The sequence below is a fragment of the Thalassobaculum salexigens DSM 19539 genome (assembly GCF_000423805.1).
GTDB classification, from domain to species: domain Bacteria; phylum Pseudomonadota; class Alphaproteobacteria; order Thalassobaculales; family Thalassobaculaceae; genus Thalassobaculum; species Thalassobaculum litoreum.
The window spans coordinates 168,393-225,242 of sequence record NZ_AUIR01000012.1 but is presented as its reverse complement, the minus strand read 5'-3'; the positions used below and the strand labels follow the sequence as shown (position 1 = coordinate 225,242).

General features: G+C 67.3%; 49 protein-coding genes (2 of these 49 running past the window's edge). 33 read left to right on the top strand and 16 right to left on the bottom strand.

All coding sequences use genetic code 11. The features are described 5' to 3' along the window. The 7 genes from G578_RS0101070 to G578_RS0101040 all read left to right on the top strand — a co-directional run. A protein-coding gene (locus G578_RS0101070) for an ABC transporter ATP-binding protein (protein ID WP_038012989.1) crosses the window boundary here: on the top strand, nucleotides 1-843 show its 3' portion. The gene continues 264 nt to the left of window position 1, outside the view; only the last 843 of its 1,107 coding nucleotides appear in the window; the start codon falls outside the window, past its left edge; it ends in the stop codon at nucleotides 841-843. Between the two features lie 56 nt (nucleotides 844-899). Beyond that, complete coding sequence (locus G578_RS0101065) at nucleotides 900-2,090, top strand: ABC transporter substrate-binding protein (protein WP_028792685.1); 1,191 nt, start codon at nucleotides 900-902, stop codon at nucleotides 2,088-2,090. A gap of 153 nt (nucleotides 2,091-2,243) precedes the next feature. Beyond that, nucleotides 2,244-3,080, top strand: a complete 837-nt coding sequence (locus G578_RS0101060; protein ID WP_028792684.1) for an ABC transporter permease — start codon at nucleotides 2,244-2,246, stop codon at nucleotides 3,078-3,080. After that, complete coding sequence (locus tag G578_RS0101055) at nucleotides 3,077-3,907, top strand: ABC transporter permease (RefSeq protein ID WP_028792683.1); 831 nt, start codon at nucleotides 3,077-3,079, stop codon at nucleotides 3,905-3,907. Before G578_RS0101060 ends, G578_RS0101055 begins: the two co-directional genes overlap by 4 nt. Nucleotides 3,908-3,958: 51 nt before the next feature. Continuing rightward, entirely contained in the window at nucleotides 3,959-5,563 is a 1,605-nt protein-coding gene (locus G578_RS0101050) for a zinc-binding metallopeptidase family protein (RefSeq protein WP_028792682.1), read from the top strand. 33 nt (nucleotides 5,564-5,596) lie between these two features. Continuing rightward, entirely contained in the window at nucleotides 5,597-6,610 is a 1,014-nt protein-coding gene (locus tag G578_RS0101045) for a dimethylarginine dimethylaminohydrolase family protein (protein WP_028792681.1), read from the top strand. A 534-nt stretch (nucleotides 6,611-7,144) separates the two neighbouring features. Continuing rightward, on the top strand, nucleotides 7,145-8,068 hold the full coding sequence (locus tag G578_RS0101040) for a helix-turn-helix transcriptional regulator (RefSeq protein WP_211228829.1): 924 nt from the start codon (nucleotides 7,145-7,147) through the stop codon (nucleotides 8,066-8,068). Nucleotides 8,069-8,282: 214 nt separating this feature from the next. On the opposite strand, the gene G578_RS0101035 is transcribed toward G578_RS0101040, so the two are convergent. The 4 genes from G578_RS0101035 to G578_RS0101020 are packed head-to-tail and all read right to left on the bottom strand — an operon-like array spanning nucleotide 8,283 to nucleotide 11,793. Beyond that, complete coding sequence (locus G578_RS0101035) at nucleotides 8,283-9,182, bottom strand: NAD-dependent epimerase/dehydratase family protein (protein WP_028792679.1); 900 nt, start codon at nucleotides 9,180-9,182, stop codon at nucleotides 8,283-8,285. Continuing rightward, nucleotides 9,179-9,886 (bottom strand): hypothetical protein, encoded by a 708-nt coding sequence (locus G578_RS28020; RefSeq protein WP_051243481.1) that lies wholly within the window; start codon nucleotides 9,884-9,886, stop codon nucleotides 9,179-9,181. The genes G578_RS0101035 and G578_RS28020 overlap by 4 nt, the downstream gene beginning before the upstream one ends. Before the next feature lie 36 nt (nucleotides 9,887-9,922). Then, nucleotides 9,923-10,738: a sugar phosphate isomerase/epimerase family protein gene (locus G578_RS0101025; RefSeq protein ID WP_028792678.1), complete on the bottom strand. Its 816-nt coding sequence runs from the start codon at nucleotides 10,736-10,738 to the stop codon at nucleotides 9,923-9,925. Next, on the bottom strand, nucleotides 10,735-11,793 hold the full coding sequence (locus G578_RS0101020; protein ID WP_028792677.1) for a Gfo/Idh/MocA family protein: 1,059 nt from the start codon (nucleotides 11,791-11,793) through the stop codon (nucleotides 10,735-10,737). The genes G578_RS0101025 and G578_RS0101020 overlap by 4 nt, the downstream gene beginning before the upstream one ends. Nucleotides 11,794-11,962: 169 nt before the next feature. Here G578_RS0101020 and G578_RS0101015 point away from each other — a divergent pair, with 169 nt between their 5' ends. Together G578_RS0101015 and G578_RS0101010 are read left to right on the top strand one after the other, a co-directional pair. Beyond that, on the top strand, nucleotides 11,963-13,660 hold the full coding sequence (locus G578_RS0101015) for an FAD-dependent oxidoreductase (protein WP_028792676.1): 1,698 nt from the start codon (nucleotides 11,963-11,965) through the stop codon (nucleotides 13,658-13,660). A gap of 26 nt (nucleotides 13,661-13,686) precedes the next feature. Beyond that, nucleotides 13,687-14,127 (top strand): type II 3-dehydroquinate dehydratase, encoded by a 441-nt coding sequence (locus tag G578_RS0101010; RefSeq protein ID WP_028792675.1) that lies wholly within the window; start codon nucleotides 13,687-13,689, stop codon nucleotides 14,125-14,127. Nucleotides 14,128-14,252: 125 nt separating this feature from the next. Here G578_RS0101010 and G578_RS0101005 read toward each other — a convergent pair whose 3' ends face one another. Together G578_RS0101005 and G578_RS24045 are read right to left on the bottom strand one after the other, a co-directional pair. Then, the gene (locus tag G578_RS0101005) at nucleotides 14,253-15,806 is read right to left on the bottom strand and encodes a bifunctional aminoglycoside phosphotransferase/ATP-binding protein (protein ID WP_028792674.1); all 1,554 of its coding nucleotides are present in this window, start codon (nucleotides 15,804-15,806) and stop codon (nucleotides 14,253-14,255) included. 94 nt (nucleotides 15,807-15,900) lie between these two features. Next, on the bottom strand, nucleotides 15,901-17,028 hold the full coding sequence (locus G578_RS24045) for a TauD/TfdA family dioxygenase (protein ID WP_051243477.1): 1,128 nt from the start codon (nucleotides 17,026-17,028) through the stop codon (nucleotides 15,901-15,903). Between the two features lie 108 nt (nucleotides 17,029-17,136). Between G578_RS24045 and G578_RS28015 the strand changes: the two genes are divergently transcribed. Beyond that, nucleotides 17,137-18,048, top strand: coding sequence for a LysR substrate-binding domain-containing protein (locus G578_RS28015; protein ID WP_169400802.1), 912 nt, complete (start codon nucleotides 17,137-17,139; stop codon nucleotides 18,046-18,048). Here the strand turns inward: G578_RS28015 and G578_RS0100990 are convergent. Next, nucleotides 18,037-18,921, bottom strand: coding sequence for a LysR family transcriptional regulator (locus tag G578_RS0100990; protein WP_028792672.1), 885 nt, complete (start codon nucleotides 18,919-18,921; stop codon nucleotides 18,037-18,039). The genes G578_RS28015 and G578_RS0100990 overlap by 12 nt on opposite strands. A 192-nt stretch (nucleotides 18,922-19,113) precedes the next feature. Here G578_RS0100990 and G578_RS0100985 point away from each other — a divergent pair, with 192 nt between their 5' ends. The 7 genes from G578_RS0100985 (at nucleotide 19,114) to G578_RS0100955 (ending at nucleotide 27,518) form a co-directional block, all read left to right on the top strand. Next, nucleotides 19,114-20,370: a 3-methyl-2-oxobutanoate dehydrogenase (2-methylpropanoyl-transferring) subunit alpha gene (locus G578_RS0100985; protein WP_051243474.1), complete on the top strand. Its 1,257-nt coding sequence runs from the start codon at nucleotides 19,114-19,116 to the stop codon at nucleotides 20,368-20,370. Between the two features lie 3 nt (nucleotides 20,371-20,373). Beyond that, nucleotides 20,374-21,387: an alpha-ketoacid dehydrogenase subunit beta gene (locus tag G578_RS0100980; RefSeq protein WP_028792670.1), complete on the top strand. Its 1,014-nt coding sequence runs from the start codon at nucleotides 20,374-20,376 to the stop codon at nucleotides 21,385-21,387. A 1-nt stretch (nucleotide 21,388) separates the two neighbouring features. Beyond that, on the top strand, nucleotides 21,389-22,705 hold the full coding sequence (locus G578_RS0100975; RefSeq protein WP_028792669.1) for a dihydrolipoamide acetyltransferase family protein: 1,317 nt from the start codon (nucleotides 21,389-21,391) through the stop codon (nucleotides 22,703-22,705). A gap of 3 nt (nucleotides 22,706-22,708) precedes the next feature. After that, complete coding sequence (lpdA, locus tag G578_RS0100970; RefSeq protein ID WP_028792668.1) at nucleotides 22,709-24,097, top strand: dihydrolipoyl dehydrogenase; 1,389 nt, start codon at nucleotides 22,709-22,711, stop codon at nucleotides 24,095-24,097. Between the two features lie 72 nt (nucleotides 24,098-24,169). Next, a complete protein-coding gene (locus G578_RS0100965) occupies nucleotides 24,170-25,180 on the top strand; it encodes a membrane dipeptidase (protein WP_028792667.1) in 1,011 nt (336 codons plus the stop codon). Then, complete coding sequence (locus G578_RS0100960) at nucleotides 25,177-26,886, top strand: hypothetical protein (protein WP_051243471.1); 1,710 nt, start codon at nucleotides 25,177-25,179, stop codon at nucleotides 26,884-26,886. The genes G578_RS0100965 and G578_RS0100960 overlap by 4 nt, the downstream gene beginning before the upstream one ends. Beyond that, a complete protein-coding gene (locus G578_RS0100955; protein ID WP_156907157.1) occupies nucleotides 26,883-27,518 on the top strand; it encodes a DUF3726 domain-containing protein in 636 nt (211 codons plus the stop codon). The genes G578_RS0100960 and G578_RS0100955 overlap by 4 nt, the downstream gene beginning before the upstream one ends. A gap of 125 nt (nucleotides 27,519-27,643) precedes the next feature. Here G578_RS0100955 and G578_RS0100950 read toward each other — a convergent pair whose 3' ends face one another. Beyond that, nucleotides 27,644-28,864, bottom strand: a complete 1,221-nt coding sequence (locus tag G578_RS0100950; RefSeq protein ID WP_051243468.1) for a TauD/TfdA family dioxygenase — start codon at nucleotides 28,862-28,864, stop codon at nucleotides 27,644-27,646. Nucleotides 28,865-29,230: 366 nt separating this feature from the next. On the opposite strand from G578_RS0100950, the gene G578_RS0100945 reads away from it, so the two are divergent. The 6 genes from G578_RS0100945 (at nucleotide 29,231) to G578_RS0100920 (ending at nucleotide 40,037) form a co-directional block, all read left to right on the top strand. After that, a complete protein-coding gene (locus G578_RS0100945) occupies nucleotides 29,231-30,784 on the top strand; it encodes an ABC transporter substrate-binding protein (protein WP_028792663.1) in 1,554 nt (517 codons plus the stop codon). 474 nt (nucleotides 30,785-31,258) lie between these two features. Beyond that, nucleotides 31,259-32,980 carry a methyl-accepting chemotaxis protein gene (locus G578_RS28010; protein WP_051243461.1) on the top strand — a complete coding sequence of 574 codons (1,722 nt, stop codon included), beginning with the start codon at nucleotides 31,259-31,261 and terminating at the stop codon, nucleotides 32,978-32,980. Nucleotides 32,981-33,088: 108 nt separating this feature from the next. Beyond that, nucleotides 33,089-34,147, top strand: a complete 1,059-nt coding sequence (gene ltaE / locus G578_RS0100935; RefSeq protein ID WP_051243458.1) for a low-specificity L-threonine aldolase — start codon at nucleotides 33,089-33,091, stop codon at nucleotides 34,145-34,147. Nucleotides 34,148-34,290: 143 nt separating this feature from the next. Continuing rightward, the gene (locus G578_RS0100930) at nucleotides 34,291-36,129 is read left to right on the top strand and encodes an ABCB family ABC transporter ATP-binding protein/permease (protein WP_028792661.1); all 1,839 of its coding nucleotides are present in this window, start codon (nucleotides 34,291-34,293) and stop codon (nucleotides 36,127-36,129) included. A 111-nt stretch (nucleotides 36,130-36,240) separates the two neighbouring features. Next, nucleotides 36,241-37,572: an OmpP1/FadL family transporter gene (locus G578_RS0100925; RefSeq protein ID WP_028792660.1), complete on the top strand. Its 1,332-nt coding sequence runs from the start codon at nucleotides 36,241-36,243 to the stop codon at nucleotides 37,570-37,572. A gap of 74 nt (nucleotides 37,573-37,646) precedes the next feature. Further along, nucleotides 37,647-40,037: a transketolase gene (locus G578_RS0100920; protein ID WP_038012987.1), complete on the top strand. Its 2,391-nt coding sequence runs from the start codon at nucleotides 37,647-37,649 to the stop codon at nucleotides 40,035-40,037. 237 nt (nucleotides 40,038-40,274) lie between these two features. Here the strand turns inward: G578_RS0100920 and G578_RS29310 are convergent, their stop codons facing one another. After that, a complete protein-coding gene (locus G578_RS29310) occupies nucleotides 40,275-40,649 on the bottom strand; it encodes a hypothetical protein (protein ID WP_156907156.1) in 375 nt (124 codons plus the stop codon). A 258-nt stretch (nucleotides 40,650-40,907) separates the two neighbouring features. Here G578_RS29310 and hmgA point away from each other — a divergent pair, with 258 nt between their 5' ends. From hmgA to G578_RS0100890, 5 genes are all read left to right on the top strand, one after another. Then, nucleotides 40,908-42,278 carry a homogentisate 1,2-dioxygenase gene (gene hmgA, locus G578_RS0100910; protein WP_028792658.1) on the top strand — a complete coding sequence of 457 codons (1,371 nt, stop codon included), beginning with the start codon at nucleotides 40,908-40,910 and terminating at the stop codon, nucleotides 42,276-42,278. A 5-nt stretch (nucleotides 42,279-42,283) separates the two neighbouring features. Beyond that, the gene (locus G578_RS0100905; protein ID WP_028792657.1) at nucleotides 42,284-42,955 is read left to right on the top strand and encodes a PAS domain-containing protein; all 672 of its coding nucleotides are present in this window, start codon (nucleotides 42,284-42,286) and stop codon (nucleotides 42,953-42,955) included. Between the two features lie 309 nt (nucleotides 42,956-43,264). Then, a complete protein-coding gene (locus G578_RS0100900; protein WP_028792656.1) occupies nucleotides 43,265-44,245 on the top strand; it encodes a TRAP transporter substrate-binding protein in 981 nt (326 codons plus the stop codon). A 78-nt stretch (nucleotides 44,246-44,323) separates the two neighbouring features. Beyond that, nucleotides 44,324-44,878, top strand: a complete 555-nt coding sequence (locus tag G578_RS24030; RefSeq protein ID WP_084618591.1) for a TRAP transporter small permease — start codon at nucleotides 44,324-44,326, stop codon at nucleotides 44,876-44,878. Then, a complete protein-coding gene (locus G578_RS0100890; protein ID WP_028792655.1) occupies nucleotides 44,878-46,182 on the top strand; it encodes a TRAP transporter large permease in 1,305 nt (434 codons plus the stop codon). The genes G578_RS24030 and G578_RS0100890 overlap by 1 nt, the downstream gene beginning before the upstream one ends. A gap of 77 nt (nucleotides 46,183-46,259) precedes the next feature. Here G578_RS0100890 and G578_RS0100885 read toward each other — a convergent pair whose 3' ends face one another. The 4 genes from G578_RS0100885 to G578_RS0100870 all read right to left on the bottom strand — a co-directional run bounded on the left by G578_RS0100885 (nucleotide 46,260) and on the right by G578_RS0100870 (nucleotide 49,296). Then, on the bottom strand, nucleotides 46,260-47,165 hold the full coding sequence (locus G578_RS0100885) for a PRC-barrel domain-containing protein (RefSeq protein WP_028792654.1): 906 nt from the start codon (nucleotides 47,163-47,165) through the stop codon (nucleotides 46,260-46,262). A gap of 126 nt (nucleotides 47,166-47,291) precedes the next feature. After that, nucleotides 47,292-48,200, bottom strand: coding sequence for a polysaccharide deacetylase family protein (locus G578_RS0100880; protein WP_028792653.1), 909 nt, complete (start codon nucleotides 48,198-48,200; stop codon nucleotides 47,292-47,294). After that, complete coding sequence (locus G578_RS0100875) at nucleotides 48,197-48,925, bottom strand: aspartate/glutamate racemase family protein (RefSeq protein WP_156907155.1); 729 nt, start codon at nucleotides 48,923-48,925, stop codon at nucleotides 48,197-48,199. The genes G578_RS0100880 and G578_RS0100875 overlap by 4 nt, the downstream gene beginning before the upstream one ends. Next, nucleotides 48,880-49,296: a DUF3830 family protein gene (locus G578_RS0100870; RefSeq protein ID WP_028792651.1), complete on the bottom strand. Its 417-nt coding sequence runs from the start codon at nucleotides 49,294-49,296 to the stop codon at nucleotides 48,880-48,882. The genes G578_RS0100875 and G578_RS0100870 overlap by 46 nt, the downstream gene beginning before the upstream one ends. Before the next feature lie 236 nt (nucleotides 49,297-49,532). On the opposite strand from G578_RS0100870, the gene G578_RS24025 reads away from it, so the two are divergent. After that, nucleotides 49,533-50,108 carry a GNAT family N-acetyltransferase gene (locus G578_RS24025; RefSeq protein WP_051243452.1) on the top strand — a complete coding sequence of 192 codons (576 nt, stop codon included), beginning with the start codon at nucleotides 49,533-49,535 and terminating at the stop codon, nucleotides 50,106-50,108. A gap of 116 nt (nucleotides 50,109-50,224) precedes the next feature. After that, nucleotides 50,225-51,772, top strand: a complete 1,548-nt coding sequence (gene guaA, locus G578_RS0100860) for a glutamine-hydrolyzing GMP synthase (RefSeq protein ID WP_028792650.1) — start codon at nucleotides 50,225-50,227, stop codon at nucleotides 51,770-51,772. 12 nt (nucleotides 51,773-51,784) lie between these two features. Here guaA and G578_RS0100855 read toward each other — a convergent pair whose 3' ends face one another. Beyond that, nucleotides 51,785-52,489, bottom strand: a complete 705-nt coding sequence (locus G578_RS0100855; RefSeq protein WP_211228828.1) for a 2OG-Fe(II) oxygenase — start codon at nucleotides 52,487-52,489, stop codon at nucleotides 51,785-51,787. A gap of 320 nt (nucleotides 52,490-52,809) precedes the next feature. Between G578_RS0100855 and G578_RS28005 the strand changes: the two genes are divergently transcribed. Further along, nucleotides 52,810-53,514: a sulfotransferase gene (locus G578_RS28005; protein WP_156907154.1), complete on the top strand. Its 705-nt coding sequence runs from the start codon at nucleotides 52,810-52,812 to the stop codon at nucleotides 53,512-53,514. 224 nt (nucleotides 53,515-53,738) lie between these two features. On the opposite strand, the gene G578_RS0100845 is transcribed toward G578_RS28005, so the two are convergent. Next, nucleotides 53,739-53,954, bottom strand: coding sequence for a DUF3126 family protein (locus G578_RS0100845; protein ID WP_028792648.1), 216 nt, complete (start codon nucleotides 53,952-53,954; stop codon nucleotides 53,739-53,741). A gap of 160 nt (nucleotides 53,955-54,114) precedes the next feature. Between G578_RS0100845 and G578_RS0100840 the strand changes: the two genes are divergently transcribed. Both G578_RS0100840 and G578_RS0100835 read left to right on the top strand, forming a co-directional pair. Next, nucleotides 54,115-55,143, top strand: a complete 1,029-nt coding sequence (locus G578_RS0100840; RefSeq protein WP_084618590.1) for a nucleoside hydrolase — start codon at nucleotides 54,115-54,117, stop codon at nucleotides 55,141-55,143. A gap of 95 nt (nucleotides 55,144-55,238) precedes the next feature. Continuing rightward, nucleotides 55,239-56,120, top strand: coding sequence for a hypothetical protein (locus tag G578_RS0100835; RefSeq protein WP_028792646.1), 882 nt, complete (start codon nucleotides 55,239-55,241; stop codon nucleotides 56,118-56,120). A gap of 227 nt (nucleotides 56,121-56,347) precedes the next feature. On the opposite strand, the gene G578_RS0100830 is transcribed toward G578_RS0100835, so the two are convergent. Further along, nucleotides 56,348-56,850: the 3' portion of an SDR family oxidoreductase gene (locus G578_RS0100830; protein WP_028792645.1), read on the bottom strand. Its footprint extends 274 nt past the window's final position; the window shows 503 of its 777 coding nt (coding positions 275-777); the start codon falls outside the window, past its right edge; it ends in the stop codon at nucleotides 56,348-56,350.

Here is a 56,850-nt window from a genome sequence, read left to right as displayed (position 1 = left end):
ATGGTGTTCCAGGGCTATGCCCTGTTCCCGCATATGACCGTGGCGGACAACATCTGGTTCCCGCTCAAGGTGCGCGGCGTCTCCAAGGCGGATGCCACGGCGAAGATCAAGAGCGCGCTGGAGCTGGTGCAGATGGGCCATCTGGCCGAGCGCTATCCCTCGCAGCTCTCCGGCGGCCAGCAGCAGCGCGTCGCGCTCGCCCGCGCCATCGTCTTCGAGCCTGACCTGCTGCTGCTCGACGAGCCGCTGTCGGCGCTGGACAAGAAGCTGCGCGCCGACCTGCAATGGGAGCTGAAATCGCTGCACCAGCGCCTGGGCACCACATTCATCTACGTCACCCACGACCAGGAAGAGGCGCTGTCCATGTCGGACACGATCATCATCCTGCGTGACGGCAAGATCGAGCAGCAGGGCCGGCCGGGCGCCCTCTACGAGAAGCCGGCCACCCGTTTCGTCGCCGACTTCCTGGGAAAATCCAACTTCCTGCAGGGCACGGTGGGCGAGAAGAAGGACGGCGCCTTCACCTATGTCTGCGGCGGCCAGCCGCTGGTGCAGGTCGGGGCGGCCGAACATACCAAGGTGAACGGCGACGTCGTCGTGGCCCTGCGCCCGGAGAAGATCGCGCTCTCGGCCGAGCGGCCGGCGGCGACCAATGCGGTCTCCGGCAAGATCACCGCCTTCAACTACTACGGCTCGGCCTATCATTTTCAGGTGCAGACCGAGGCGCTGGGCGAACTGATCGCCACCACGCCGGCCTGGACCTGTCAGATCGAGCCGTCGATCGGCAACACGATCTGGCTCGGTTGGGAGCCGGACGCGTCCGTGGTCGTCCGCGACCGCTGAAACCTTTAGAAATCCGCGGTTGGCAGGGGGCCGGCCGCCAATGTGAGGAGCCTGGCATGACCTTGACCAAGACCCTGTACGAAAAGGATCTCTATCCCGAGATCGAGGACGCCGGAGACAGCGACTTCGCCCGTGACTGCGTGGAGATCGCGGCGGAGCGGCTGGAGAAGGGGCAGATCGACCGACGCACCTTCCTCCAGGCCATGGCGATCCTGGGTGCCGGCACGTCCGTCATGACCCTGGGCGGCGGGTCCGCCAAGGCGGCGACCGAGGTCGTGGTCGTGAACTGGGGCGGCCCGGCGGTCGAAGCCTATCAGAAGGCGTTCGGCGATCCGTTCGAGAAGGCTACCGGCAACAAGGTCGTGATCGACGGCACCGGCCCGCTCGGCTCCAAGATCAAGGCGATGGTCGACGCGGGTGCGGTGACCTGGGACGTCTGCGACACCGGCACCGGCACCACGCTGGTCCTGCAGAAGCAGGGCGTGCTCGAGCCGATCGACTACTCGATCGTCGACAAGTCGAAGATGCAGGAGAAGTTCGCCTACGAGTACGGCTGCGCGAACTACATGTTCAGCTTCGCGCTGACCTACAACAAGAAATCCGTGTCGTCCGAGCCGACCGGCTGGAAGGACTTCTGGGACCTGGAGAAGTTCCCGGGCAACCGCACCCTGCGCAAGCAGCCGAACGGCATGCTCGAGGCCTGCATGATGGCCGCCGGCCGCTCGCCGAACGAGGTCTATCCGATCGACATCGACCTGGCGGTCTCCAAGCTCAAGGAGATCAAGGACTACGTGATCGCCTGGGGCTCGGGCTCGCAGAGCCAGGAACTGTTCCGCACCGGCGAAGTGGTGATGGGCAACATCTGGCACACCCGCGCCAACCTCCTGAACCAGGAGACCAATGGCGACGTGACCTGGACCTGGAAGGACGGCATCGTGACCGCCGGCATGTGGAACGTGCCGAAGGGCAACCCGGCCGGTGTGGAGACCGCGATGAAGTTCATCGCCTCGGCCCAGGATCCGGAGCAGCAGCTGGTTCTGTTCAACGCCATGGGCAACGGCCCGGCCAACCCGGCCGCCGCCGACATGGTGCCGGCCGACAAGAAGTACATCGATCCGGGCCAGCCCGAGAATCTCGCCGTCCAGGTCCTGCAGAACGGCCCCTGGTACGAAGAGGACAGCGGCGTTCGGAACCTGACAAACGACGAGCTGTCGCGCGAGAAGTGGCTCGACGCCCTGTCGTCGTAATCCGATCGGTCATTAGAGCAAATCACGATCAGATGGAGACATCTGATCGTGTGAATTTGCTCTATCTTTAAGAGCTTAGAGGGCGGTTCACGGTTCGGATCGATTCGATCTGAACCGATCGCTCTCTAGACAAAGGGCATTGGCAGGCCGCACATGCACGCTTCACTTCGCCGGGTCTATTGGTGGCTGATCGCGCCGGCGGTCCTGCTCATGCTCGTCTTCTACATCTATCCGCTGATCCAGGTTCTCTGGATCAGCGTGACCGATCCCGTGCCCGGGCTCGGCAACTACAGCGAACTGATCGACAGGGCGCTGATTCACCGGATCTGGATGACCACGATCCGGGTCTGCGTCATCACCACGGTCATCACCGTGGTCTGCGGCTACATCGTCGCCTACACGATGGCCCAGGTCGGCGAGCGCCAGCGCACCTGGATGATGTTCTGCGTGCTGCTCACCTTCTGGCTCAGCGTGCTGATCCGCGCCTTCGCCTGGGTGATGCTGCTGCGCACCCAGGGCCTGATCAACACGGGGCTCCAGGAGCTCGGGTTGATCGACCAGCCGCTGCGCCTGGTGCGCAACGAGTTCGGCGTGATCGTCGGCATGGTGCATTTCATGCTGCCGCTGGCGGTGCTGCCGATCTATTCCAACATGACCGGCATTCAGGACCGGCTGGTCAGCGCGGCGCGCGGCCTCGGCGCCTCGCCGTGGGTGGCGTTCAAGGACGTCTACCTGCCGCTGAGCAAGCCCGGCCTGATCGCCGCGACCATTCTGGTCTTCGTGTTCTCTCTCGGCTTCTTCATCACCCCGGCCCTGCTCGGCGGCGGCAAGGTGGTGATGATCTCCGAGTACATCCAGGTGAGCTTCGAGGAGACGCTGCGCTGGGGGCAGGCGACCATGCTGGCCTCGACCCTGCTGTTCTCAGTGTTCCTGTCGCTCGCCCTGGTGGCCCGCTTCGTCGACCTGAAGAAAGTGTTTGGTGCGCGATGAAAAAGGATCCGCGCGTCGTCTTCGGCCGCTGTGTGGTCTATGGCCTTGCCTGGACCGTGCTGGCCTTCCTTGTCCTGCCGATGATCATCGTCGTGCCGGTCTCGTTCACCGACCAGTACTATCTGTCGCTGCCCAAGGAAGGCCTGTCGCTTCAGCACTATGCGGCGTTCTTCGAGAAGGAGATCTGGCTGGCCGCCACGCTCGACAGCGTGATCGTCGCCACCTGCTCGACCGTCGCCGCGCTGGTGCTCGGCACGCTCTGCGCCATCGGCTGCTGGCGGCTGGCGAGCAACGCGGCGGAGTCCGTGCGCACCTTCATGCTGACGCCGATCATCGTGCCGACCATCGTGCAGGCGCTCGCCATGTACCGGTTCTGGATCGATCTCGGGATCATGGACACCTATTTCGGCCTGATCCTGGCCCATACCCTGATCGCCATCCCCTATGTGGTGATCACCGTCTCGGCCTCCCTGGCGAATTTCGACGTCCGGCTGGAGCAGGCCTCGCGCAATCTCGGCGCCTCGACCTCGCAGACCATCCGTTGGGTGATCCTGCCGAGCATCGTGCCGGGCATGCTGTCGGGCGCGCTGTTCGCCTTCACCATCTCGTTCGACGAGATCGTCGTGGCGCTCTTCATCACCAGCCGCAACGTCTATACCCTCCCGAAGCGGATCTGGGACGGCATCCAGGATCACCTCGATCCCACCATCGCCTCGATCGCGACCATGCTGATCGTGATCACGCTGGCCCTGCTGCTGACCGAGCTTTGGGCCCGTCAGCGGCGGCGGGCGCGGCTGACCGAGCGGATCGAGGGCGGCGAAGCCTGATCTTCCGGCGCCGGTTTCGGCCGGTCGCCTTACACATCGACGGAGACGACCATGACCGCGGAGCTGACGCCCGCCAAGCGGACCGCCCTTGCCTGGGTCGAGGCCAATGCCGAGCGCCTGTCGCGCGATCACATGGAGATCTGGCACCTGCACGAGCCGTCCTGGCGCGAGTACAAGTCGGCCGCCTGGTATGTCGAGCGCCTGCGGGCCGAAGGCTTCGAGGTCGAGCCGGGATCGGCCGGGATGCCGACGGCGCTGTGCGCCACCTGGGAGAACGGTACCGGCGGGCCGACGATCTGCTGCTACGCCGAATACGACGCCGTGGTCGGCTCCAGCCAGGAGGCGGTGCCGTATCGCAAGCCGCGCGAGGGGGTGCATCCCTATGCCGCCGGCCATACCGATCCGCACTCGGCGCTGGGCCTCGGCGGCCTGACCGGCGCGCTGGCCATGCAGGCGGCGATGAAGGAACACAGCATCGCCGGGCGCATCAAGTTTTTCGGCGAGCCAGCGGAGAAGATGTGCGGCTCCAAGCCGATCCACGCCAGCCACGGCTATTACGACGACATCGACGCGCTCATCAGCTTCCACCCGACCTCGCTGCCGGATCTCTCCAACACGGTGATCTGGGAGACCCATTGCGGCTGCTACTGGTCGAAGGTCTACACCTTCGAGTCCGTGGATCCGGAGACCTGGGGCTCGGCCGGCGAGCGCAAGGGCTCGCAGAACAGCCACGCCATCGCCCGCGCGCCGGCGGCCCTGGACGCCATGTGCCTGATGTACACGACCACCAAGTACACCAAGGAGAACATGCTGCCGCACCGGGGGTCCTGGACCCTGAACGAGGCGATCCTGAACGGCGGGTTCGCGACGGCCGACAACCTGCCGCCGCGGTTCTCGCAGATCCAGTACGCCTGGCGCTGTCCGTCCATCGAGATGGCCGAGGCGATCGAGCGGGTGCTGGACAACAACGCCGAGCATGTCGCCGGCCTGACCCATTGCCAGGTCACGTCCGAGTGGGTGACCAAGACCCGGCCGGGCATGGCGAACAACGCCCTGGCCGAGATCACCTACGCCAATTTCGAGCTGGTCGGCCCGCCGAAGTTCACCGACGAGGCCAAGGAGTTCGGCCGCGAGATCATCCGCAACCTCGGCTACGACGCGCCGGAGGAGCCGTTCCCGGAGATCCTGGAACAGCTCGTCGATCCGAAGGAGGGCGAGGCCATCCTGCGCTCGCAGATCCCGTCCTGGCAGAAGAACTACACCTCCGACGACTACACCGACATGACCTGGCACACCCCGACCGTGCGCCTCTATGTCGGTCGCGCGGCGCTGAAGAACCCGGCGCCGGGGGTGAAGGTGCCGCACTGGTGCCACTGCGCGCTCGGCGGCGTGCCGGGGGCGATGGACCCGATGTTCCTCACCGCCGGCAGGGTGATCGCCACCACCGGGCTCGAGCTCATGGAAAGTCCTGAAGCGCTGGCCCGCTGCAAGGCGGAGTTCGACGAGCGCACCGGGGGCGGCATCGGCGGCGACAAGTGGGTGCCGCCGCTGCTCGGCAAGAACGCGCCGGCGCCGATCCACTTCCCGTGGCCGGAATACGTGGAGACGGTTCGCGGCCCGGAATGGGTCATGCCGACGCCGCCCGTTCAGGACTGATTGAAGACGACGACCAGAAGGAGGAAACCCGCCATGGGCGCGGTCAGCGAGTTCGAATACCGCTACAACATGACCATCAAGACCTTCCCCAGCCACGAGGAGCCGGGCTTCGAGAGCGCCGAGCAGCAGGAGACGGTCTGGGGCCGCAAGTGGGGCTGCGACAACGATGTCGGCCGGCTCCGTATGGTGCTGATGCATCGGCCGGGCGAGGAGATGAAGATCCTCGACCCGTCCAAGCGCCTGGAGCATCTGGGATCCTACGGCGACGCCGAGGGTCAGTCCTGGTACTGGCGCGGCGACAAGATCCACACGATGGAAGAGCAGCAGGAGCAGCATGACGGCCTGGCCGACGCTCTGCGGGCCGAGGGCGTGGAGGTCGTCTACCTGAAACGCTGTGCGCCGGGTAAGCACAAGTCGATCTACACCCGCGACAGCTGCATCGGCGTGAAGGGCGGGGCGATCGTCACCCGGCTCGGCCCGATCGTGCGCCGCGGCGAGGAGGCCCCGGTCACCGAGACCCTCGGCGCCCTCGGCATGCCGATCCTGCGCACCGTCCACGGCACCGGGCTGATGGAGGGCGGCAGCTTCGTGTGGCTGAATTCCAAGACCGCCGTGATCGGCCGCTCCTCCCGCGTGAACGAGGAGGGGACCCGCCAGGTCGAGGAAGTGCTGAACGCCCAGGGCGTGGAACTGCTCCGGGTCGACCTGACCGGCTACCGGCTGCATATCGACGGCGCGCTGGTGATGATCGACGTGGACACCGCGATCATCAACCCGACCCAGCTGCCGTTCTGGTTCCTCGGCAAACTGAAGGAGCTGGGCATCCGCACCATCGAGGTGCATCCGGACGATCCCTCCGGCGTGGTCAACTGCATCGCCGTGAAGCCGGGCCGGGTGATCATGGAGGCGGGCGCCTCCAAGCACACCGCCGACGCGCTGGACAAGCTCGGCATCGAGATCGTGCCGGTGAAGTACGACAAGATCTTCCAGGGCGGCGGCGGCATCCACTGCTCGACCTCGCCGCTGATCCGCGACTCGGTCGACTGACAGCGGGCCTCTGGACCCTATCGGGCCGCCCGTTCCGCAGGTGCGAAGGCATCGACGGGAACGGGCGGCCGTCGCCGTCCGTATCCGCGCTCTACCATAAGGCGGCCTGATCTGGCCGACCGACACAGGCCTGTCGGGTCGTGCCGGTCTTTGTGTTAACCATAATGCAAGATTGATCGTAGCCGATCTGGCCCGTCCTCGCCCCCGAGAGATGTGTAACTCGCATCAGTGGCGGCCCACTCTTCGGCTTCCGTTGCCGCATCTTATTTGCAATCATTTCGCGTTTCCGGCGTGCGGTCGGAGAAGCCTGGACCGGAAACCAGTGCATTTCTCGCAGTTGAGATTGCGAACTATTCGCAAATTGCCTATTTTAGAGCCGTCTGCATGTCAGTCCGAGGATCGTCACGTATGAGTCACGTCAGCCGTCGAGTGGGCCGTCGCTCGGCCGACCGGTCCGATCTTGCCGTCGAGCCCCTGCAACCGGGCCTGCAGCATGGGGAGCCTGATTATTCGGTGCGTTGCGAGAAAATGTCGGTGCCGTCCCATCCGATGGACGGCCGATCGATCTTCCAGGATTTCGCCTCGGGCATAAGCCTGCACGCGACCGACGCGATCGAGATGGCGGATATCCAGTCCCGCGCCACCCTGCAGCCGGGCGTGAGCCTGCTCTTGCTGCTTGAAGGCGCGGTCGACGCGACCGTCGAGGGGACGGCGATCCAGTGCAATGCCCGGCGCGGTCCGGTCGGCCGGATCATTTCCGTCACCCGGCCCACCACCCTGCTGCGCACGTCCACGCGCGGGCGCTATGTGCGCAAGGTGACGCTGCGCATTCCGCTGGCCTGGTTCGAGGAACGCGGCTGCGGCGATCCGGCCTCGACCCTGTCGCGGGAACTCGCCACCTTCCTGCGAACCCATAATTCGGTGAAGGAGTGGGAGCCGTCGACCGGCGCGGTGCGCAGCGCCGAGGATCTCCTGGCCCGCAGCGCGGACGGCGGCGTGCTCGCCAGCATTGCCGGTGAGCGCGACATGCTGAACATGCTGGCCGATGCGCTCTCGGCCTTCCGTGACGACGAGCAGCGGCCGATGCCGCGCCACCTGCGGTCCCGCGACATCGTGCGGGCCCAGACCGCGCGCGAGCTGATCCTGCGCAGCCTGGACGACGGCCTGCACCTGCCGGATATCGCCGAGCAGACCGGCATGAGCGTCAGCACCCTGCAGCGGGTGTTCCGCGACTGCTTCGGCCAGACGGTGATGGAGTTCGCCCGGGTACGCCGCCTGGAGATGGCGCGCGACCTGCTGGACCGGGACGGGCTGTCGGTCGGGGACGTGGCCCAGCGGGCCGGTTATTCCAGCCCGGCGAATTTCGCCACGGCGTTCCACCGGGAATTCGGCTACCCGCCCTCCCAGGTCAAGGAACGCGCCCGCCGCGCCGCCATCGCCGAGACCGAGCAGGTTTAGGCGCCTCCCGCCTCATTCCAGTCGCACCCCCCAATCCGTCTCCCCAGCCTTGCGCCGGGGCTCAGGGTACAGGCTTGCCGGAGCGTGGGAGGCGTGATTCCGGGCGCTCCCGCGCGCGGCGGCCTCGGTCCCGGCGCAGGGCCGGGAAGACGAGGAAGGGGGGAAGGACAGCCAGGCTCCCGTCACCCTCTCGCTCACCCGGCTCCCGTCACCCTCACCCCGTCCCCGCGTTTCGGTAGAACGCCACCGTCTGGGCCAGTCCGTCCCGTAGCGCCGTATGCGGGAGGTCGCCGAGAACCGCCCCGATCGGGCTCGGCGCGATGACCGGGTGCAGCGGCAGGGGCGGCCCGGCCCAGTCGATCGCCGCACCCGGCACGAGATCCTCGATGCCGGCAGCGATCGCCGAGATATCCGCCACCTCGCCGACCAGGGAGAAGGCGTGCGCGCCCTCGAACGGCCGGGTCGCCGCCGCCTCGAACACCGCGGCCACGTCGTCCACATAGATCATGTCGGCGGCACCGGAATAGCCGATCGTATAGGGTCGGCCGGCCACCGCCTCGCGGCAGGCGATGGACGGCCCTGCCGTCAGCCCGGTCTCGCGGCCCGGCCCGTAGACGATCGCCGGCCGGAAGCCGACGCTGGAGATCCCGGCATCGTGCCAGTAGGCCCGCCCGCTGCCCTCGCAGGCCAGCTTGAAGGCGCCGTAATGGGTGGTGGGGTAGGGGATGGCGCCGTCGTCGGGTCCGAACACGCCGGCGCTGCTGGCATAGGCGACGCCGCGCAGCCCGTGCGCCTTGGCCGCCTCGAACACGTTGAGGGTGCCGATCAGGTTGACCTGGGCGCCGAGGATCGGGTTCTCGGCACAGGCCGGGGTCAGCAGCGCGGCCAGATGGATCGCGAAGTCGCAGCCCTCGGCCGCCCGCAGTACATCGTCGCCCGAGGCGACGTCGCCGGTGCGCCACTCGACCCGGTCGGCCATGTCCCCGGCGATCGCACGCACGATGCCGCGCTCCTCGCGCCGGTCGAAGACGCGCACGTCCAAGCCCCGGGCGGCGAGGCGGCGGATGATCCAGGCGCCGAGAAACCCGCCGCCACCGGTGATCAGGACGGTCATGCCGTCTCTCCCGCGGCCATGTCGGCGGCGGTGAGCTGATAGGCGAGGTTGTAGACGATCGTCGCCGGACTGCCGACGCCGCAGCCGCTGTCGGCGATGGCCGCCTCGATGTCGCCGGCCGAGGCGATCAGCTCGGGCAGCCCGCTGCCTTCCACCAGGACGATGGCGTCGAACTCCTTCTCGCTCATCTTCGGACGCAGCTCGGTCTCCTTCGTCTTCACCCCGGAGATCTCGCGCCGGGCGAGGCCGATATGGGCGCAACACGCCCCGGTCACCCCCAGCAGGGTCCGGCTGAGCTGTTCCGCCTTGGCCCGCACATCGGCCTCGCCGGCGCCGTCCAGGAAGTCCAGCCGGACGGTGGCCATAGCCCCGCCGTCTCCGACGCCGCTGGAGACCAGCCGCTCGCAGGCGACCCGCAGGAAGTTGCGGAAGGTCGGCTGCACCTTGTTGCTCCAATCGGTCGGGTTGTTCAGCCGCTCCAGATAGGCCGGCGAGCGGAACACCTCGGCCGTCTCGCCGCCATAGACCGTGCCGTAGCGGTAGCGCGGCAGGGCGTGGTTGATCAGCCGCTTGCCTACGGTGAAGCCGGGAATGGAGAGCCGCTCGGGCATATGCTCGCGGGTGTGCCACTCCATGTATTCGGTCCAGGAGGCCGGATCGATGTCGTGGAACAGCGCCAGAAAGGCGGAGCCTGTCAGGGCCATGGGGTTTCCTCGTGGTTTCGTGTTCGGTGGATGTGATCAGTCGCCCAGCAGGCGCTTGGTCGCCTCCAGGGACCGGCGCGCCACCTCGGACGGGCCGAGCCGGGCGGCGAGGTCGTCGTTCGGCACCTCGACGCTGACGGTCATGCCGGGCGGAACGTGGGCGGCGATGGCCGCGAGATCGATGCCGCCTTCGCCGGGGATCATCCGCGCGGTGCGGGCGACGGCGATCAGACCCTCGTCGGACGGGTCGAAGGGCACCGGGCCGTCGCAGATCTGCACGTAGTTCATCAGCGACGCCGGAAGCTCGGCGAACTCCTGCAGGGTCGCGCCGCAGCGGTCGAAATGCAGGGCGTCGAACAGCACGGCGGCACTCGGATGGTCGGCGGCCTCCACCAGCCGCCGGGCCGAGACGAGATCCTTGCAGCCGGTCCAGGGCATGAACTCCAGATCGGCGGTGAGACGGTACTCCCCGAGCCGGTGGCACAGCGCGGTGTAGCTGTCCTCGGTGCGCGCCGGGTCGGTGTCGTCGATGGCGACCAGCACATGCGCCGCGCCGAGACCGGCGATGCGGTCGAGGAACGGGGTGAAGCTGTCCAGACGCGTATCCGGCTTCAGGCGGATCATCTCCGCATCCGCCATGGTCACGCCGGTGTCGCGCATCGCCGCCTTGACCTCGGCCAGCAGGGCGTCGTCGTCGAGCAGCGGGTGCAGGGGCTCGCCGGCGGCCGGCAGCAGGCGGAAACTGACCATGTCGTAGCCGTGCTCGGCGGCGATCTTCACCGCCGTCACCGGGTCGACGCCGTTGCCGGTTAGATAGCCAAGCGAATAGGCGCGGGATGTGGCTGCGGTCATGTCACGGACTCCAGTTCGGACAGAGCGACCGCCCGGCCGGTCTGCGCCGAGCGCTTGATGGCGGCGACCACGTGCATGTTGCGGATGCCGTCGTCGCAGGTGACCAAAGGTTTCACCTCGCCCCGTACGACGGCACAGAAATGTTCCGCCTGGGCGATGTAGGTGTCGCCGGTTCCGGCCTCAAGGCGCCGATGGGTGAGGGGATGGGTCCAGTCGCCACCGGGTTCGTACGTCCACAGCGACAGATCCGGCAGGCTGAGCCCACCCTCGCGCCCGGAATACAGATGGGTGATGTGGTCGTGCTTGGGGAAGCGGCCCGGGTTCTCGCCCGACGAGACCTCCCACGACCAGGGGCCGACCGCGGCGTCCGACAGGGCGAGGGTGGCGAGGCCGCCCTGCTCGAAGGTCAGGATCGCCGCGGTGGTGTCCTCCACGTCGAGCCCCCGCGTGGCGTTTGAGTGTGTGCCCTGGACGGTCGCGATCTCGCCGAAGAAATGCCGCAGCAGGTCGATATCGTGGATCGCGTTGATCAGCAGCGGGCCGCCCTGCTCCGGATCGCGGCGCCAGGGCACGTCGAAATAATCCGGCTGCTTCAGCATGGCGCAGGTCACCGTCGCCATGACCAGCGGGCCGATGGCGCCGTCGGTAATCGCCCGTTTGGCGGTCTTGATCAGCGGGTTGTGGCGGCGGTGATGGCCGACCAGCACCGGCACGCCGCTGCGCGCCGTCACCTCGGCCAGGATCGCGGCCTCCGCCAGCGTGCTGGCGACCGGCTTCTCCAGCAGGATCGGGATGCCGGCGCCCAGCATCCGCTCCGCCAGGGCGACATGGGTGTCGTTGGGCGAGGCGATGACGGCGGCGTCGCAGATCCCCGCCGCCAGCAGCGCATCGATATCCGTGAAATACGGGACCTGACGCTGTGCTGCGAGATCGCGGGCGGCGGGTGTCGGATCGACGATGGCCGACAGGGCGACGCCTCCGGCCTTCGACAGCATGTCGATATGGGTGCGGCCGATGACGCCCGCGCCGATCACGGCGACCTTGAGGTCGTCCATTGTTTCCTCCCATTTTCCGTCAGCCTACACCGCGCGTGATGCGTGTTGGAACTGGCGTCGGCGATTGAAAACCCGCTGCGGTCGGATAGGCTCGGATATTCCGTGATTGCTACCCTCTAACTTCCACCCTCAGCCCGCCGTGTGAACCCCGATGGCCGATGCCTTGCCGATGCCCGCCGATCCTCTCCGCTCCGACTGGGACGTTGTCGTGCTCGGCGGCGGGGCTGCCGGTCTGGCGGCAGCACTCTTCGCCGCCCTCGACGGCGCGCGCACCCTGCTGATCGAGCGCTCGGAGCATGTCGGCGGCACCTCGGCCCTCTCGGCGGGCACGGTGTGGATCCCGAACACCCGCCACGGCGATGCCAGCGGCAACGCCGACAGCCCCGAGCAGGCTCTGGCCTTCCTCGACGCCGCCGTCGGAAACCGGGCACCCCGCGCCATGCGCCAGGCCTTCCTGGAGGCCGGGCCCGAAGCGATACGCCGGCTGGAGGAGCAGACGGTGGTGCGGTTCCGTGCCCGGCCGTTTCACCCGGACTATCTGTATGAGCTCGAGGGATCGGTGTCCGGCGGGCGGGCGCTGGAAGCGCTGCCGTTCGACGGCGGCGCCCTGGGCCGGGCCCTGCGCAAGCTGCGGCCGCCGATCCCGGAATTCACCCTGCTGGGTGGCATGATGGTCGACCGAGACGATATCGGCCACCTGATGAACCTGACGAAATCGCGCACATCCTTCGGCCATGTGGCGCGAATACTGAGCGGCTACGCGGTCGACCGGCTGCGGCACGGACGCGGGGCGCGGCTGGTCATGGGCAACGCGCTGGTCGGACGGCTGCTGCGCGCGGCGCTCGATGCCGGCGTGACGGTGGCGACCGAGACGGAGGTCACGGATATCGCCGGGGACGGCGCGGCCCGGACGGTCACCGCGAAACGCGGCGGCCGCGAGGTGCAACTGACGGCAACCGGCGGGGTGATCCTGGCCTCCGGCGGTTTCGCCCGGCATCCGCAGCGCCGGGCCGAGTTCCTGCCCGACCCGCTGCCGGAATACAGCCCGGCGGCCCCCGGCAATACCGGCGCGCTGCACGACATCGCCTTGGCGCTCGGCGCCCGCTACGGCGAGGGGGCCGAGCAGCCGGTGTTCTGGGCGCCGGTCTCCCGCCGCAAGCGGCGCGACGGGTCGATGGCGGTGTTCCCGCATTTCGTGCTCGACCGCTCCAAGCCCGGAATCATCTCGGTCGGCCGCGACGGACGGCGCTTCGTGAACGAGAGCCTGTCCTATCACCAGTTCGTCGCCGCCATGTACGCCGCCAACCGGGACGGCTCGACCATCCCGGCCTTCGAGATCTGCGACGCCGACGCCCTGCGGAAATACGGGCTGGGCATGGTGCATCCGGGCGGGCGCGGGCTGGTGCCGTTCCTGGCCGACGGCTACCTGGTGCGCGCCGACACGCTGGCGGAGCTGGCCGGCGTGCTGGAGATCGACCCGGCCGGGCTGGCCGAGACCGTCGAGCGCATGAACGGCTTCGCGGAGACCGGAGAGGACACCGACTTTCAGCGCGGCACCAATGTCTATCAGCGCGCCAACGGCGATCCGAAGCACGGACCGAACCCGACGCTCGGGCCGATCCGAACGGCGCCGTTCTACGCGATCCGGCTCTGGCCCGGGGATATCGGCGCGGCGATCGGGCTGGAGACCGATACCGACGCAAGAGTGCTCGGGCCGGACGGGGCGACGTTGGACGGGCTCTATGCCTGCGGCAACGACATGCACTCGGTGATGGGCGGGGTCTATCCGGCCCCGGGGATCAATCTCGGCCCGGCCATCGCCTTCGCCTACCTCGCCGCCCGCCACGCCGCGGCGCGCCGTTCCTGATCAAGAAGAAGCCCTGGAGGAAACCGATGTCCGCGCCCACCGTCCACATCATCAACGGTCCGAACCTGAACACGCTCGGCATCCGCGAACCGGAGATCTACGGCAGCACGACTCTGGCCCAGATCGAGAGCTGGTGCCGGGACGCGGCGCGCGGGCCTCTGGAATTCAGGCAGTCGAACATCGAGGGCGAGATCGTCGACATGGTGCAGGCCGCCCGCGGCAGGGCCGACGGGGTGATCATCAACCCGGCCGCCTACAGCTTCTATTCGGTGGCGATCCAGGACGCGCTGAAGATCTATGGCGGGCCGGTGATCGAGCTGCACATCTCCAACATCCACGCCCGCGACGAGGACCACCGCCATTCCATCCTGTCCAAGGCGGTGACCGCCGTGATCGCCGGTCTGGGCGCACGGGGGTACGTGACGGCGCTGGAGGCGATGTACGAGCTGATCGACGCGCGGGGATAGGGCGCTGCGCCCGGAGAAGGCGGGGATGGCGGTGGCTAAACTCTTAAATTTCTTCCTCTTCCCGGTGCAAGGCCGGGAAGAGGGGGGATAAGCCGGGCAGACGGATCAACCGGGCAGACGGGTATCTATGAGATCCCTACCGCCGCCCGGGCGGCCTGCAGCGTCTGCTCCGGGCCGCCGTCGGCATCGATGCGGTACCAGTCGAGATAGCCCAGATCCCGTTCCGCCTGGCTGACGACCACCGAGCCGTCGGCATCCGATGCGTCGCGGTCCCGATTGTCGGCGCGGGCCACCAGGGTCTCGGTCGGCGCCTCCAGCCACAGGCCGGTGAAGTCCACATCCATCTCGCTCGCCAGATCGGCCAGGGCCTCGCGCTCCTCGAGCCGCTGGTTCACCGCATCGACCACCACGCTCTGGCCGGCGCGCAGGGCCGATGCGGTTTCCTGCAGCAGGGTGTCGTAGACCTGCCGGGTGACCGCCTCGGTATAGCCGTCATCGCCCAGCTTCTCATGCTCGCCCACGCCCATCAGCCGCTTGCGAATCACGTCGCTGCGCAGATGGAGCGCGCCGGGAAACGGCGTCAGGTCGCCGGCAAGGTGGGCGGCGAGCGTGCTCTTGCCGGTGCCGGACAGGCCGCCGACCGCGACCAGCCGGGGCGGATAGGGCACCAGCACCGCCTCGGCGAAGTCGAAATACCGCTGGGCCTCGGCGATCAGGCCGGATTTCTTGTCCTGCGGTGCGTTCTCCACCGAGGCGGCGATCACCTTGGCGCGGATCACCGCCCGCACGCTGACGAAGAGCGGCATCGCCGCCAGCCCGGCGATCTGGTTCGGATCGCGGTCCTCGGCCAGGTAGCGGTTCAGGATCAGGTTAGCCTCGCGCGTCAGCCCGCGCTGGCCCAGATCCATCAGCAGGAAGGCGAGGTCGTACAACACGTCGGTGGTGGCGAGGTCCTCGTCGAACTCGATGGCGTCGAACAGGGTCGGTTCGTCGCCCAGCAGCACGATGTTGCGCAGGTGCAGGTCGCCGTGGCAGCGCCGCACCCGTCCTTGGCGTTCGCGGGCGTCCAGGGCGGAGGTCACCGATTTCAGGGCGCTCTGGGAGCGGCAGGTCAGGTTCTCCGCCCGGAAGTCGTCGAACACCTCCGGTGCCTCGGCCAGGCTGCTGCCGTTGCTGCGGACGATCTCGGCCAGCGCCTTGGCGAAGGCGGTCCCTTCGCGCAGGGCTGCCCGCTGGTGCGACGCGGCGATGGCGGCGGCCGTGCGGCGCAGCAGGTCGTCGGACAGGCCGTCGCGCTCGGCGATGCGGTCCAGCGTCATGTCCACGTCGAAGCGGCGCATGTGCACGCACCACTCCACCGGCTCGCCGTCCCCGTCGATCGCCAGGCCGTTGCCGTCGCGGGTGATCGGGACCGCGCCGAGATAGATGTCCGGCGCGTTCGGCCGGTTCACGGCGATCTCGGCCTCGCAGGTGGTCTTGCGCTTGTCCAGGGTGGAGAAGTCCATGAACGGGAACTTCACCGCCCGCTTCACCTTGTAGGCATCGTCCCCGGCGAGGAACACGGCGGCCCCGTGGGTATCGATGCGGTGGACGTCGTCGGCACCGGCATGGGTGACCGGGTCGGCGAGGAAGTCGAAGACCGCGCTCTGGTCTTCGACCACGTGGGAGGCGGTCGCCATCTCAAGCTCCTGGCACTGGTGAGCGGGGCAGCCGGGGGTATCGCTGCCCTTTGCGAGATGGGTCCGTCGCGCCGGGGGCGCAAGTTCGGAAATGTCAGGCGGCGATGGCGCCGGCCCCACCCTCCCGCCGCCGCGCGTGCAGCCGGTAGAGGCATTCCGGGCCGTCATAGTCGATGTAGCAGCCCTGCAGGAAACGCCGCCCATCCTCGGCGAAGGCGGTGCGGCCGTGCAGGGTGCGGTGGTTGTCCATCACCAGGCAGTCGCCGGGCGCCAGCTTGAAGCGGATCTGGAAGGCCGGGTCCTCGGCATAGGCGGCCAGACGCCGCCGGCCTTCGAAGAACAGGGCGAGCATTTCCGGATCGGCGGCCGGCGGGAAATCCAGCCGGGTCGACAGCCGGATCGCCCGCAGGCGGCCCCCCTCGTCGACATCGATCATCGGCGCGGTGGCCCGGTCGTCCACGGTGGCCGAGCGGTAGCGGAAGGTGACCGGGAGCCGAGTGAGGACGGAATAAGCCTCCGGCGCGTCCCGCTTCAGAGCGGCGGCGATGGCGACACCGTCCGCCAGGGTGCTGTCGCCGCCGGTCGCCCCGTTCTCCAGGCAGTGCAGGAACTGGATCGCCGGGACCGCGCGGCGGTATGGATTGTCGGAATGGGCGGTCAGGGCGAGGCCGGTGTAGGCGAGGTCGCTGGCCTGGGCCTCGGTGCGCACGTTGAACAGCACGCCCCAGTTGGTCTCGCGGATCGGGCCGAACCGGCGGGCGATGTCGAGCAGGCTGTCCTCCTGCGTCGGCGTGTCGCGCAGGATGGCGAAGCCGCTGGCGAAGAACCCGTCGAGCAGGCTTTGCATTACCGACGGCTCCGCCAGGGCGGACCAGGAGGCCGAGGGCCGGGTGATCGTGTCCGACGTCCAGGCGATCGGGTCGGGCAGGGCGGTGGGGTCCGGGGCAAGCCCGGCCTCCACGGCGAGCCAGTCCAGCTCGAAGCGGCAGCGATGCCCGTCGGAGAAGCCGAGTACCACGCCCGAGCCGTCCGCCTGGGCGTCCTCGATCCGCAGATCGGCTGACAGGCGGGTCGGGTCGTAAGTCCGCTGATGGCTGTTCAGGTCCATCTGCTCCGGCGCCTCGCTGCGCTCCCGCAGCCACAGCGGGACCAGGGGGACGCGGCGCCCATTCCGTTCGATCCAGAGGTGGCCGGTCGTCGGATCCAAGTCGCAGCAGGTCATCGCCCCGTCCTGTCGGTCAGTCGCAGTGGGCGGGAGTCTTCCCTTTAATCGGAAGGCGTTACAGACATGAAATCCCGATGCCTGCTATAATCTCACGTTATGGCCGAGATGAGACACAGACTGCCGTCCCTCAACGCGCTCGCGGTGTTCGAGGCGGCCGGGCGGCTCGGCGGCTTCAGCCGGGCGGCGCGCGAACTGCGGATCAGCCAGCCGGCGGTGACCCGGCATATCCGCGGGCTGGAGGCGGCGGTGGGTCACCTGCTGTTCCAGCGCGCCCATAACCGGGTGACCCTGACCGAGCCGGGTCTGCGCCTGTGGCAGGCGGTGAACGCCGGGTTCGGTGACATCGCCGCGGTGGTCGACAGTCTGCGCGTGGCGGAGGAGGGGGCGGTCCTGGCCCTGTCCACCCATTCCGGTTTCGGCCAGCAATGGCTGATGCCGCGGCTGGAGGGGCTGCGCGAGGCGCTGGGCGGACGGTCGATCAGCCTGTCCATCGCCGACCGCTCGGCGGAGTTCGACCGCACCGAATTCGATATCGGCGTGCGCCATGGATCACGCGCCGATCTGGGGCCGAACGGCGTGCTGCTGGCGGAAGAGACGGTGATGCCGGTGGTCGGCTGGCGGCTGGCGGAGGCGCGGCCGGAGCTGTTGGCCCTGACCCCGGACGATCTGGTCGACGCCACCCTGATCCATATGGACGAGGGCGACCGGCCCTGGATGACCTGGGCGCAGTGGTTCCGGCTTGCCGGCGTGCGCCGAACGCCGCCGCCGGCCCGGGTGCGGCTGAACCATTATCCGCTGGTGATGTCGGAGGTGCTGTCCGGCACCGGCATCGGGCTCGGCTGGCGACCGCTGATCGACGAGATGCTGGAGAGCGGCGTGATCGTGCCGGTCGGCCCCGAGGTGGTGCGATCGGACTGGGGCTGGTGGTTCGTGTGGAGCGACCGGACGGCACCGCAGGACGTGGAGCGCGCGCTGGCCTGGTTCCGGTCCCGTCTTGCGCATCCCTCAGCCGGCTGACTGCACCCGCTCGCGCACGCCGCTGACGATCCGGTCGGCCACGGCGGAGACCCGCTTGAGCCGCACGTCGGTCTCGTGCCGGATCAGGTAGAACGACCGCTTCAGGGCGATGGCGTCGCCGCGCACCGGCTTCAGGGCCGGATACGCCCGGGCGATGAAGTCGGGCAGGATGCACACCCCCGCCCCGGCGAGCAGCCAGCGCAGCTGGATCAGCAGGCTGGTGGAGGTCAGCGCCGGGCGCACGTCGCTCACCACATGCGGAATGTAGTCGAGCGACGGGTCGAACACGAGGTCGGAGATGTAGCCGATCCAGCGTGCCTGCCGCAGTTCCCAATCCCGCTCGAAGCCGCCATGGCGGGCAATAAGGGCATCGGTGGCATAGAGCCGGAGCCGGTAGTCGGTGATCTTCTGCACCGTCAGCCGGCCGCTGGGCGGGGGCGAGACCGCGATGGCGAGGTCGGCCTCGCGCTGGGACAGGCTGAACACCCGGGGCAGGGCGACAACCTCCATGTCCAATTCCGGATTGCTGTTGCACAGCTCGATGCAGAGATCGGACAGCAGGAAGTTCGCCACGCCCTCGGGCACGCCGATCCGCACCGCCCCGCTCAACGCGCCGGCAGCCTGTCCGACCTGCTCCCGCGCCGCCTCGGCCGCAAGCTCCATGGCTTCCGCATGCTGCATCAGGGCGTGGCCCGCCTCGCTCAGCGCGTAACCTTTCGGACTGCGCTCGAACAGCTTGGTCTCCAGGCTGTGCTCCAGGCTGGTCATCCGCCGGCTCAGGGTGGCGACGTCGAGCCCGAGGCGACGCGAGGCGGCGGTCAGCTTGCCCAACCGGCCGATGGCGAGAAACAGTTTCAGGTCGTCCCAGTTCACGCCGATCCCCCTTGTGCCAACGAAAATGCAAAATGATTTTGACATCTATCCTATTCAATCCGGCACATTTGCAAAATAAGTCTGCGTTCCAATACCGGCCGACCCTCGAAATCCGTCGTCGCAAGAGACACATGAGGGAACTGGAGCGGCGCGAAGGTGTTGACCGTGCGGGTGCCGCCGAGAGGAGGGAGCATGAGCGAGGAGACCGGAACCGGAACTCGGCCTGAAACTCCGTTGAGCCTGCACGTGCCGGAACCGGCCGTGCGTCCGGGCGACACGCCGGACTTCTCCAACGTCACCATCGCCCGTGCCGGACAGGTGCCGCGCCCGCCGGTGGACGTCGCCCCCGACGACATCCGCGACATGGCGTTCTCGATCATCCGCGTGCTGAACCGCGACGCCGTCGCGGTCGGGCCCTGGGCCGGGCTGCTCACGGCGGAAGAGCTGCGCGACGGTCTCAAGCACATGATGACCCTGCGCGCCTTCGACGCCCGCATGATGATCGCCCAGCGCCAGGGCAAGACCTCGTTCTACATGCAGAACCTGGGGGAGGAGGCGATCGCCTGCGCCTTCCAGAAGGCGCTGACGCCCGGCGACATGAACTTCCCGACGTATCGTCAGGCGGGACTGCTGATCGCCGCCGGCTATCCGCTGGTCGACATGATGAACCAGATCTATTCGAACGAGAAAGATCCGCTCAAGGGGCGCCAGCTCCCGATCATGTACTCCTCGCGGGATCACGGCTTCTATTCGATCTCCGGCAACCTCGCGACCCAGTTCATCCAGGCGGTCGGGTGGGGCATGGCCTCGGCGATCAAGGGCGACAGCAAGATTTCGGCGGCGTGGATCGGCGACGGCTCGACCGCCGAGTCCGACTTCCACGCAGGCCTCGTCTTCGCCTCGACCTACAAGGCTCCGGTGGTGCTGAACATCGTCAACAACCAGTGGGCCATCTCCACCTTCCAGGGCATCGCGCGTGGCGGGTCGGGGACGTTCGCTGCCCGCGGCCTCGGCTTCGGCATTCCGTCGCTGAGGGTCGACGGCAACGACTACCTTGCGGTTTTCGCGGTGGCCAAATGGGCGATCGAGCGGGCCCGGCGCAATCTCGGTCCGACCCTGATCGAGCATGTGACCTACCGGGTCGGTGGCCATTCCACCTCCGACGATCCCGCCGCCTACCGGCCGAAGACGGAAAGCGATGCCTGGCCCCTGGGGGATCCGGTCATGCGGCTGAAGAACCACCTGATCGAGCTGGGCGAATGGTCGGACGAACGCCACACCCAGGCCGAGGCCGAGATCCGTGACGAGATCATCACCGCCCAAAAGGAAGCCGAGAAGCACGGCACCCTGCATTCCGGCCAGCACCCCTCGGTGCGCGACATGTTCGAGGGCGTCTATGCGGAAATGCCGCCGCATCTGCGCCGTCAGCGCCAGCAGGCGGGGTACTGATCGATGACCCGGCGCACGATGATCGAGGCCATCCGCGATGCCATGGACGTCTCCATGGAGCGCAACGACGACGTGGTGGTGTTCGGCGAGGATGTGGGCTTCTTCGGCGGCGTGTTCCGTTGCACGGCCGGGCTGCAGAAGAAATACGGGCCGTCGCGCTGTTTCGACACGCCGATCAGCGAGGCCGGCATTGTCGGCGCCGCGATCGGCATGGCCGGCTACGGGCTGCGGCCCTGCGTGGAGATCCAGTTCGCCGACTACGTCTACCCGGCCTACGACCAGATCGTGTCGGAGGCGGCGCGCATCCGCTACCGCTCCAACGGCCAGTTCACCGCCTCCATGGTGGTGCGGATGCCGACCGGCGGCGGCATCTTCGGCGGCCAGACCCACAGCCAGTCGCCGGAAGCGCTGTTCACCCATGTGGCCGGCCTGAAGACGGTGGTGCCGTCCAATCCGCACGATGCCAAGGGCCTGCTGATCGCCGCCATCGAGGACGACGACCCGGTGATCTTCCTGGAGCCCAAGCGGCTCTATAACGGTCCGTTCGACGGCTATCACGACCGGCCGGTGAAGCCCTGGTCGAGCTCCGATCTGGGCGAGGTGCCGGACGGCCACTACACGGTCCCGCTCGGCAAGGCCAACGTGGTCCGTGAGGGCAAGGCGGTGACCATGCTGAGCTACGGCACCATGGTGCATGTGAGCCTGGCGGCGGCCGAGGCGGCCGGCGTGGATGCCGAGATCATCGACCTGCGCACCCTGGTGCCGCTGGATCTGGAGACCATCAAGCAGTCGGTGCTGAAGACCGGGCGCTGCGTTGTGGTCCATGAGGCGACGCTCACCTCCGGCTTCGGCGCCGAACTGGCGGCCCTGGTTCAGGACGAGTGCTTCTTCCATCTGGAGGCGCCGGTGCGCCGGGTCGCCGGCTGGGACACGCCATACCCGCACGCCCAGGAATGGGACTACTTCCCCGGGCCGGATCGCATCGCCCGGGCGCTGCAAGAAGTTCTGGAGGTCTGAGATGGGCACCCACACCGTCAAGCTTCCGGATGTCGGCGAAGGGGTCGCGGAGGCCGAACTCACCGAATGGAACGTGGAAGTCGGCACCATCGTGCAGGAGGACGACATCCTCGCCACGGTGATGACCGACAAGGCCGCCGTGGAGATTCCGTCTCCCGTCTCAGGCACGGTGCAGTCCCTGGGCGGCCAGGTCGGCGAGGTCCTGTCGGTCGGCGCGCCGCTGGTGACGCTGGAGGTCGATGGCGACGGCAACACCGCGCCGGAACCCGACGCGAAGGAGGCGGCTCCCGAACCTGACGAGCCGGAGGGCGAGGACGAAGAAGAGACGCAGCCGAAACCCGCGCCCGAGAAGAAGGCCGAGAAGCCGGAACCCAAGAAGCCCTCCAAACCCGCTCAACCCGCCAAGCCCGCTCCGGTCGCCACCGGCGGTCCGGCGCGCGGCGAGCACGACCGGCCGGTTGCAGCCCCCTCCGTCCGGCGCCGGGCGAAGGAGGGCGGGGTCGATCTGCGTCAGGTGCGCGGCACCGGCCCGGCCGGGCGCATCACCCATGAGGATCTGGACCTCTGGTTCAGCGGCTCCGGCGAGGCGCGCAGCGGCGGCGGCCGGGTCGCCAACACGGCGGTGGAGGAGATCAAGGTCGTCGGCCTGCGTCGCCGCATCGCCGCGCGCATGGCCGAAGCCAACGCCCATGTCGCCCACATCACCTATGTCGACGAGATCGACATGACCGAGCTGGAGCGGCTGCGCGAGACCTTGAACAAGGAACACGCGGGCGAGCGGCCGAAGCTCACCCTGCTGCCGTTCCTGATGCGTGCCATGGTCAACGCCATCGCCAAGCAGCCGGCATTGAACGCCCATTACGACGACGATGCGGGCGTGATCCACCAGTATGGCGGCGTGCATATCGGCATCGCCACCCAGGCCCCCGGCGGGCTGATGGTGCCGGTGGTGCGCCATGTGGAGGCGCGCGGGCTGTGGGACAGTGCCGCGGAAGTCACCCGTCTTGCCGAGGCGGCGCGCACCGGATCGGCCAGTCGGGACGAGTTGTCCGGCTCGACCATCACCATCACCTCGCTGGGCGCCATGGGCGGGATTGCCACCACGCCGATCATCAACCGGCCGGAGGTCGCCATCATCGGCGTCAATAAGATGCAGATGCGCCCGGTCTGGGACGGCACCCAATTCGTGCCGCGTAAAATGATGAACCTGTCCTCCAGCTTCGATCACCGGGTCGTCGACGGCTGGGACGCGGCGGTCTTCGTGCAGGCGATCCGCCGGCAGCTCGAAAACCCGGCCACCCTGTTCGTGGAGGACTGAGCGATGCGCGATATCAGCTGCAAGGTTCTCGTCATTGGCGCCGGCCCCGGTGGCTATGTCTGCGCCATCCGGGCCGGCCAGCTCGGTTTGGACACGGTGATCGTCGACGGCGCGCCGTTGGGCGGCACCTGCCTCAACGTCGGCTGCATCCCGTCCAAGGCGCTGATCCACGCCGCCGACGAATTCCATAGGCTGGAGGCGGCGGCGGCGGGCAGCACGCCGTTCGGACTCTCGGCGTCGTCCCCGACGATCGATTTCACCAAGACCATCGCCTGGAAGGACGGGATCGTCGAACGGCTGAACCTGGGGGTCGGCGGGTTGCTGAAGAAGGCCGGGGTCAAGTCGATCCGCGGCTGGGCCACCTTCGTCGACGGCAAGACCGTGGAGGTCGCCACCGATACCGGCACCCAGACTATCCGCGCCGAGAGCGTGGTGATCGCCACCGGCTCCGAGCCGGTCGAACTGCCGGACCTGGCCTTCGGCGACCGGGTGATGTCGTCGACCGGCGCGCTGGCGCTGAACGAGGTGCCGGGTTCCATGGCGGTCGTCGGCGGCGGCTATATCGGCCTGGAATTGGGCACCGCCTTCGCCAAGCTCGGCAGCCGGGTGACGGTGGTGGAAGCGGCCGACCACGTGCTGCCGCAATACGACGCAGAACTTGTGCGCCCGGTCCTGGCGCGTCTGGAAGAACTGGGCGTGACCGTGCTGACCGGCGCCAAGGCCGGCGGGGTCGATAAGAAGGGCCTGAAGATCGACCACGGCGGCGAGGCCAAGACCGTGGCCGCCGACAAGGTCCTGGTCACCGTCGGCCGCCGGCCGAAGACCGAGGGCTACAGGCTGGAGGAGCTGGATCTCGACCGTTCCGGCCGCTTCATCCGGATCGACGACCGCTGCCGGACGTCCATGCGCGGGGTCTATGCCATCGGCGACGTGTCGGGCGAGCCCATGCTGGCGCACCGGGCCATGGCCCAAGGCGAGATGGTGGCCGAGATCCTGGCCGGCGAGCGGCGGTCCTGGGACAAGGTGGCGATTCCGGCGATCTGCTTCACCGACCCGGAGATCGTCACGGTCGGCCTCAGCCCGGCCGATGCCGAGGTCGAGGGGCACAAGGCGATCTCCAAGCTGTTCCCGTTTCAGGCGAACGGCCGGGCTATGACCACGGCGCGGGAGGACGGCTTCGTGCGCGTCGTCGCACGGGCCGACAACCACCTGCTGCTCGGCGTGCAGGCGGTCGGCGCCCATGTGTCGGAGCTGGCGGCCGGTTTCGCCCTGGCGCTGGAGATGGGCGCCCGGCTGGAGGACGTCGCGGGCACGATCCACGCCCATCCGACCCATGGCGAGGCGTTCCACGAGGCGGCGCTGCGCACCCTGGGCCACGCGCTGCACATCTGAGGGACCGCACCCATCGACCATCAGGATTTCCCCCGCTAGGCTGATCGAGGCAAAGCAGGGGGATGAAGATCGATGGCGGAACGGTCCCTGATCGTCGATGGATGCCAGTACGCGAACTGGTCGGAGAAGATTTTCCGGGAGATGCGGGCGGGCGGCGTGGGCGCCGTCCATGTCACGATCTGCTATCACGAGGACTTCCGTGAGACGGTGCAGAACATGATCGTCTGGAACCGCTGGTTCGAGCGGTTCCCGGACCTGATCGTGCAGGCGCGCACCGCTGCCGATGTCCGACAGGCCCATGCCGACGGGCGCACGGCGATCATCTTCGGCTTTCAGAACCCCTCGCCGATCGAGGACGATATCGGTCTGGTGGAGATCTGCCACGGGCTGGGCGCCCGGTTCATGCAGCTCAGCTACAACAACCAGTCGCTGCTGGCGACCGGCTGCTACGAGGCCGAGGACCCGGGCATCACCCGCATGGGCCGCCAGGTGATCAAGGAGATGAACCGGGTCGGTCTGGTGGTGGACATGAGCCACTCCGCCGAACGCTCGACCCTGGAGGCGATCGAGATCTCCGAGCGGCCGATCGCCATCACCCATGCCAACCCCGCCTCCTGGCATCCGGCGCTGCGCAACAAGTCGGACACGGTGCTTAAGGCGCTGGCCGAGAGCGGCGGGATGCTCGGCTTCTCCATGTACCCGCACCACCTTGCCGGCAAGTCGGACTGCACGCTGGAGAGCTTCTGCACCATGATCGCCCGCACCGCTGAGTTGATGGGGGTGGAACGGATCGGCTTCGGCAGCGACCTCTGCCAGGACCAGCCGGACAGCATCGTGGAATGGATGCGGGTCGGCACCTGGTCGAAGGAAATCGATTACGGCGAGGGCTCCGCCGCCCAGGCGGGCTTCCCGCCGCAGCCGGACTGGTTCGCCTCCAATGCCGATTTCCCCGGGCTCGCGGACGGGCTGCGGGCCGTCGGTTTCGACGCGGAGGATGTGGCCCGGATCATGGGCGGAAACTGGCTCGATTTCTTCGAGCGTTCGTTCGGCCCGATGGCGGTCGGCCCGATGGCCGCCGCATGACAGCGGCGCCGGCCGGCAGTGCGGTGGAAGGGACCTTGCGTCCGGCTTCGACCGTCATGCGGCTGGCGCGCCTGGGCGCGTTCTTTCCGACCCGGATCAGCTTTCTGCGTACGATGATCCGCCGGCTGCACGGCGAGGGCGCGGTCGTGCGCCGTCCGGTCTGGCGGATCGACGACCGGGGCTATGGCGTGGCGGTCTACAGCCTGGATTTCGGCGGCCATCCCTACAGCCTGGTGGCGTTCTCCACCGAGCTGGCGCCCGAGGACCGCAGCGACCGGGTCATCGCCGAGGCCTGGGACACCAGCTACGTCCTGTTCGACGGGATTCCGGACGCGGCGGATATCGACCGGCTCGCCGCCGCCGTCCCGCGCCAGGAGGCGGCGCGCTATACCGGTCGGGACCTGGTGCTGAGCCGGGCCAACCGCAGCGTGCGGCTGTTCGACCATGTGGTCGACGCGCTTGCCCGTGGCGACCAGCCGGATCGGACCCTGATCGCCGAGACCGGCTATCTGATGCGCACCACGGCGGTCTACGGCAATGGCAAGTTCGGGATCGCCGACCGGGCGCGCATCGCCGGCCGACCGGGCCTCGGCGGACCGTTCCAGGCGGAAATGCTGGCGGTCTGGCTGATCCGGGGTTTCACCCTGGATCTGGTCGAGCATATCGCCCGGCGGCGCGGGGGAGCGCAGGCGGCGACGCTGGCGCCGGGCTACCGCCGATATCTCGGCATCGGCAATTCGACCGGCCTGGGCATGGCGCCGTTTCTGGTCAACCATCCGCTGCTGCTGCACAACTGGATCGCCGCGCGGGAGACCGCGCTCGCCCGCGTGCGCGGCATCGAACGGGCGGCGGAGGCCGAGATCTCGGCCTTCCTCGCCGGGCTCGACCGGGTCCGGGCCCATGTCCGCGACTGGCGGGTCAGCGATTCTCGCCAGATGGCCCGGATCGAAGTGCTCGATGTCGAACTGGAGGCGGTCTCAGGCTGGCTCGATGCCGCCTGGCTCTCCCGGCTCTGGCCGTGGGAGCGGCTGATGGCGGAGGCGGACCGGCTGTCCCTGGAGGGCCAGGAACTGCTGGTCTCTCTGGCGCTCGAACCCCATGGCGCGCTGATCGACGACACGGCCGATTGCATGGCCAGTGACGGCGAACCCCGGCTCGACCCGACCGTCACCGTCGGCGACCTGCGCCGCGCGCTCGACACCACCTTCGACTGGGCGCTGGCGATCGACTTCTCCCAACCGGCGGAGTGCCAGCGGTTCTGGTACGTGTCGGAGGAGAAGAGCGAGCCGCGCCTCGGCGAACGCCGCCTGGAGGCGGGGGCGGAGCGGGAGATGCCGCTGGATGTCGCCCGGCGGGTGCAGGCGCTGGACAGCGATCTCGCCGATGCCGATCCCGCCGAGCGCCTCGTCCGATTTCTCCTGCGCCATCCCCAGCATCGGTTCGCCGCCGGCCGGGTGCAGCTCGCCGCCGGGCATCCCTATGCGGAAATCCGCGACAACCTGATCGGCGCCGGCTGCGTGCCGGTGGATATGCTGCGCTGCAAGCTGTCGTTCTTCGGCGCCGGGCGGTTCGACCCGAAATCCGACCGCTGGACCCGTATCGTGCTGTTCCAGGGCGCGCCGGGCCTGGACGACATCGCCACCGCCGACCCCGACGGCTGGGCCTTCCCGATCCTCGCACGCGATGTCGCCGGGACCGGACCGTGAGAGTGTCCCTGAACGAGATCCGCACGATGGCCGGCAAGGCCGCGATCGGCGCCGGACTGCCTTTCGGCACGGCGGACGAGATCGGCCATGCCGCCGCCTGGCTGGCGCAGGTGGGACAGGATGCCGTCGGCCCGGTTCTGGTGGCGCTGACCGCCGCCGAGACCGCGCCGCCGCACCCGCTGGAGCCGCCGGGGGAAGATGGAAAGCTGGACCTTGTCGCCGCCGCTCAAGACGGGGCGGCCGTGGTCGACCTGCTGTTCGCCCGTCCGTCCGGACAACCGCTCGCGATCGATCGGGTGGACGTGCCGGCGATGCTGATCGGTCTGATCGGTCAGGCGCTCGGCCGCGACGCGCGGGGTGGGGCGGTCACGGTCGATCTTGCGGGCGACGACAGGCTCACGGTGACGGCAGGTTCCGTCTCGCCGTGCCGCGGCCTGCGACCAAGTGCGGGGGGCGTGACCCTGGTCCTGACACGCGGCCACGCTTCGCAGCAGGCGCGCTGTCCCGACGGGGTAGAGGTGGATCCGGGCGACTGGCGGGCGCTGTCGGCCCTGGCCGCGCGCACCCTGGTTCCGGCCGACGGGACGTCGCGCCGCCGCGGAGCGGGGGCGGGCGATATCGACAACGAATAGAGCAAACTCACACGATCAGATGTTTCCATCTGTTGGTGATCTGCTCCAGGCGGTGGGGTCGGCCGTCCGCCCCGGACCGAGCGGCAATGCCCGGTCCAGGGGAGCGATCGATGCAGGTCGCGGGGTCAGTTGGAGACCAGACGCTCCCGCTTGTGCCGGGCGACGATCCGTAGGCGGGACCACAGCTCCTCGCGTTCCACATAGCAGCCGCGCAGGGCGCGTCCGCCGGTGGACGGGTCGAAGGCGGTGCGGCCGTGCAGGACCCGCCGGTTGTCGAAGCCGAGCATCTCGCCCGGCTTCAGGCGAACCGTCACCGTGTTGTCGGGGCTGTCGCCCATCTGGAACAGCCGGCGCAGGCCTTTGTAGACCTTGTCCGCCGTCTCGAAATCCGCCGTCAGCGGGGCGCGCAGCCACGGGTTCCAGCGCACCTCCAGCGGCTCGCCGGTGGCCGGATCCAGGTGGATCATCGGCACCGTCCAGCGGTAATCGGTGTTCACCGCCTTGTTCGCCGAGGTCATCGGCGTGGTCGACAGCGCCTCGTACAGCTCGGGCGCCTCCCGGCGCAGCTTCTCGACGATGAAGAACGAGTCCGCCAGCAGGCTCTCGCCACCGGTCGACTCGTTCTGAAGGCAGTGCAGGAACTGCAGGCCCGGCATGTACTCGCGCGTCGCTAGGTCCACATGCAGCGGCAGGCCCATCGAGGTATAGGCGTTGGAATCCGCGTCCGGCTTGGTGACCACGTCGAAGATGCGGCCGAAATTGTTGTCGCGCAGTGGGCCGAGCAGGGCGGGGACCTGCTCGATCACCGACCGGTCCGTCCCGAGGTTCTCCAGGATCGCGAAGCCGTGGACGTGCAGCGCCTCGCACCAGCGCGCGAGCTGGTCCTCGTCCTCCAGGATGTTGGAACCGTCGACCCGCACCGCCGACAGGTCCAGATCGCCGCCCCAGATCACCCGCTCGGGCATGTCCTCGTCGCGGGTCGCCTCGCCGGGGCGGTAGGTATAGAGCCAGCCCGGATGGTAGCGGCTGGCGGTACCGTCGGACCAGCGCACGGCCAGCGCGCCCGCCGGGTCGATGGACGCCTCGATCGCCGCCAGGTCGGCCGGAAATTCGGTCAGCATCCGCGCCTGCTCGCGGGTCACGGGGTGGATGGTCTCCGGGTCCGGCGAGTTCTCGCGCAGCACCATCGGGTGGTACCGGCTTCGACTGCCGTCATCCCATTCCACGTCGACGCCGCCCTCGGCCGCCCGAGCGGCGACGGGCCAGTGTTGGATCGGATAGCTGTCGAAGTCTGGCGTGCCGGGAAGACCGGTGGATTCGGCCACGGGCTCCAGGACCTGTGCCATGTGGTATCTCTCCATGAGTATCGGTGTGTCGGTTTTCGACGGGCGCAAGGCCTCGTTTACAGTTGCCCGCAGTGTGTCGGAACGTGTTTGCGGGTGAAAGGAAAATGCGGCCAGGACACGCATAGGTCGGTTTGGTTGACTTCGCGCAGGCTTGATGCACCGAATACCCGTCCGGTCCCCTGGGGTGCGGTTGTGGGATCGGGGTGCTATAAGCCGGCCATGCCGAAAACGGTGGCCTCGCCAGACGGGCAGTTTGGCTGATGTGCGTTAGCTTTGGGTCCGGGGAAAATGGGACCTGTTGAGCCTGAAGGTTCCGCGCCGGCCTTGGGGCACCGTTGGATTGGGCTTCACAAAAGGGGATACCACATGACCAAGATTTTGAGCGGCGCCTTCAATCGCCGCCGGTTCATGCAAACCACGGCCGTTGCCGGTATCGCGGCCAGCCTTCCGCTCTCGGGTGCGTCTGCCGCGCCGAAGAAGGGCGGCACGATGAAGATGGGCAAGGCCCATGGATCGACCTCGGACACGTTGGATCCGGGGCTTTCGGAAAACGGTTTCACCCTCGCGCTGCTGTTCGGCCTGCACGGCTATCTGACCGAGATCGGCGCCGATGGCGGCGTGAAGCCGGGGGTCGCCGAAAGCTGGGAGGCCTCCGCCGACGCGTCCTCCTGGACCTTCAAGCTGCGCAAGGGCGTGACCTTCCATGACGGCCGCGAACTGACCGCCGATGACGTGGTCGCAGCCATCAATCACCACCGCGGCGAGCAGTCGACCTCGGCGGCCGGTCCGATCGTCAAGGCGATCAAGGACATCAAGGTCGAGAACCCGTCGACCGTCACCTTCGTGCTCGACGGCGGCAACGCCGACTTCCCCTTCGTGGTCAGCGACTATCACCTGGCCATCGGCCCGTCCAAGGACGGCAAGCTCGATTGGAAGTCGGGTATCGGCTGCGGCGCCTACAAGCTGACCCGGTTCGATCCGGGCGTCATCGCCACCTTCGAGCGCTACGACGGATTCTGGGACGACAACCGCGGCCATTTCGACGCCGTGGAGATGCACTGCCTGGTCGACCTGAACGCCCGTACCACGGCTCTGGTCTCCGGCGAGGTGCACGCCATCGACCGTCTCGACCTGAAGACAAGCGGCCTGCTGGGCCGCAAGCCGGGCGTCGAGATCAACTCGGTCGCCGGTACCCAGCACTACACCTTCGCGATGGATTGCCGGGCGGCGCCGTATAACGATGTGAATGTCCGGCGCGCGCTGAAATACGCCATCAACCGCGAGGAATTGGTCGAGAAGATCCTGTTCGGCTACGGCTCGGTCGGCAACGACGTGCCGATCGGTCCGAACCAGCGCTTCTTCAACAGCGAGATGCCGCAGACCTCCTACGATCCGGACAAGGCCAAGTTCTACCTGAAACAGGCCGGCATGGACTCCCTGTCGGTCAATCTGTCGGCGGCCGACGCGGCCTTCGGCGGTGCGGTCGACGCGGCGGTGCTGTACCAGAACTCGGCCAAGGCGGCCGGCATCGACATCACCCCGGTGCGCGAGCCGAACGACGGCTACTGGTCCGACGTCTGGATGAAGAAGCCGTTCTGCGCGGTGTACTGGGGCGGGCGTCCGATCGAGGACCTTATGTTCTCGACGGCCTATCAGAGCGGCGTGGCCTGGAACGACAGCTTCTGGTCCAACGAGCGGTTCGACGAACTGCTGCTCAAGGCCCGCGCCGAGCTCAACGAGGCCAAGCGCCGCGAGATGTACTATGAGATGCAGGTCATCCTGAACGAGACCGGCGGCGTGGTCATTCCGATGTTCGCCTCCTATGTCTTCGCGACCTCCGATAAGATCGGCCACGACAAGTTCGCGTCGAACTGGGATCTGGACGGCGAGCGCTGGATGGAGCGCTGGTGGTTCGAATAAGACCGGACCTTCGGATCAACGCGTGATCGACGGCGGGCTCTCGGGCCCGCCGTTTTTCATAGAGGGGCAAGGGCATCGCTCCCGCCTTTCGGCCTTCCGGCGGTAGCCGAATACCCATTTTTACTCTATGACTATGCGGCAGACGCTGATCTCGCGGAGACCGTGGTCCCGATCACCTGCAGCGCCGCTGCGGCGGAAGGGCAGCCCGCCGAGCCTTCGTTTCACGTTTCTTGGTGTGAAGCCTCAGACCCCTTTTTGCGAGAGGCAACCGCGCGCGATCCGGCATGCGCGTTTAATTATTCGTCCTTTGCAATTCTTGGAAATCATTAGTGTCGGCTTAAGCTAAAAACATGAAATTTTAACAAAATATAACTCTTCTGCTGTGTAGCTATGGGGTGAGTTCGAAGATAGCGTCCCCACCGCTTCTTCTCCCACAAATCCAGGGTTTCCTGGCTCAGCAGGATATCGCCGACCATGACCATCCGACAGAAAATGGCCGCGTGTCTCGCGGGCATCATCCTCATCTTTGTTGCCGCGATCGGCTACGAAGCGGTTTCCCTTTCCCGTGATCTGAATCACCTGGAGAGCCTGGAAGAAGAGGTCAACACGGCCTTCACCAAGATTGTCCCGCTCGACCTTCTGGTGAAGGATGTCCGCTTTCATGTGGTGCAGGTTCAGCAGTGGCTGACCGACATCTCCGCCACCCGCGGGCAGGACGGGCTGAACGACGGGTTCGATGAGGCGCGCAGCCACCGGCAGTCGTTCCAGACCGTCGTCGTCGAGGCCGAGGCATTGGCCCGAGATCTCGGCTATACCGACGTGGTCGCCGCGCTGAAGCGGACGGCCGATGCCATGCCGGCCTTCTACGGAGAAGGCGAGCGGATGGCCAATGCCTATATCGAGGGCGGTGCGCCCGCCGGGAACAGGCTGATGGGCGCGTTCGACGCCGCGGCGGCCAACATGGCCGATGCGCTTGACGAACTCAGCGGACTGATCGAGGGCAAAGGCGCTGCCACGACCGCACACGCCGTCGAGAGCATGACCCAGGTCCGCTCCGATGTGGCCCGATCCGTCAACATGCTGATCATCGCCGCCGGCATCGCCATCCTCGTGGCGATCATTCTGTCGATCTACCTGTTCCGGGTGATCCGCGAGCCGATCGACAAGCTGCTCGCCGATCTGGATATCGTGTCCCGCCGGGCGCCCGAGCCGATCAACCTGGACAGCGGCCGTCGCGACGAATTCGGCGCGGTCGGAGCCTCCCTGGTGAAGCTGCATGGCGATCTGGTCGAGGCGGACCGGGCGGCCGAGCGCCAGAAGGAATCCGAAGCGCGCCAGGAGGCGGAGCGCAAGCAGAACATGCTGGCCGTCGCCAAGGCCTTCGAGGACCGGGTCGGCAATGTGGTGGACGCCGTGGCCAAGGCGGCCGCCGATCTGAAGGACTCCGCCAGCTCGATGACCGCTGCCGCCGATCAGGCCGGCTCCCAGTCCACATCGGTCGCGGCCGCGGCCGACCAAGCGGCCGCCAATGTCGAGACGGTCGCGTCTGCGGCGGAGGAACTGTCGAGCTCCATCGAGGAGATCCGCCGACAGGTGTCCAATTCCTCGCAGATCGCCAGCTCGGCGGCCAGCGAAGTCGAGCAGACGGTCGCGATGGTGAACGGGCTGACGCAGTCGGCCGAGCGGATCGGGACAGTGGTCACCTTGATTCAGGACATCGCCGAGCAGACCAATCTGCTGGCCCTGAACGCCACCATCGAGGCCGCGCGGGCCGGGGAGGCCGGCAAGGGCTTCGCGGTCGTCGCCTCCGAGGTGAAGGCGCTGGCCGGGCAGACCGCCAAGGCGACCGAGGAGATCAGCCAGCAGATCGGCAGCATCCAGTCCGGTACCGGCGAGGCGGCCTCCGCCATCTCCCACATCGCCCAGACCATCGGTCGGATGAACGAGATCGCCGCGGCGGTCGCGGCGGCGGTCGAGCAGCAGGGGGCCGCGACCAGCGAGATCGCCCGCAACGTGGAGGAAGCGTCGTCGGGCACGCGCGACGTCTCCTCCAACATTGCCGGCGTGAACCAGGCGGTCGGTCTGACCTCCGAGGGCGCCCGGCAGATCGAGACCGCGGCCGGGGACCTGTCCGGCCAGTCCAATCTGCTCAGCCGCGAGGTCGGCAGCTTCCTGGCGGAGGTCCGCGGCGGCTAAGCCGGTCGTCCGGACCGGGCGGAGAGGGCAGACGCCGTATTGGCGGCACGGACGGATCGGGGTATCGGTGTAGGTCTTCCCAACCCGCCCCGATCCCAGGAGCCTTCCATGACAGCCGCCGCCCTTCGCCCGGTTCCCGCGAACCGCACCTTGGATCTGCGCAGCGACACGGTCACCCAGCCGACCCCGGCGATGCGCGAGGCCATGGCCAAGGCCGATGTCGGCGACGATGTGTTCGGCGAGGACCCCTCGGTGCTGGCGCTGGAGGCCAAGGTGGCCGGCATCATGGGCAAGGAGGCGGCGCTCTACGTCTCCTCCGGCACCCAGTCAAACCTGCTCGGCGTGCTGGCCCATTGCCAGCGCGGCGAGGAGTTCCTGATCGGCGACTGCTATCACGTGTTCCAGTACGAGGCGATGGGGACCGCCGTGCTCGGCAGCGTGGCCGCCTATCCGCTGCGCACCGACGCCCGCGGCGGGCTGGAGCCGCAGCAGGTGCTGGACGCGATCAAGCCGGACGACGTCCACAAGCCGATCACCAGGCTGCTGTCCCTGGAGAACACCGTGGCCGGCCGGGTGCAGAGCCAGGACCGGATCGACGCCCTGGCCGACGCCGCCCATTCCCGGGGCCTGCAGGTGCATATCGACGGCGCCCGTCTGATGAACGCGGCGGTCAAGCAGGGCCTGAAGGCGAAGGACATGGTGGCGAAGATCGACACCGTGTCCCTGTGCCTGTCCAAGGGCCTCGGCGCGCCGGTGGGTTCGGTGCTGAGCGGCCCGGCCGACTACATCAAGCGGGCCCGGCGTCTGCGCAAGATGCTCGGCGGCGGCATGCGCCAGGCCGGCATTCTGGCGGCGGCGGGACTGCACGCCCTGGAGCACCACGTGGACCGCATGGCCGAGGACCACGCCAACGCCCGGCGCCTGGCCCAAGGGCTTGCCGAGGCGGGACCGCTGACGGTCGATGTGGACGATATCGATACCAACATGCTGTTCATCGAGCCGGCGGCCGAGGATGTGGAGCCGCTGCGGGCCTTCCTGAAGGAGCAGGGGATCGTGCTGGGGTCGCCGCGCCCGGCGAAGATCCGGGTGGTGACCCACCTGGACATCTCGTCCGAGGATGTCGACCGCATCGTGGCGGCGGTGAAGGCGTTCTACGCCAAGCGCTGACCGCATCGGGGTTTCACGCCGCTTATCGCCAAGCCGGTAATCACCAAGACCGCCGGCGTATTTCGAAGAAAGTGGGAAAACAATCCTGGCCTAGCCGGTGACGATGCCCCATATCGGCAGAGCGACCGAAACCCGGAGCTCCGATGTCCGCCCATGCCGATACCCGCCCTGAGGCCAAGGGCGACTGGAACACCATTCGCACGCTGATGCCGTATCTCTGGCCGCCCGGCCAGACGGGGATCCGCGCGCGGGTGGTGGCGGCCGTGCTGTGCCTGGTCATCGCCAAGCTCGCCACGGTCTACGTCCCGATCCTGTACAAGGATGCGGTCGATCTGATCTCCGACGGTTCCGACTTCGCGATTACCGCCCTGATCGGCATCGTCGTCGGCTACGGCCTGCTGCGCGTCGCCCAGCAGGCGTTCGGGGAGTTCCGCGAGTTCTTCTTCGCCCGGGTGGCCCAACGGGCGATCCGCACCGTCGCGCTGAAGACCTTCCGGCACCTGCACGCCCTGTCCCTGCGCTTCCACATGGACCGTCAGACCGGCGGGCTGTCGCGGGCCATCGAGCGCGGGGTGAAGGGCATCGAATTCCTGCTCTCGTTCATGCTGTTCAGCATCCTGCCGACGCTGATCGAGATCGCCATGGTCTGCGGCATTCTCTGGTACTTCTTCGATGTCTGGTACGCGGTGGTCACCTTCGTGACGATCGCCGGCTACATCGCCTTCACGATGTTCGTGACCGAATGGCGTCTGAAGTTCCGTCGGCGGATGAACGAACAGGATCAGACCGCGAATACCCGTGCGGTCGACAGCCTGCTGAACTTCGAGACGGTGAAGTACTTCGGCAACGAGCAGCACGAGGCGGACCGCTACGACGGCTCCCTGCGGCGCTACGAGGATGCGGCCGTCGCCTCGCGCAGTTCGCTGTCGCTGCTCAACGTCGGCCAGGGCTTCATCATCGCCGGCGGCCTGATCGCCCTGATGTCGATGGCCGGTTACGGGGTGAAGGCCGGGGCGATGTCGGTCGGCGACTTCGTGATGGTGAACACCTACCTGATCCAGCTCTTCCTGCCGCTGAACTTCCTCGGCTTCGTCTACCGCGAGATGAAGCAGTCCCTGGCCGACATGGAGGCGATGTTCCGCCTGCTCGACGTTCGGCGCGAGGTCGCGGACAAGCCGGACGCCGCCGCCCTGGGTCAGGGACCCGGCCGTGTCGACTTCGAGGACGTGCGCTTCGCCTATCGCGAGGACCGCCAGATCCTGCAGGGCATCTCCTTCAGCGTCGAGCCGGGTCAGACAGTGGCCATCGTCGGGCCGAGCGGGGCGGGCAAGTCGACGATCTCGCGGCTGCTGTTCCGGTTCTACGACGTGACCGGCGGGGCGGTACGGATCGACGGCGAGGATATCCGCGACGTCACCCAGCAGAGCGTGCGGGCCGCGCTCGGGATCGTTCCTCAGGACACGGTGCTGTTCAACGACACGATCTACTACAACATCGCCTATGGCCGGCCCGGGGCCTCGCCGTCGGAGGTCGAGGCCGCGGCCCGCCATGCCAGCATCCACGACTTCATCATGAGCCTGCCCGACGGCTACCAGACGGCGGTCGGCGAGCGCGGCCTCAAGCTGTCGGGCGGCGAGAAGCAGCGCGTCGCCATCGCCCGCACGATCCTGAAGGAGCCTCGGATCTACGTGTTCGACGAGGCGACGTCGGCGCTGGACAGCCACACGGAGCGGGCGATCCAGCAGAGTCTGCGCGAGGTGTCGCGCGGCCGCACCACCCTGGTCATCGCCCACCGCCTGTCGACCATCGTCGATGCCGACCAGATCCTTGTGCTGGAGGCGGGCCGGATCGTCGAGCGCGGCCGCCACGGCGAGCTGCTGTCCCGCGACGGCGCCTACGCCGCCATGTGGCGCCGCCAGCAGGAGACCCGCGAGGACGAGGCTGCGCCCACCCGGACGGAGGAGGTCGTCGCCACCGGCTGACGGCAGCGCGGCCGTCGCCGGGAGGCGGCTTCACATTTTCGACACGTGCCCTACACTCAAGGCATAAACGACCGGGGCTGAATCCTGGCAGGTGAGTGGGGGGAATGCGGGATGCGTATGTCGCTCATCGTTGCGTGCAGCGTCGTGGGAGGGTCCCTGACGGCGGCGGATGTTGTCCTGGCTTCCGGTTTCCAGCTCAAGGAACAGAGTTCCAGCAAGCTCGGCAATGCCTTCGCGGGGGCCGGCGCGTCCGGCGACGATGCGTCCATCATGTTCTACAATCCTGCCGGCATCGCGTTGTTCAAGAACCCGCAGGCCATGGCCGGGGTGGCCGCCATCAAGCCGACTGCCAAGCTGGGCATTTCGTCGGCGACCGACGGCACCGGGGGGACCATGTCCGGTGGCGAAGGCGGCGACGCCGGTAGCCTGGCTGCCGTGCCAAGCACCTACCTGGTGGCGCCGGTGAACGATCAGGTCAATGTCGGCCTGGCCATCAACGTGCCGTTCGGGCTGCGGACCTCCTACGAGGACGACTGGGCCGGACGCTATCACGCCATCACCTCGGATCTGGAAACCGTCTCCATCACCGGTGTGGCGTCGCTGAAGCTCAGCGACAAGCTGAGTATCGGCGGCGGACCGTATGTCAACTACGCCCGCGCCCGGCTGACCAATGCCATCGACTTCGGCACGATCTGCGTGGGTGCGCTCGGGGCGGGCAGCTGCTCCGCTCTCGGCGCCTTGCCGCAGCAGGCCGACGGCAAGGTGGACATATCCGGGGACGACTGGTCGATGGGGGCGACGGCCGGTCTGCTCTATGAGCCGATGAAAGGCACGCGGATCGGCCTGTCCTGGCGCAGCCAGACCAAGGTCAGTGTCCAGGGTGATGCGGATTTCGACGTGCCTAACAGCGCCCGCGCCCTCACCGCGACGGGGGCCTTCACCGACAGCGACATTTCCAGCACGGTCACCTTGCCCGAGACCATCGGTCTCAGCCTGCATCACGACATCACCGACGAGGTCGCCGTGATGGGCGACGTGGTCTGGACGGCGTGGCACCGGTTCGAGGAGCTGCGTATCGAGTTCGACAATGCGGCCCAGGCGGACAGTGTGACGCGGGAGAACTGGAACGACACCTTCTTCGTCTCGCTCGGCGCCACCTGGCGTCCCGACGACAATTGGACGCTGCGCACCGGCGTGGCCTACGATCAGAGCCCGGTCGATGCCAACTTCCGCACCGCCCGGATACCCGATCAGGACCGGTATTGGCTGGCCGTCGGCGCCGACTACCAGGTGGACGATCGCTGGAAGATCTCGGCGGGCTACACGCACATCTTCGTGGATAGCGCCGCTCTGGACGAGTCGAGTGCCGCGGCCGGCACCCTGCGGGGCACCTACGAAGGCTCCATCGACATCCTCACCGTCGGAGCGACTCTGCGCTTCTGACGCAATTTCCTGACATCGACGGGTCTGCGTCCCCTTGGTAGAACGGGGGCGTTAACCGGTGGAAAGGTATCGACATGGCGAAGCGGGCAGCGAACGCGGTCCCCAGCGGCGGTCTCATCGACCCCCAGAAGCTCGAGATCATGACGGCGCTGGAACGCAAGGTGCTGTGGCTGGCGATGTGGACGATCCACAACGCCAACCATATCCGCGACAGCCGCGACGGGCTGAAGGTCGGCGGCCACCAGGCGTCCTGCGCTTCGCTCAACACCATCATGAGCGCGCTGTATTTCGACGTGCTGCGCCCGCAGGACCGGGTCGCGGTGAAGCCGCATGCCAGCCCGGTCTTCCACGCCATCCAGTACATGATGGGCCGCCAGTCGGTGGACCAGCTCCAGCGGTTCCGCGGCTATGGCGGGGCGCAGTCCTATCCGTCGCGCACCAAGGATGCCGACGAGGTCGACTTCTCGACCGGCTCGGTCGGCCTCGGCGTGGCCATGACCCTGTTCTCCTCCATGGTGCAGGACTATGTGCGCATGCAGCACCTGGTCCAGGATCCGGAGCGGGTGGGCGAGAGTCCCGGCCGCATGGTGGCCCTGGTCGGCGACGCGGAGCTCGACGAGGGCAACGTCTACGAGGCGATGCTGGAGGGCTGGAAATACGACGTCCGGAACCTGTGGTGGGTGATCGACTACAACCGCCAGAGCCTGGACGGGGTGGTGTCCGACGGACTGTTCCAGAAGATCCGCCAGTTCTTCGGCACGGTCGACTGGGAAGTCGTCATGCTGAAATACGGCAAGCGGCTGGAGCGGGTCTTCGCCCAGCCCGGCGGCGATACCCTGCGCAACTGGATCGACGAATGCCCGAACGACCTCTACTCGGCCCTGACCTTCAAGGGCGGGTCGGGCGAGGCGGGCGTGTGGCGCGACCACCTGAAGAAGGATCTGCGCGGCGTCACTGGCATCAAGGCGATCCTGGACGACCATGACGACGTCGAGCTGCACAAGCTGATGACCAACCTGGCCGGCCAGGACATGGAGGCGGTGCTGGAGGCGTTCCACGGTGTGAACGACGACCGGCCACGCTGCTTCATCGCCTATACGGTCAAAGGCTACAACACGCCGCTGGCCGGCCATAAGGACAACCACTCCGGCCTGATGACCCCCGACCAGATGGCCCGGTTCAAGGCCGATCACGGCATCGAGGACGGCGAGGAGTGGGAACCGTTCGCCCGCGCCGGCATGGACGAGGGCACCCTGCGCGAGTTCGTGCAGGTGGTGGACTTCAACGCCCCCGGCTCGCGCATCCACAAGGCCGACAAGGTGGAGATCCCATCGGTCCTGCCGATCCGCGGCCAGAAGACGATCTCCACCCAGATGGCCTTCGGCTCGGTGCTGCACGAGCTGTCGCGCGGCAACTCGGCCCTGGCCTCGCGCATCGTCACCACCTCGCCGGACGTGACGGTATCGACCAATCTCGGCGCCTGGGTGAACCAGCGCGGCATCTTCTCCCTCGACGTGCGCAACGACGTGTTCCGCCAGGAGCAGGTGGCCTCGGCGCAGAAATGGATGCGCCACGGCGGCGGCCAGCACATGGAGCTGGGCATCGCCGAGAACAACCTGTTCATCCTGCTGGCGTCGCTCGGCCTGTCCGGGCCGCTGTTCGGCACGCGACTGCTGCCGGTGGGTACCCTGTACGACCCGTTCATCGCCCGCGGCCTCGATGCGTTGAACTACGCCTGCTACCAGGACGCCCGGTTCATGCTGGTCGCCACCCCGTCGGGCGTGACCCTGGCACCGGAGGGCGGGGCGCACCAGTCGATCTCCACCCCGCTGATCGGTCTCGGCCAGCCCGGCCTCACCAGCTTCGAGCCGGCCTATGCGGACGAGCTGGCGCAGATCATGCGCTGGGGTTTCGAGTTCATGCAGGCCGATGACGGCGGCTCGGTCTATCTGCGGCTGTCCACCCGCTCCCTGGAGCAGCCCGACCGCAAATTGGACGACGCCACGGTGGCCGACATCCTGGCCGGTGCGTACTGGCAGGTGGAGCCGGGGCCGGAGGCCGAGCTGGCGCTGGTCTATAGCGGGGCCGTCGCCCCGGAGGTGCTGGCGGCCTACGCGGAGATGGCCGACGACATTCCGGGCCTGGGCGTGCTGGCGGTGCCGTCGGTCGACCGGCTTTATCACGGCTGGCAGAAGAGCCTGCGCGGCCGCAACGGCAGCGGACCTGGTTCCAGTCATGTGGAGAAGGTGCTGTCGAAGCTGGCGCCGGGCGCGTCCCTGGTGACGGCCCAGGACGGCCACCCGGCGACCCTGAGCTGGCTCGGCTCGGCGACCGGGCGGCGGGTCTACCCGCTGGGCGTTACCGGCTTCGGCCAGTCCGGCGATATCCCGGACGTCTACGCCCATTACGGCATCGACACGGCGTCCATCGTGGATATGGCCGCGACGGCGTGTCTGGGGCGGTGAGGAGCTGGTTTCCCCCCATACCGTCATCCCGGTTCGTCCCCGGACCCGTTCTGGGGCGAGACCGGGACCGTGACCCGGCCGAGTCTCTGGGTCCCGGCCGCCTTCCGGATCGGGTCCGGAGGTCGCCGGGATGACGATTGAGGTGAAGCAGTGCGCGCGGTCTGCCCCACCGCATGATCCCGGTTTCATCGGGACCGGGGTTCGGCGATCGTGGCTTGGTCCTGACGTACGTTCGGATCAGGCCGTTTGCCCATCCGAAACCGCGAGTATTCTGACTTTCGCCAGGATGACGAACAGGTGCCGGATTTGCGGGCAGGGCGGTCGGCAGGCCGTGAGGGCTTCAGGATGATAGCGCCTGCGCGCCCTCACTTCTCCGCCAGGAATCGCAGATGGGCGATGATCGCCGCCATGTCGCCGTCGGAAATACGCGCATAATACCCGAAGCACATCCAGCCTGCGGCCGTCCTTGCTCACGCCCCCGCGCACCGCCCGGACGAGTTTCGCATCGCTCCAGCCGTCGATCCCGGCCTCCATATCGGGGGTGATGTTGGGGGCATAGACGGCCCAGATGTCGATATCCTCCATCAGCCGGCCGGAGAGCGCCCTGCTCATGTCCGGACCCTGGGGGCCGAAGGGGGTCGGCAGTTGCCGCGGGCTGCCGCTGCGTTCATCAGATACGCCCCGCAATCGACGCGCGAAAGCCTAGCAGCCTCCGGGCTCCCGTGCCATATGGAGCGAGAGAGGGCGAAACCCCGGCGGTCCGCGGCATCGGGCAGAGCGCGCGGAACTATCTTCTTGCTCTGCGACCGCCGCGGCGTTGGAATGATCCGCCCGTATTCTGGTTCGCACCGCACCCCCCAGGAGGGCGCCATGAACGAGCAATCGACCCGAATTTTCCGCGCCGCCAGCCGGACGAAATACAACGAAGGCTATATGCCCGGCTTCGGCAACGACTTCGAGACCGAGGCGCTCGAGGGCGCGCTGCCGATCGGCCAGAACTCGCCGCAGCGCTGCCCCTACGGGCTCTATGCCGAGCAGCTTTCGGGCACGCCCTTCACCGCCCCGCGCGAGACCAACAAGCGCTCCTGGCTCTACCGCATGCGGCCGACGGTGCAGCATATCGGCGACATGGCGCGGATCGACCTGCCGCACTGGCGCTCCGCGCCCACCGTGGGCGAGAGCGATCTGCCGCTGGCGCCGATGCGCTGGGACCCGGCCCCGATTCCGGCCGATGCCGGCACCTTCCTGACCGGCATGCGCACGATCTCGACCGGCGGCGACGTGCACACCCAGACCGGCTTCGCGATCCATACCTACGCCGTGACCGAGAGCATGGAGAGCGAGGTGTTCTGGAACGCCGACGGCGAGATGCTGGTGGTGCCGGAGGTCGGGGCGCTGCGCTTCTTCACCGAGATGGGTGTGATCGACATCGCGCCGGGCGAGATCGCCGTGCTGCCGCGCGGCATCAAGTTCAAGGTCATGCTCGCCGGAGAGGATCAGGCGCGCGGCTATATCTGCGAGAATTACGGCGACCACTTCACCTGTCCGGAACGCGGGCCGATCGGGGCGAACTGCCTCGCCAACCGGCGCGACTTCCTGTCTCCCGTGGCCGCCTACGAGCAGCGCGACGGCGAGACCCACCGGGTCGTCATTAAGTGGGGCGGAACCTTCAACGCCTGCGAGATCGATCACTCGCCGCTGGACGTGGTCGCCTGGCACGGCAACTACACGCCGTACAAATATAACCTGCGCCACTTCTCGCCGGTCGGACCGATCCTGAACGACCATGCCGACCCGTCGATCTTCACGGTGCTGACGGCGCCCTCCGGCACGCCGGGCACCGCGAATATCGACTTCGTGATCTTTCCGCCGCGCTGGCTGGTGGCCGAGGACAGTTTTCGGCCGCCCTGGTACCACATGAACGTGATGAGCGAGTTCATGGGGCTGATCGAGGGCGTCTACGACGCCAAGCCCCAGGGCTTCGTGCCGGGCGGCATGTCGCTGCACAACATGATGCTGCCGCACGGTCCCGATGCCGAAGCGTTCTACGGCGCCTCCCTCAAGGAACTGACACCGCAGAAATTCGACAACACGCTGGCCTTCATGTTCGAGACCCGCTTTCCGCAGCAGCTCACCCGCTACGCGGCGGGTCTGCCGACCCTGCAGGTCAAGTATCCGGATTGCTGGCAGGGTCTGCGTAACCATTTCGATCCGGCCCGACCGGTCTGGAACGGGGAATAGGGACGTTGTCTGAACGATCGCAGCGCCTGCCGGTCGTCGGCTTCCGTCCGACCGGCGACGGGAATGACGATGGGCAGGATGCGCGCACCGAATCGAGGCGGGCGACCTTCGGCGCGGTCGCCCGAGAGGGCAGCACGCCGGTCGACTGGCGCTATGCCATGTGCCCGATCGACACGGATTTCATGGGGTTCGGCCCGTTTCGCGGTCTGGTGGCCCAGTGGCGCCTGCGCATCCGGCGCGGCGAGGTCCTGCCGCGGCGCGACGACTTTCAGTTCGAGGACTTCGCCGACTGGCTCGGCCGCATCTTCATCGCCAAGGTGGAGCGCGAGCCGTTCAACCTGCGCTTCACCCTGTGGGGGGTGAAGCTGGTGGAGTGGTGGCGGGTCGACTACACCAACCGCACCCTGGGCGAGCTCTCGTCCAACCCGGATCTCTGGCGGATGACCGAGATCCAGTATTTCGCGGAGATGGACCGCAAGCCCTTCATCGGACTGGCCTGCGGGTTCCTGTCCCAGCACGGCCTGGCGCATATCAAGGTCCTCGGCCTGGACCTGCCGTTCTCCGACGGCGAGGGGCTGACCCATGTGATCTCGACCCACATGAAGATCGATCTGGGCGAAACCATCGAGGATGTCCTGCCCGATTGCCCGGTCACGGATTTCACGCCGGACTACTGATCGCGCCCGAACAGCCCGCCTCAAAAACCCATCTGACTTGCCCTGACGGACCGAATTGAGTGCCTGGATATGAGGCATGAAATGTCCATTCGGTGAGCACGACAAGGGGGTTCCCGTCCGTTGAACGGTTCGTCACCTGCCGGAAGCCGCCGGTCGGCGGGGTGGTCCCGTTTTTGCACTTGCGAGATGTGCCTATGCGCTCTCCCGCAATGCCGGTCCGGCACCAGGGGACGGGAGGGACCCAACCGCATGACGTGACGAAACGTCCGGCCGCGAGGTCGGGAAAATGGACATTCAGGAGAGAGAAATATGGGGATCTTGAGGAACACGGTGATGTCGGCGGTGGTCGGCGCCTCCATCGCCCTGACGGCCGGCTCGGCCTCCGCGGCGGACTGGATCATGGCGTCCGGTTATCCGGACAGCAACTTCCACACCCAGAACATCCAGACGTTCATCGAGGAGGTGGAGGCCTCCACCTCGCTGAAGATTCAGCTCAACTCAAATGACACGCTGATCAAGCTCGACGCCATCAAGACGGCGCTGCAGCGTGGCCAGATCCCGATCGGCGAGATCCGCCTCGGCGTCTATGGCAACGAGGACCCGATGTACGTCCTCGCCGGCCTGCCTTTTATCGCCGCCGACTACACCGAGGCCTGGCTGCTGAAGGACCTGCAGAAGGAGTATTTCGACAAGATCTTCGCCGAGCAGGGCCTGCGCATCCTGTACTATTCGCCGTGGCCGGGTCAGGGCTTCTACACCAAGTTCCCGGTGACCAGCGTTGAGGACTTCTCCGGCAAGAAGCTGCGGATCTACTCCACGGCGACCCAGGAGATGGGCCAGATGCTCGGCTTCGACGCCACCATCCTGCCGTTTGCCGAGATCCCGCAGGCGTTCTCCACCGGCCTGATCGAGGCGCTGTTCACCAGCCCGCAGACCGGTATCGACATTCAGGCCTGGGACAACACCTCGAACTTCACCTATGCCGGCGCGATCTTTTCGAAGAACGCCGTGGTGGTGAACGAGTCCTTCTTCTCGGCCCTGCCGGTCGAGGAGCAGATGGCCATCCTGAAGGCCGCCGAGAAGGCCGAGCTGCGCGGCTGGGAGATGAGCGCGCAGACCACCGCCGCACAGATGAAGACGCTGGCGGAGAACGGCATGACGACCGCCAGCGCGCCGCCGGCCGTGATCGAGAAGATGAAGACCATCGGCCTGAAGATGATGGAGACCTGGCGCAAGGACGCGAGCCCCGAGGCGGCCGCGATCCTCGACCGCTACCTGGCCCTGCAGTAAGGCAGACCGCCGCCGCCGGCTCCCCACGGGGCCGGCGGCTTTTCTATTATCCGGAAACCCACCAGCAGGACGCGCGCCATGCGCCAAGCTCTCGACCGGCTCTATCTCTGGAGCGGGTATCTGTCCGCGATCTTCCTCGTCGGGATCGCCGCGACCATCATCGCCCAGGTCGTCGCCCGCTTCTTCCCGAAGGTCATCGTCGTCGACTCGACCGAAAGCGCCGGCTTCTGCCTGGCCGCCTCGACCTTTCTCGGCCTGGCCTACACCTTCCGCCACGGTGCTCATATCCGCGTGACCCTGGTCACCCGGCTGGCGACCGGCATGGTCGACCGGCTGATCCATCTGTGGAGCCTCTCGGCGTTCATCGTGATCATGGGCTTCATGACCTACTGGTCCTTCGACCTGGTCTATTTTTCGTTCAAGTTCAACGACATCAGCCCGGGCCTGCTGGCCATTCCCTTCTGGATCCCGCGCTCGGCCATGGCGGTCGGGTCGCTGATCCTGCTGATCGCCCTGCTCGACGAGATCGTCTGCGTGCTCATGGGCAAGACGCCGAGTTATGTGGAGAACGACATGCAGGCCTACGAGGCCCATGACGACACCCCCGCCGTTCTGGACCGGGAGCGCGGCTGATGGACGCCGGAGTCATTTCGCTCATTCTCTTCGTCCTGCTGCTGGCGCTGCTGGCCTCGGGGCTGTGGGTGGCGCCGACGCTGATCGCGGTCGGCTATGTGGCGCTCGGGGTGTTCTCGCCGGCGCCGGCGGGCACGCTGTTGGCAAGCACGGTTTGGGACGCGAGCTGGAACTGGGCGCTGACCGCGCTGCCGCTGTTCGTGTGGATGGGCGAGATCCTGTTCCGCACGCGGCTGTCGTCGGACATGTTCACCGGGCTCGCCCCCTGGACCTCGCGCCTGCCGGGCGGGCTGCTGCACGTCAACATCCTGGGCTGCGGCGTCATGGCCGCGGTCGCGGGCTCCAGCGCGGTCACCTGCGCCACGGTCGGCCGCATGTCCATGCCCGAGCTGCGCAAGCGCGGCTATGACGAGGGACTGGCCATCGGCACGCTGGCCGGGTCGGGTACCCTGGGTCTGCTGATCCCGCCCTCGATCATGCTGATCGTCTATGGCGTGGTCGCCCAGGTCTCCATCTCTCGGCTGTTCATTGCCGGCATCGTGCCGGGCGTCATGATCATCGCCATCTTCATGACCTATGTGGCGATCCGCTCGTCGCTCAATCCCAGCCTGGCGCCGAAGCCGGACCGGCATCTGAGCTTCGGCGAGAAGCTCTGGGCCTCGCGCTTCCTGATCCCGGTCATGGGGCTGATCTTCGTCGTGCTCGGCTCGATCTACGGCGGCTTCGCCACCCCGACCGAGGCGGCGACCATCGGCGTGATCGGCGCCCTGGTGCTGGCGGCGGTCAGCCGGTCGCTCACCTGGGACTCCTTCATGGAGAGCCTGATGGGGGCGGTGCGGACCTCCTGCATGATCGCCTTCATCCTGGCGGGGGCGGCGTTCCTGTCGATCGCCATGGGCTTCACCGGCGTGCCCCGCGTGCTGGCCGGCTACGTGGACGCCTGGAACCTGTCGCCCTTCGCGCTGATCGCCCTGCTGACGGTGCTCTACATCTTCCTCGGCTGCTTCCTCGACGGTGTGTCGATGATGGTGCTGACGGCGGCGGTGGTGCTGCCGATGGTGGAGAAGGCGGGGATCGACCTGCTGTGGTTCGGCATCTTCACCGTCATCGTGGTGGAGATGGCGCAGATCACCCCGCCGGTCGGCTTCAACCTGTTCGTCCTGCAGGGGATGACCGGGCGCGACATCCTGAAGGTGACGAAGGCGGCGATGCCGTTCTTCGCCCTGATGCTGTTGGGTATCCTGATCATTACCCTGGTGCCGGAGATCGTGCTGGCGCCGGTGCAGTTCATGCTCAGCAAGTAGGGCGTCGGCATCGCCCCTGACGACGAAAAAGGCCCGCGCCGGAGCGCGGGCCTTTCTGCATCCGACTGGAGCGTCGGTCAGTTCATCGGGGTCAGCAGCATGCCGTCGGACTTCTCGGCATAAGTGCCGGCGTCATAGGCCGTCGCCGCGTCGAGCTGCTCCTCGGTATAGGGGACGATCACCGAGATCTCGTCGGATTCGTTGCGGTACAGCTCGACGTCCTGGAACGCCATCGCCACCGGCTTTTCGCCGAGACCGAGGAAGCCGCCGACATCGATCACCATGGCGTCGATCTTGCCGTCGGCCGTCACCAGCACGTCGCCGACCTCGCCGATGCGGTTGTAGTTGCTGTCATAGGCCCAGGCACCGTCGAGGGTGGTGGCCTCGATCTTCTCGGAGCTGAGCTTGGAGCGGCCCTCCATGAACGACTCGCGGGTGTTCTCCGGGGTCGTGGCCGTCGTGGTGGCGTCCTTATCCACCGCGGCGACGGTCGAGGTCGCCGGCACGTTGTTGGCCGTCGACTCCTTCTTCATCGGCTCCTTATCGGTCTTGCCGTTCATCGCCGAAGAGCGCTCCGGGGCCTCGTAGGCACCAGCCTTCTCAAGCTCTTCCTTGGTCAGCGCCGAGACCAGACGGTACTCGTTGTCGCCGGTCTTCTCGAAGGAGAGACGGGTGAAATCGACGGCCACGTCCTTTTCCCCCATGCCGAGGAAACCGCCGACGCCGATGATCACGGCCTTGATCGAGCCGTCCTCGCTGACGACGGCGTCGTCGATCTCGCCGATCCGGTCGGCGTCGTCGGCCGTGGAGGCGTAGACGGAGTGACCCATCAGGTTGGACGCGAGGTAGCCGCGGACCTGCTTGGCACCGATCGTGTCGACGGAGTCGAAGCGCATGTTGGTCTGAGCGTCGGTCGACGCAGCTATCGCCGGGCCCGACATCAATGCGACGAGCGCCGTGGTGGCGAGCATCTTCTTGATCATTTTCTTCCCTCAATACGTTGGGCGGCGTGGGTGACCGCATGCCTAACCAACGGCAGTGAGGGAGGGCAGTTCCTTGGCGTTCGCTGTCGGCACTGACACAAAATACGCGTCTGATGTCGGCCGAGGTTACGCTGTGTCGAAGGTCTCCGGCAGGCCATTCAGGGCACGCCAGTGCCGGGCGATCTCGTCGCGCCGGGCGATCCAGATGCCGCCCTTCGCGGCGATGTGCTCCAGCACCCGGGCAAGGCCGGCGATCCGGCCGGGACGCCCGATGATCCGCAGATGCAGACCGATGGAGAGCATCTTCGGGGCAGTGCGCCCTTCCTCCCACAGCCAGTCGATGGCGTCGCAGCAGTAGCGGGCGAAATCCTCGGCGAAATGGAACCCGCCGCCGCGCTGGAACCGCATGTCGTTGGTGTCGAAGGCATAAGGCAGGACCACGTGGGGGCGATCTTCGACCGTCAGGATCATCGGCAGGTCGTCGCCGTAATGGTCGCTGTCGTAGAGGAAGCCGCCTTCCTCGACCAGCAGCCGGCGGGTGTTGGGGCTGGCGGCGGAGCGGGTGTGCCAGCCGACCGGCCGCACCCCGGCGGCGGCGCGGATCTCGTCCACGCAGCGGGCGATCACGGCACGCTCATGGTCCTCGTCCATATTGGCGTGCCGCTCCCAGCGGTAGGAGTGGCAGGCGATCTCGTGGCCGCGCCAGGCCATGTCTTGGGCGAGCCACGGCGACAGGGTGAGGGCGCGCGCGCAACAGTTCATCTGCGCCTTGACCCCGTATCGGTCGAACTGCTCCATAATCCGCCAGTAGCCGGCGCGGGTGCCGTAGTCGAAATGGGTGTCCTTGGCCGGGTCGGGCACGCCGACCACTTCCTCGACGATCTCGTAGACCGCCTCGTTGCGCTCGTCGCCGAGGGAGACCGAAAGTTCGGCGCCTTCCTCCACATTGACCACGAAGGACACCGCCAGCCGGGCGTCGCCCGGCCAGTGCGGATGCGGCGGGTTGCCTCCGTATCCCCTGAGGTCGCGGCTCATGGACCGTCGGCCTCGATCAGCGCCTTGAGGGCGAGGGCGGCGGCGGGTACCGGTTCCACGATCGGCAGGCTGGCCTCCGCCCCCAGGGCGCGGGCGGCCTTGGCCAGGGGACCGCCACCGACGATCACCGCGTCGACCTCCAGCGTCTCCGTCGCCTCGGTCAGCATCTCCCGCAGGGTCGCCATCAGCAGATCCGGATCGCCCATGACCTTATAGGGGTCGCCCTTGATGCGCAGGATGTCGACCAGCCTCTCGCCCTCGCCATAGACCACGGCGAGCGCCCGCAGATGCGCGTTCAGGTCCGGCGTGGTCGACAGGATGGCGAAGCGGCCATGGCGGCCGGCGGCCTGCATGGCGGCCTCGGCGATGCCGACCACCGGCACGTCCAGCAATGCCCGCAGATCCTCCAGCCCCGGATCCAGGAAGGCCGACAGGATCACCCCCTCGCACGGGTCGAGCCCGTCGCGGAACAGCGTCAGCAGCGAGGCGGACGCCCGCTCCGCGCCGGCCACGTCGGTGATGATCGGCGGCGCGTCCTCGTTGGTCTTCAGCCGGACTGTCCAGCCGGGGCCGAGCGTTTCCTGGGCGAAGGCGCCCATCAGGTCGGTGCTGGCCCGGGTGCTGTTCGGGTTCAGCAGCAGGATGCTGTGGCCGGGGCCTTCATCGATGGCGGACAGGGTCAGCGCTCCTCGAAGGTGATCGGCTGCGCCCCTTCCCACAGGCACAGGCGGCCGAGCTCGGCCAGGTTCTCCAGGCCCGAGGTGAGGGTGATGAAATGGTTGCCGGCAAGCTGGCCCATCTTCGAGGCGAAGTGCACGCCGCCATAGGCCAGCAGGATCTCGGTCTCGCTGATGCCACCCGGATAGAGCAGGATCTGGCCCGGGGCCGGGTAACTGGTGTGGTTCTCGTAGCCGACGCCGAACTGCAGGTCGCCGAGCGGCAGCCAGACGCCTTCGCCGCTCCAGCGGACATGCACCGCCTTGCTCACGAACGGCATCTGGGCGCGGAACGCGGCGATGGTCTTGGGGGCGGCATCCTCCTCGAACCTGGCGTCGAAGGTGAGCGGTCCGGCGGTGACGGTGAGGGCGCGCGGCATGGGCGGTGTCCGGAGGTTGTGACGTGTCTGACGACAGCCTGCCGCGCCCGTCGCCGCACTGCAAGATCGCCGACGCGGACCGTCGCCGATCCCGAGCATCAGTCCCGGGGCGCAAATGGTCTGGGGATTACCGGCCGGTGCCTTAATGGTTTGTGAGGTTTCCACCGGTAGACTCGTAACAGTCGGTCGGTCAGACTTCCCGTTGTGGAGGGGCGCCACCGGCTCGGGAGAAGCTCATGAAGCAGATCACGGTCTCCATCCGGTCTGCGGAGACCTCGGATGCCATCGGTCTGGCCCGCGTGCAGATCGAGACCTGGCGCGACGCCTATGTCGGGATTCTGCCCGACGAGTCCCTGATCGAATTGGATGAGATGCGGGCCGCCGTGCGCTGGACGCGCCTGGTGGCGGGGCTGGAGGAGCCGGAGCTGCTGTCGGTCGCCGAGGTCGACGGCGACGTGGTCGGTTTCTGCCATGGCGGGAACGGGCGCCGTGCCGTCTCGGCGGGGCTCGACTCGGGCGACCGCATGGCCGAGGTCTATGCCCTCTATGTCGATCCGAACTACCAGGGCCTTGGACTCGGCCGCGCCCTGCTCGGTCACGTGGCCCAGGGGCTCGAGTCGGACGGGTTCGAGGCGCTGACCATCCTCACGCTGGAGGCCAACCGCCATGGCCGGCGCTTCTACGAGGCGCTGGGCGGCCTGGCCGGGGATCCGGTCCCCTCGGTGGTGAGCGGCACACCGATCGACCAGACTCCCTATGTCTGGAGCGATATCTCGGTCCTGGTCCGGCGTATCGAGACCGCCCAGGGCTAGGCCCCGCGGCAGTGCCGGAAATGACGGTCGGATCGCGCGGCAATCCGGCGCTTGCCGGACCCCGGCGCTTGCAGTAGCTTCCGGCGCTTCCTGAGCACCGCGCCTGGGGGCCATAGATGACCGATCGCGTTCTTATCCTGGATTTCGGCAGCCAGGTCACACAGCTGATCGCCCGCCGGGTGCGCGAGAACGGCGTCTACTGCGAAATCTTCCCTTTCAATGTCGATCCCGACCGGATCCGCGACTTCGGCGCCGCCGGCATCATCCTGTCGGGCGGGCCGTCCTCGGTCTATGGCGAGGACGCGCCGCGGGCGCCGGACCTGGTGTTCGAGATGGGCGTGCCGATCCTCGGCATCTGCTACGGCTCCCAGCTCCTGTGCCACCAGCTCGGCGGCACCGTGGAGAAGAGCGACGAGCAGGAATTCGGTCGCGCCGAGATCATGGTGAAGGACAGCTGCCTGCTGTTCGACGACCTGTTCACGCGGGGCACCGTCGAACCGGTCTGGATGAGCCATGGCGACCGCATCGCCGCCGTCCCGCCGGGCTTCAAGACCGTCGCCACCACCCCGTCCGCGCCCTTCGCCGCCTTCGCCAACGAGGAGAAGCGGATCTACGGCCTGCTGTTCCATCCCGAGGTGGTACATACCCCGCGCGGCGGCCAGCTCCTGCGCAACTTCACCCATAAGGTCGTCGGCCTGAAGGGCGACTGGACCATGGCCGCCTACAAGGACCAGGCGATCGCCAAGATCCGCGAGCAGGTCGGCGACGGCAAGGTCGTCTGCGGCCTGTCCGGCGGCGTCGACAGCTCGGTGGCGGCCGTGCTGATCCATGAGGCGATCGGCGACCAGCTCACCTGCGTCTTCGTCGATCACGGCCTGCTGCGGGCCGGCGAGGCGGAGGAGGTCGACCGGCTGTTCCGTCAGCACTACAACATCCCGCTGATCACCCGCGATGCCAGCGACGTGTTTCTGGGCGAGTTGGAAGGCGTCGACGACCCGGAGGTCAAGCGCAAGACCATCGGCCGGCTGTTCATCGACGTGTTCGACGCCGAGGCCAACAAGATCGACGGCGCGCGCTTCCTGGCCCAGGGCACGCTGTATCCCGACGTGATCGAGAGCGTGTCGCCCACGGGCGGCCCGTCGGTCACCATCAAGTCGCACCACAATGTGGGCGGCCTGCCCGACTACATGAAGCTGGAACTGGTCGAGCCGCTGCGCGAGCTGTTCAAGGACGAGGTCCGCGAACTCGGCCGCGAGCTCGGCCTGCCGGAGACCCTGGTCGGTCGCCATCCGTTCCCCGGTCCGGGCCTCGCCATCCGCGTGCCGGGCGCGATCACCCGCGAGAAGCTCGACATCCTGCGCAAGGCCGACGCGATCTATCTCGACGAGATCCGCAAGGCGGGCCTGTACGACGAGATCTGGCAGGCCTTCGCCGTTCTGCTGCCGGTGCGCACGGTCGGCGTGATGGGCGACGCCCGCACCTACGACTACGCCTGCGCCCTGCGGGCGGTCACGTCGAGCGACGGGATGACGGCGGATTACTACCCGTTCCCCCACGACTTCCTCGGCCGCACCGCTACCCGCATCATCAACGAGGTGCGCGGCATCAACCGGGTGACCTACGACATCACCTCCAAGCCGCCGGGCACGATCGAGTGGGAGTAATCCCCGGCGGCGTCAGCAGGCGTCGTGGAAGATGATCCCGGCCGTATGGCGCAGGCCGGAGCGGACCCGGCTCACCCCGTGGCGGAGCTTCACGCGGTAGCTCCCGCGGGTGCCGCGTACCGGCCGGTTGTTGACGGCGAAGGCGACGGCATCGCCCTGGCGTAGCGGCACCACCTCCACCCGGCTCTGCATGCGGGGCCGCTGTTCGGTCATGCAGAACTCGCCGCCCGTGAAGTCCTCGCCCGGCTCGGAGAGCAGGATGGCGACCTGGATCGGGAAGACGAGATCCCCGTACAGGTCCTGATGCAGGCAGTTGAAGTCGCCCGGGCCGTATTGCAGCAGCAGCGGCGTCGGTCGGGTCTGACCGGCGGCGTGACAGCGCGCGAGATACGACGCGTGGCTCTCGGGAAAGCGCTCATCGACGCCCATGCGCCCGTTCCACTGGCTCGCCAGTCCCGCCAGACGCGGATAGAGCGCCGTGCGCAGGCCCGCGAGCAGGCCCGGCAGGGGATAGTCGAAGTAGCGGTATTCCCCCTTGCCGAACCCGTGCCGGGCCATGATGACGTGGCTGCGGAAGCGACCCGGCTCCGGATAGAGCGCGGCCGTGTCGCGGCATTCGGACGGGGTGAGGAGCCCGGACAGGACCGCGCAGCCGGTATTGTCCAACTCGCTGGTGAGCGCGGGCCAGTCATAGGCGGCGATCCGGGCTTCCGTCATGGACTTCACTCCTGCTCTCCGTTCGGCGCGCATTTGCCCCTGTGCACGGCAGATGGACACTCCGATTGTTGCTCTCAAATCGGGCGCGTCCGTGGCGGCGGCGGAGGTGCGCGGCTTCCACGGCGCCCCATGCTGTCCGCCAGAAGGCGCAGGCAGGATCGGATCGGAGGGAGTTACATGTATAGGCGATTTATTCGACAGCGTTTCTGACTTGCATGAACTGTGATCGCACGGTTTAATTCATTGATTTATCTTAGAGTTTCTGGAATTGCTTCACCTTTGATCGGGAAAGGCGCCTTGTCCGACAGGCGAAAGAAACCATGACTCCAGAAGAGTTCACCAAGATTGTTTCGCCAACTGTTATTTCCAATAAGTCATTTAATAAGGTTTTTTGTATCGGCTACAATAAAACGGGTACAACGACATTAGAACAGGTTCTTCGGCTCTATGGCTATAAGCTTCCCGATCAGCAGGATCAGGAAGTGCGCTTGACGAGACAGGTGTTCTCTACCGACTACACCGAATTTAAGGAATACTGTCGGAATTTCGATGCATTCCAGGACATGCCGTTTTCGCAAGGACTGACCTACGTCGCCGCCGACGCATTATTTCCCAACAGCAAGTTCATTTTATCTGAGCGGGATCCCGACGCGTGGTTCGCCTCAATGTCCAACTTTCACAAAAAACTTTTCGACATGGGCGAGATGTCAAAAGTAACGGAAGAGGACATCCTTCATAAATTTACGTATCTTTATCCTGGGTACAATCACGCCAATAAGAAAATGCTCCTCAGCGTGTTCAATGGCGAAAACCGGGAAGTGCTGTGGGAAAAATTATACGATAAAGATTACTATGTGAACATGTATCAAAGCCGTAATGCTGAGATCAAAAGATACTTCTCGGAGACCGAAGGTAAGCTTCTGATTATTGACGTTACCAAAGAACAGGACACCGGGAAGATATGTGACTTTCTGAACATCCCCCCGCACATGAAAGTTCCCATGCCCCATTCAAACAAGACATAAGAACGATCAAGGGCCTAGCCCGCTCTGGAAAACCAGGGCGGTTCGGTGTCGGTCTGGCGTCCGCCCGGGATGCGGATCCGGCGGAAGGATGACGCCCGCGCCAACCGTCGGCAGTGCGTTGGACGTCATTGCGGGAGTATCCGCACCCGGGGCGGCGCACCGGAGGCGGTTCGATCAGGTGGGGATTTGGACGGTGTCGTGCGCCGCTGCGGGTGCGCCCGGCCTTAGAGCGACGCCAGGTCGATGTCCAGGACGGTCATGTTGAACTGGTAGCAGACCTCGCCGTCCTCATCGTCGCGGAAGATCACCCCGAGGAATTCGTCGTCGAGCATGACCTCCACCGAATCGTCCTTGTTGGTGCGCGGGACGAGGGCGATCCGATTGTTCGAAAAGCGGTTGCGCAGATACGCCTGTACCTGAGCGATTTCCTTCGGTGTCACGTCGGTCTCCTCGCGGTGAAGTGAGTTGGCAATGTAGTGAGCATGATCTCGCTGTCGACCCCGGCTTATCGCAGGCGGCGGTGGTCGCGCAACCGCGATGGCGGTTTGGCCTCGCGCCCGGATCGCGTAGAAGGGGGCTGACTTCCGCCGAGGACCCGCCATGACGTCGCCGCCTTCCGCCCCACATGCCATGCCCGCCGCCGCACCCACCGACATCGTGATCGATTGCGATCCCGGCATCGACGACGCCATCGCCATTCTGCTGGCCGCCGCCTGCCCGCAGCAGGTGCGGATCTCCGCGCTGACCGCCACCCACGGCAATGTCGGCCTGGCGCTCACTGCCCGCAACGCCTGCAGGCTGCGCAGTCTGGCGGGCCTGCCGGAGGTGCCGGTGCATGCCGGCTGCCCGCGGCCGCTGACCGCTCCGGTGCACGACGCGGCCCATATCCACGGCGGCAACGGCCTGGGCGGAGTCGAACTGGCGGACGGCGACGATGGCCATGCCGAAGGTCGCGGGGGCCATGCCGAAGGCCGTGGGGGCCTCGCCGAGGCGCATGGGGTCGACGCGCTGATCGCCGAGGCTCAACGGGGCCGTACGCTGGTGGCCGTCGGCCCGCTTACCAACGTGGCGGTCACGCTGATCAAGCGGCCGGAGACGGCGGCGCGCTGGCGCCGGCTGGTGATCATGGGCGGCGGAGTGGAGAAGGGGAACGTCACGCCCCAGGCCGAGTTCAACGTCTTCACCGACCCGGAAGCCGCCCGCACCGTGCTGACCACCACTGAATGGCCGGTGGCGGCCCGCCCGGTGCTGTTCCCGCTCGATGCCACCCATCAGGCGCTGCTGTCGCCGGATTGGATCGCCGACCTCGCCGCGACGGGCGGAAAGGTCTGTCGGATCGCCGCCGCGATGCTCGGCGGCTACGACACGCCCAGCACCGCGGCGCAGGGCGGCAAGGCCGTGCACGACGCCATGGCGGTGGCCTGGACCATCCGACCGGAGCTGTTCGAGACCCGGGCGGCCCGGATCGACGTGGTGACCGACAGCGGTGCGGCCCGGGGTCGCACGGTGGCCGATTTCGCCTCCATCGAGCCGACGGCTGATATCGTGATCGGCGTCGACGCGCCGGCCTTCATCCAGTGGCTGAAGGAGCGGCTGGCGTCGCTCGACGCGGCCCTGTCCGGGGGCTGAGTCTGGATGCGGCTGAGTCTGGTCGGGGCCGAGTCTGGTCGGGACTGAGGCACGGCGGGCATGACGACGGGACTGAAACTTGGCATGGTAGGACAATGACGCTGACCGATCCCCTGATCGCCACCCTCGCAGTACCCGTTCTGGTGACGGTGGCCGTGGCCGTGCTGCTGCGGCTGATCGGCGGCGCCGGAACGGGGGCGCGGACGGCCGCTTTCGGCATTCCGGTGGGGCTGATCGTCGCCGTGGCCCTGCTGCCCGGGCTGGCGCCGACGCCGCCGGTGACGGTGATGGAGAAGCTGGTCTGGCTGGCGGCGGCCGGCGGGCTGATCGGCGTCCTGATCGAGATGGTCACCCAGACCCGCTTCATCTCGGCCCTGGCGGCGTTCTTCTGGCCGTTCCTGGCGGTGGTCTGGACCTCCGGGATCGACGTGACCGCTGTCATCTCCGGCGAGACGCCGGCCCATCAGTTTCCCTACCGGGTGTTCGAGGTCTCGGCGGTCGCCGGCCTGATCGTCGGCCGGATGCACCAGATCGCCGAGGTCGAGCTCTGCGCCCCGGTGGCGCTGATCGTGATCGCTGCCGGGCTCGGCGCCGTGGGGCTGGCGACGGGACCGGGATACGCCTGGTCGATCGGCTTGCCGCTGGCGGCGGCCGGGCTCGGCTGGGTGGTGTGCAACTGGCCGAACCGGCGCCTGCCGTTCGGCGCGCCGGGGGAGATCGGCGGCAGTGCGGTGGCGATCGCCCTGGCGGCGGTCATGGTCTACCAGGCCCGCGTACCGGTGGTGCTCGTGCTGCTGGTGCTGTCGGCCCTGGCGATCGAGCCGCTGGCCCGCCGCTTCGTGGCGACCAACGCGCTGACCAAATCGGAGGCGGTGCGTCCGATCGCCCTGGCGGGGATCCTGGCGCTGCCGGCGGCGCTGGCGGTGGTGCTGGCCCTGTACGCTCCGGCGTTGATCCCGGATATCTACCGGCCGTAGGCGGCGGTTTCCGTTTCTTCTGCTCACTGCCCGGACTTATTCCGGGGCCTTCCCATCCGCGTGCTGCTGCCGCTGGGCCGCGCACGCCTCACCCGTTGGCACAGGGCCGGGGAGTGGGAGAAGGGGAGAGGTGGCAGGAGTGCCCGGGTCGGCTTCGCTTCTCTTCCCGTCATCCCGGACGCGCCCCGAAGCGGATCCGGGGCGCGTCGGGAGGGCGGTGAGGGGCGCTACGCCAGTCCCTCCAGCCCGGCATCGACGCTGAGCGACTGGCCGGTGATGTTGCGGCCGGCCTCGGAGCAGATGAACAGGATCTGATGGGCGATGTCGCCCGCCGTCACGAAGCGCTTCATCAGCGTCACGTCGGCCATCTTGGTGCGCATCTCGTTCTCGGAGATGCCGCCGGCTTCCGCCTTGGCCTTGATCACCCGGTCGATGCGCGCGCCCTCCACCGGGCCCGGCTGGACGCAGTTCACGCGGATGCCGTGGGGGCCGAGTTCCATGGCGCAGGTGCGGGTGAAGCCGACGATGCCGAACTTCGCCGCCGAATAGGGGCTGCGCAGCGGGAAGCCGAACTTGCCGGCCGCCGAGGACAGGTTGACGATGCTGCCGCCGCCCGACTTGATCAGCGCCGGCACCGCCTTCTGGGTGCCCAGGAAGGCGCTGGTCAGGTTGATGGTGAGGCAGGCGGTCCAGTCCTCCAGGGAGACGTCCTCCACCGGCGCGGTCGGCC

What these genes read in the sequence shown, in the direction of transcription:
- G578_RS0101065 (WP_028792685.1), top strand. Translation starts at nt 900, where the DNA reads ATGACCTTGACCAAGACCCTGTACGAAAAGGATCTCTATCCCGAGATC.
- G578_RS0101060 (WP_028792684.1), top strand. Translation starts at nt 2,244, where the DNA reads ATGCACGCTTCACTTCGCCGGGTCTATTGGTGGCTGATCGCGCCGGCG.
- G578_RS0101055 (WP_028792683.1), top strand. Translation starts at nt 3,077, where the DNA reads ATGAAAAAGGATCCGCGCGTCGTCTTCGGCCGCTGTGTGGTCTATGGC.
- G578_RS0101050 (WP_028792682.1), top strand. Translation starts at nt 3,959, where the DNA reads ATGACCGCGGAGCTGACGCCCGCCAAGCGGACCGCCCTTGCCTGGGTC.
- G578_RS0101045 (WP_028792681.1), top strand. Translation starts at nt 5,597, where the DNA reads ATGGGCGCGGTCAGCGAGTTCGAATACCGCTACAACATGACCATCAAG.
- G578_RS0101035 (WP_028792679.1), bottom strand. Translation starts at nt 9,182, where the DNA reads ATGACCGTCCTGATCACCGGTGGCGGCGGGTTTCTCGGCGCCTGGATC.
- G578_RS28020 (WP_051243481.1), bottom strand. Translation starts at nt 9,886, where the DNA reads ATGGCCCTGACAGGCTCCGCCTTTCTGGCGCTGTTCCACGACATCGAT.
- G578_RS0101025 (WP_028792678.1), bottom strand. Translation starts at nt 10,738, where the DNA reads ATGACCGCAGCCACATCCCGCGCCTATTCGCTTGGCTATCTAACCGGC.
- G578_RS0101020 (WP_028792677.1), bottom strand. Translation starts at nt 11,793, where the DNA reads ATGGACGACCTCAAGGTCGCCGTGATCGGCGCGGGCGTCATCGGCCGC.
- G578_RS0101015 (WP_028792676.1), top strand. Translation starts at nt 11,963, where the DNA reads ATGCCCGCCGATCCTCTCCGCTCCGACTGGGACGTTGTCGTGCTCGGC.
- G578_RS0101010 (WP_028792675.1), top strand. Translation starts at nt 13,687, where the DNA reads ATGTCCGCGCCCACCGTCCACATCATCAACGGTCCGAACCTGAACACG.
- G578_RS0101005 (WP_028792674.1), bottom strand. Translation starts at nt 15,806, where the DNA reads ATGGCGACCGCCTCCCACGTGGTCGAAGACCAGAGCGCGGTCTTCGAC.
- G578_RS24045 (WP_051243477.1), bottom strand. Translation starts at nt 17,028, where the DNA reads ATGACCTGCTGCGACTTGGATCCGACGACCGGCCACCTCTGGATCGAA.
- G578_RS28015 (WP_169400802.1), top strand. Translation starts at nt 17,137, where the DNA reads ATGAGACACAGACTGCCGTCCCTCAACGCGCTCGCGGTGTTCGAGGCG.
- G578_RS0100985 (WP_051243474.1), top strand. Translation starts at nt 19,114, where the DNA reads ATGAGCGAGGAGACCGGAACCGGAACTCGGCCTGAAACTCCGTTGAGC.
- G578_RS0100980 (WP_028792670.1), top strand. Translation starts at nt 20,374, where the DNA reads ATGACCCGGCGCACGATGATCGAGGCCATCCGCGATGCCATGGACGTC.
- G578_RS0100975 (WP_028792669.1), top strand. Translation starts at nt 21,389, where the DNA reads ATGGGCACCCACACCGTCAAGCTTCCGGATGTCGGCGAAGGGGTCGCG.
- lpdA (WP_028792668.1), top strand. Translation starts at nt 22,709, where the DNA reads ATGCGCGATATCAGCTGCAAGGTTCTCGTCATTGGCGCCGGCCCCGGT.
- G578_RS0100965 (WP_028792667.1), top strand. Translation starts at nt 24,170, where the DNA reads ATGGCGGAACGGTCCCTGATCGTCGATGGATGCCAGTACGCGAACTGG.
- G578_RS0100960 (WP_051243471.1), top strand. Translation starts at nt 25,177, where the DNA reads ATGACAGCGGCGCCGGCCGGCAGTGCGGTGGAAGGGACCTTGCGTCCG.
- G578_RS0100950 (WP_051243468.1), bottom strand. Translation starts at nt 28,864, where the DNA reads ATGGCACAGGTCCTGGAGCCCGTGGCCGAATCCACCGGTCTTCCCGGC.
- G578_RS0100945 (WP_028792663.1), top strand. Translation starts at nt 29,231, where the DNA reads ATGACCAAGATTTTGAGCGGCGCCTTCAATCGCCGCCGGTTCATGCAA.
- G578_RS28010 (WP_051243461.1), top strand. Translation starts at nt 31,259, where the DNA reads ATGACCATCCGACAGAAAATGGCCGCGTGTCTCGCGGGCATCATCCTC.
- ltaE (WP_051243458.1), top strand. Translation starts at nt 33,089, where the DNA reads ATGACAGCCGCCGCCCTTCGCCCGGTTCCCGCGAACCGCACCTTGGAT.
- G578_RS0100930 (WP_028792661.1), top strand. Translation starts at nt 34,291, where the DNA reads ATGTCCGCCCATGCCGATACCCGCCCTGAGGCCAAGGGCGACTGGAAC.
- G578_RS0100925 (WP_028792660.1), top strand. Translation starts at nt 36,241, where the DNA reads ATGCGTATGTCGCTCATCGTTGCGTGCAGCGTCGTGGGAGGGTCCCTG.
- G578_RS0100920 (WP_038012987.1), top strand. Translation starts at nt 37,647, where the DNA reads ATGGCGAAGCGGGCAGCGAACGCGGTCCCCAGCGGCGGTCTCATCGAC.
- G578_RS29310 (WP_156907156.1), bottom strand. Translation starts at nt 40,649, where the DNA reads ATGAGCAGGGCGCTCTCCGGCCGGCTGATGGAGGATATCGACATCTGG.
- hmgA (WP_028792658.1), top strand. Translation starts at nt 40,908, where the DNA reads ATGAACGAGCAATCGACCCGAATTTTCCGCGCCGCCAGCCGGACGAAA.
- G578_RS0100900 (WP_028792656.1), top strand. Translation starts at nt 43,265, where the DNA reads ATGGGGATCTTGAGGAACACGGTGATGTCGGCGGTGGTCGGCGCCTCC.
- G578_RS24030 (WP_084618591.1), top strand. Translation starts at nt 44,324, where the DNA reads ATGCGCCAAGCTCTCGACCGGCTCTATCTCTGGAGCGGGTATCTGTCC.
- G578_RS0100890 (WP_028792655.1), top strand. Translation starts at nt 44,878, where the DNA reads ATGGACGCCGGAGTCATTTCGCTCATTCTCTTCGTCCTGCTGCTGGCG.
- G578_RS0100885 (WP_028792654.1), bottom strand. Translation starts at nt 47,165, where the DNA reads ATGATCAAGAAGATGCTCGCCACCACGGCGCTCGTCGCATTGATGTCG.
- G578_RS0100880 (WP_028792653.1), bottom strand. Translation starts at nt 48,200, where the DNA reads ATGAGCCGCGACCTCAGGGGATACGGAGGCAACCCGCCGCATCCGCAC.
- G578_RS0100870 (WP_028792651.1), bottom strand. Translation starts at nt 49,296, where the DNA reads ATGCCGCGCGCCCTCACCGTCACCGCCGGACCGCTCACCTTCGACGCC.
- G578_RS24025 (WP_051243452.1), top strand. Translation starts at nt 49,533, where the DNA reads ATGAAGCAGATCACGGTCTCCATCCGGTCTGCGGAGACCTCGGATGCC.
- guaA (WP_028792650.1), top strand. Translation starts at nt 50,225, where the DNA reads ATGACCGATCGCGTTCTTATCCTGGATTTCGGCAGCCAGGTCACACAG.
- G578_RS0100855 (WP_211228828.1), bottom strand. Translation starts at nt 52,489, where the DNA reads ATGACGGAAGCCCGGATCGCCGCCTATGACTGGCCCGCGCTCACCAGC.
- G578_RS28005 (WP_156907154.1), top strand. Translation starts at nt 52,810, where the DNA reads ATGACTCCAGAAGAGTTCACCAAGATTGTTTCGCCAACTGTTATTTCC.
- G578_RS0100840 (WP_084618590.1), top strand. Translation starts at nt 54,115, where the DNA reads ATGACGTCGCCGCCTTCCGCCCCACATGCCATGCCCGCCGCCGCACCC.
- G578_RS0100835 (WP_028792646.1), top strand. Translation starts at nt 55,239, where the DNA reads ATGACGCTGACCGATCCCCTGATCGCCACCCTCGCAGTACCCGTTCTG.